At 58.2% G+C, this 56,108-nt stretch carries 56 protein-coding genes (1 of these 56 running past the window's edge); 31 read left to right on the top strand and 25 right to left on the bottom strand.

Annotated elements, in window-relative coordinates; translation table 11 throughout:
- A protein-coding gene (locus AC2FLU_RS13110) for a LysR family transcriptional regulator (RefSeq protein ID WP_496808817.1) crosses the window boundary here: on the top strand, positions 1-385 show its 3' end. Its footprint begins 539 nt before the window's first position; 385 of the gene's 924 nt are visible here — the last part of the coding sequence; its start codon lies beyond the left edge, outside the window; its stop codon occupies positions 383-385.
- Here AC2FLU_RS13110 and irrA read toward each other — a convergent pair.
- A complete protein-coding gene (irrA, locus tag AC2FLU_RS13105; RefSeq protein WP_267366106.1) occupies positions 363-779 on the bottom strand; it encodes an iron response transcriptional regulator IrrA in 417 nt (138 codons plus the stop codon). The genes AC2FLU_RS13110 and irrA overlap by 23 nt on opposite strands.
- Positions 780-967: 188 nt before the next feature.
- On the opposite strand from irrA, the gene fabA reads away from it, so the two are divergent.
- The 4 genes from fabA to AC2FLU_RS13085 are packed head-to-tail and all read left to right on the top strand — an operon-like array spanning position 968 to position 3,773.
- Positions 968-1,477, top strand: a complete 510-nt coding sequence (gene fabA / locus AC2FLU_RS13100) for a bifunctional 3-hydroxydecanoyl-ACP dehydratase/trans-2-decenoyl-ACP isomerase (protein ID WP_209598228.1) — start codon at positions 968-970, stop codon at positions 1,475-1,477.
- A gap of 31 nt (positions 1,478-1,508) precedes the next feature.
- Complete coding sequence (fabB, locus tag AC2FLU_RS13095) at positions 1,509-2,738, top strand: beta-ketoacyl-ACP synthase I (RefSeq protein ID WP_480518720.1); 1,230 nt, start codon at positions 1,509-1,511, stop codon at positions 2,736-2,738.
- Between the two features lie 5 nt (positions 2,739-2,743).
- Positions 2,744-3,535: an enoyl-ACP reductase FabI gene (locus AC2FLU_RS13090; RefSeq protein ID WP_267366101.1), complete on the top strand. Its 792-nt coding sequence runs from the start codon at positions 2,744-2,746 to the stop codon at positions 3,533-3,535.
- Positions 3,536-3,593: 58 nt separating this feature from the next.
- Complete coding sequence (locus tag AC2FLU_RS13085) at positions 3,594-3,773, top strand: hypothetical protein (RefSeq protein ID WP_267366102.1); 180 nt, start codon at positions 3,594-3,596, stop codon at positions 3,771-3,773.
- A gap of 33 nt (positions 3,774-3,806) precedes the next feature.
- Here AC2FLU_RS13085 and AC2FLU_RS13080 read toward each other — a convergent pair whose 3' ends face one another.
- Positions 3,807-4,235, bottom strand: a complete 429-nt coding sequence (locus AC2FLU_RS13080; RefSeq protein WP_480554540.1) for an FKBP-type peptidyl-prolyl cis-trans isomerase — start codon at positions 4,233-4,235, stop codon at positions 3,807-3,809.
- A 125-nt stretch (positions 4,236-4,360) separates the two neighbouring features.
- Here AC2FLU_RS13080 and AC2FLU_RS13075 point away from each other — a divergent pair, with 125 nt between their 5' ends.
- The 9 genes from AC2FLU_RS13075 to AC2FLU_RS13035 all read left to right on the top strand — a co-directional run bounded on the left by AC2FLU_RS13075 (position 4,361) and on the right by AC2FLU_RS13035 (position 12,544).
- Positions 4,361-5,047, top strand: coding sequence for a haloacid dehalogenase type II (locus AC2FLU_RS13075; RefSeq protein WP_480473801.1), 687 nt, complete (start codon positions 4,361-4,363; stop codon positions 5,045-5,047).
- Positions 5,047-5,877, top strand: coding sequence for an alpha/beta fold hydrolase (locus AC2FLU_RS13070; protein ID WP_496808816.1), 831 nt, complete (start codon positions 5,047-5,049; stop codon positions 5,875-5,877). Before AC2FLU_RS13075 ends, AC2FLU_RS13070 begins: the two co-directional genes overlap by 1 nt.
- Positions 5,874-6,848 carry a threonine ammonia-lyase gene (locus AC2FLU_RS13065; protein ID WP_496808815.1) on the top strand — a complete coding sequence of 325 codons (975 nt, stop codon included), beginning with the start codon at positions 5,874-5,876 and terminating at the stop codon, positions 6,846-6,848. The genes AC2FLU_RS13070 and AC2FLU_RS13065 overlap by 4 nt, the downstream gene beginning before the upstream one ends.
- Before the next feature lie 60 nt (positions 6,849-6,908).
- Positions 6,909-7,697, top strand: a complete 789-nt coding sequence (gene pcaD, locus AC2FLU_RS13060) for a 3-oxoadipate enol-lactonase (RefSeq protein ID WP_496808814.1) — start codon at positions 6,909-6,911, stop codon at positions 7,695-7,697.
- 12 nt (positions 7,698-7,709) lie between these two features.
- Positions 7,710-8,426, top strand: a complete 717-nt coding sequence (locus tag AC2FLU_RS13055) for an alpha/beta fold hydrolase (RefSeq protein WP_480546291.1) — start codon at positions 7,710-7,712, stop codon at positions 8,424-8,426.
- A gap of 86 nt (positions 8,427-8,512) precedes the next feature.
- Positions 8,513-9,712 carry a TCR/Tet family MFS transporter gene (locus AC2FLU_RS13050; RefSeq protein WP_496808813.1) on the top strand — a complete coding sequence of 400 codons (1,200 nt, stop codon included), beginning with the start codon at positions 8,513-8,515 and terminating at the stop codon, positions 9,710-9,712.
- 82 nt (positions 9,713-9,794) lie between these two features.
- A complete protein-coding gene (locus tag AC2FLU_RS13045; RefSeq protein ID WP_496808812.1) occupies positions 9,795-10,889 on the top strand; it encodes a Zn-dependent alcohol dehydrogenase in 1,095 nt (364 codons plus the stop codon).
- A gap of 23 nt (positions 10,890-10,912) precedes the next feature.
- Positions 10,913-12,145 (top strand): mandelate racemase/muconate lactonizing enzyme family protein, encoded by a 1,233-nt coding sequence (locus tag AC2FLU_RS13040; RefSeq protein WP_480518703.1) that lies wholly within the window; start codon positions 10,913-10,915, stop codon positions 12,143-12,145.
- A 111-nt stretch (positions 12,146-12,256) separates the two neighbouring features.
- Positions 12,257-12,544 carry an ArsR/SmtB family transcription factor gene (locus AC2FLU_RS13035; protein WP_480473809.1) on the top strand — a complete coding sequence of 96 codons (288 nt, stop codon included), beginning with the start codon at positions 12,257-12,259 and terminating at the stop codon, positions 12,542-12,544.
- Positions 12,545-12,550: 6 nt separating this feature from the next.
- On the opposite strand, the gene AC2FLU_RS13030 is transcribed toward AC2FLU_RS13035, so the two are convergent.
- Positions 12,551-15,547, bottom strand: a complete 2,997-nt coding sequence (locus AC2FLU_RS13030) for a cyclic nucleotide-binding domain-containing protein (protein WP_496715087.1) — start codon at positions 15,545-15,547, stop codon at positions 12,551-12,553.
- Positions 15,548-15,791: 244 nt separating this feature from the next.
- Between AC2FLU_RS13030 and AC2FLU_RS13025 the strand changes: the two genes are divergently transcribed.
- On the top strand, positions 15,792-16,154 hold the full coding sequence (locus tag AC2FLU_RS13025) for a DUF3307 domain-containing protein (RefSeq protein ID WP_480473810.1): 363 nt from the start codon (positions 15,792-15,794) through the stop codon (positions 16,152-16,154).
- A gap of 121 nt (positions 16,155-16,275) precedes the next feature.
- Here the strand turns inward: AC2FLU_RS13025 and AC2FLU_RS13020 are convergent, their stop codons facing one another.
- From AC2FLU_RS13020 to AC2FLU_RS12995, 6 genes are all read right to left on the bottom strand, one after another.
- Positions 16,276-17,580 (bottom strand): NAD(P)/FAD-dependent oxidoreductase, encoded by a 1,305-nt coding sequence (locus AC2FLU_RS13020; protein ID WP_480605098.1) that lies wholly within the window; start codon positions 17,578-17,580, stop codon positions 16,276-16,278.
- On the bottom strand, positions 17,577-18,251 hold the full coding sequence (locus AC2FLU_RS13015) for a TetR/AcrR family transcriptional regulator (RefSeq protein WP_480473812.1): 675 nt from the start codon (positions 18,249-18,251) through the stop codon (positions 17,577-17,579). The genes AC2FLU_RS13020 and AC2FLU_RS13015 overlap by 4 nt, the downstream gene beginning before the upstream one ends.
- A complete protein-coding gene (locus AC2FLU_RS13010; protein ID WP_496808811.1) occupies positions 18,252-19,790 on the bottom strand; it encodes a trimethylamine methyltransferase family protein in 1,539 nt (512 codons plus the stop codon).
- Between the two features lie 2 nt (positions 19,791-19,792).
- Positions 19,793-22,195: a GcvT family protein gene (locus AC2FLU_RS13005; RefSeq protein WP_496808810.1), complete on the bottom strand. Its 2,403-nt coding sequence runs from the start codon at positions 22,193-22,195 to the stop codon at positions 19,793-19,795.
- Between the two features lie 110 nt (positions 22,196-22,305).
- Positions 22,306-22,935 carry a glutathione S-transferase family protein gene (locus AC2FLU_RS13000; protein ID WP_480473815.1) on the bottom strand — a complete coding sequence of 210 codons (630 nt, stop codon included), beginning with the start codon at positions 22,933-22,935 and terminating at the stop codon, positions 22,306-22,308.
- Between the two features lie 19 nt (positions 22,936-22,954).
- Positions 22,955-23,452 carry a class I SAM-dependent methyltransferase gene (locus AC2FLU_RS12995; RefSeq protein WP_480518693.1) on the bottom strand — a complete coding sequence of 166 codons (498 nt, stop codon included), beginning with the start codon at positions 23,450-23,452 and terminating at the stop codon, positions 22,955-22,957.
- Between the two features lie 233 nt (positions 23,453-23,685).
- Between AC2FLU_RS12995 and AC2FLU_RS12990 the strand changes: the two genes are divergently transcribed.
- The 5 genes from AC2FLU_RS12990 to AC2FLU_RS12970 are packed head-to-tail and all read left to right on the top strand — an operon-like array spanning position 23,686 to position 30,910.
- Positions 23,686-25,458: an ABC transporter ATP-binding protein gene (locus tag AC2FLU_RS12990; protein WP_496715040.1), complete on the top strand. Its 1,773-nt coding sequence runs from the start codon at positions 23,686-23,688 to the stop codon at positions 25,456-25,458.
- Positions 25,451-27,364 carry an ABC transporter substrate-binding protein gene (locus AC2FLU_RS12985; protein ID WP_480554553.1) on the top strand — a complete coding sequence of 638 codons (1,914 nt, stop codon included), beginning with the start codon at positions 25,451-25,453 and terminating at the stop codon, positions 27,362-27,364. The genes AC2FLU_RS12990 and AC2FLU_RS12985 overlap by 8 nt, the downstream gene beginning before the upstream one ends.
- Positions 27,365-27,378: 14 nt before the next feature.
- On the top strand, positions 27,379-28,407 hold the full coding sequence (locus AC2FLU_RS12980) for an ABC transporter permease (protein WP_480473819.1): 1,029 nt from the start codon (positions 27,379-27,381) through the stop codon (positions 28,405-28,407).
- The gene (locus AC2FLU_RS12975) at positions 28,404-29,558 is read left to right on the top strand and encodes an ABC transporter permease (protein WP_480518687.1); all 1,155 of its coding nucleotides are present in this window, start codon (positions 28,404-28,406) and stop codon (positions 29,556-29,558) included. The genes AC2FLU_RS12980 and AC2FLU_RS12975 overlap by 4 nt, the downstream gene beginning before the upstream one ends.
- On the top strand, positions 29,555-30,910 hold the full coding sequence (locus AC2FLU_RS12970) for a CoA transferase (protein WP_496812002.1): 1,356 nt from the start codon (positions 29,555-29,557) through the stop codon (positions 30,908-30,910). Before AC2FLU_RS12975 ends, AC2FLU_RS12970 begins: the two co-directional genes overlap by 4 nt.
- Before the next feature lie 57 nt (positions 30,911-30,967).
- On the opposite strand, the gene AC2FLU_RS12965 is transcribed toward AC2FLU_RS12970, so the two are convergent.
- Entirely contained in the window at positions 30,968-33,349 is a 2,382-nt protein-coding gene (locus AC2FLU_RS12965; RefSeq protein WP_496808809.1) for a mechanosensitive ion channel domain-containing protein, read from the bottom strand.
- Positions 33,350-33,740: 391 nt separating this feature from the next.
- Here AC2FLU_RS12965 and AC2FLU_RS12960 point away from each other — a divergent pair, with 391 nt between their 5' ends.
- Genes AC2FLU_RS12960 through AC2FLU_RS12930 form a run of 7 tightly spaced genes read left to right on the top strand, consistent with a single transcriptional unit; the run spans position 33,741 to position 40,234 of the window.
- A complete protein-coding gene (locus AC2FLU_RS12960) occupies positions 33,741-34,955 on the top strand; it encodes a glycosyltransferase family protein (protein WP_480473823.1) in 1,215 nt (404 codons plus the stop codon).
- Positions 34,952-36,199, top strand: a complete 1,248-nt coding sequence (locus tag AC2FLU_RS12955; protein WP_480605114.1) for a glycosyltransferase family 4 protein — start codon at positions 34,952-34,954, stop codon at positions 36,197-36,199. The genes AC2FLU_RS12960 and AC2FLU_RS12955 overlap by 4 nt, the downstream gene beginning before the upstream one ends.
- Positions 36,199-37,275, top strand: a complete 1,077-nt coding sequence (locus tag AC2FLU_RS12950) for a glycosyltransferase family 4 protein (RefSeq protein ID WP_496715037.1) — start codon at positions 36,199-36,201, stop codon at positions 37,273-37,275. Before AC2FLU_RS12955 ends, AC2FLU_RS12950 begins: the two co-directional genes overlap by 1 nt.
- Entirely contained in the window at positions 37,272-37,856 is a 585-nt protein-coding gene (locus tag AC2FLU_RS12945) for a histidine phosphatase family protein (RefSeq protein ID WP_496715036.1), read from the top strand. Before AC2FLU_RS12950 ends, AC2FLU_RS12945 begins: the two co-directional genes overlap by 4 nt.
- Positions 37,853-38,995: a glycosyltransferase family protein gene (locus AC2FLU_RS12940; protein WP_496808808.1), complete on the top strand. Its 1,143-nt coding sequence runs from the start codon at positions 37,853-37,855 to the stop codon at positions 38,993-38,995. Before AC2FLU_RS12945 ends, AC2FLU_RS12940 begins: the two co-directional genes overlap by 4 nt.
- A complete protein-coding gene (locus tag AC2FLU_RS12935) occupies positions 38,992-39,747 on the top strand; it encodes a polysaccharide deacetylase family protein (RefSeq protein ID WP_480554560.1) in 756 nt (251 codons plus the stop codon). The genes AC2FLU_RS12940 and AC2FLU_RS12935 overlap by 4 nt, the downstream gene beginning before the upstream one ends.
- A gap of 10 nt (positions 39,748-39,757) precedes the next feature.
- Positions 39,758-40,234, top strand: coding sequence for a class I SAM-dependent methyltransferase (locus AC2FLU_RS12930; protein WP_480554561.1), 477 nt, complete (start codon positions 39,758-39,760; stop codon positions 40,232-40,234).
- On the opposite strand, the gene AC2FLU_RS12925 is transcribed toward AC2FLU_RS12930, so the two are convergent.
- On the bottom strand, positions 40,235-41,377 hold the full coding sequence (locus AC2FLU_RS12925; RefSeq protein ID WP_480624121.1) for an alpha-D-ribose 1-methylphosphonate 5-triphosphate diphosphatase: 1,143 nt from the start codon (positions 41,375-41,377) through the stop codon (positions 40,235-40,237). It lies immediately after the preceding gene.
- Positions 41,378-41,429: 52 nt separating this feature from the next.
- On the opposite strand from AC2FLU_RS12925, the gene AC2FLU_RS12920 reads away from it, so the two are divergent.
- Positions 41,430-42,113 carry a DUF1045 domain-containing protein gene (locus tag AC2FLU_RS12920; RefSeq protein WP_496808807.1) on the top strand — a complete coding sequence of 228 codons (684 nt, stop codon included), beginning with the start codon at positions 41,430-41,432 and terminating at the stop codon, positions 42,111-42,113.
- Here the strand turns inward: AC2FLU_RS12920 and phnN are convergent.
- The 8 genes from phnN to phnG are packed head-to-tail and all read right to left on the bottom strand — an operon-like array spanning position 42,095 to position 47,947.
- Positions 42,095-42,643 (bottom strand): phosphonate metabolism protein/1,5-bisphosphokinase (PRPP-forming) PhnN, encoded by a 549-nt coding sequence (gene phnN, locus AC2FLU_RS12915; protein WP_480605125.1) that lies wholly within the window; start codon positions 42,641-42,643, stop codon positions 42,095-42,097. The genes AC2FLU_RS12920 and phnN overlap by 19 nt on opposite strands.
- Positions 42,640-43,323 (bottom strand): phosphonate C-P lyase system protein PhnL, encoded by a 684-nt coding sequence (gene phnL / locus AC2FLU_RS12910; protein WP_480605126.1) that lies wholly within the window; start codon positions 43,321-43,323, stop codon positions 42,640-42,642. The genes phnN and phnL overlap by 4 nt, the downstream gene beginning before the upstream one ends.
- Positions 43,324-43,345: 22 nt before the next feature.
- Positions 43,346-44,116: a phosphonate C-P lyase system protein PhnK gene (gene phnK / locus AC2FLU_RS12905; RefSeq protein ID WP_480518663.1), complete on the bottom strand. Its 771-nt coding sequence runs from the start codon at positions 44,114-44,116 to the stop codon at positions 43,346-43,348.
- Positions 44,113-44,973, bottom strand: coding sequence for an alpha-D-ribose 1-methylphosphonate 5-phosphate C-P-lyase PhnJ (locus AC2FLU_RS12900; RefSeq protein ID WP_480605128.1), 861 nt, complete (start codon positions 44,971-44,973; stop codon positions 44,113-44,115). Before AC2FLU_RS12900 ends, phnK begins: the two co-directional genes overlap by 4 nt.
- 3 nt (positions 44,974-44,976) lie before the next feature.
- A complete protein-coding gene (locus AC2FLU_RS12895) occupies positions 44,977-45,822 on the bottom strand; it encodes an EamA family transporter (protein ID WP_496715032.1) in 846 nt (281 codons plus the stop codon).
- Positions 45,819-46,910, bottom strand: a complete 1,092-nt coding sequence (locus AC2FLU_RS12890) for a carbon-phosphorus lyase complex subunit (RefSeq protein WP_480870837.1) — start codon at positions 46,908-46,910, stop codon at positions 45,819-45,821. Before AC2FLU_RS12890 ends, AC2FLU_RS12895 begins: the two co-directional genes overlap by 4 nt.
- Before the next feature lie 3 nt (positions 46,911-46,913).
- Positions 46,914-47,489 (bottom strand): phosphonate C-P lyase system protein PhnH, encoded by a 576-nt coding sequence (gene phnH, locus AC2FLU_RS12885; protein WP_480622836.1) that lies wholly within the window; start codon positions 47,487-47,489, stop codon positions 46,914-46,916.
- Entirely contained in the window at positions 47,489-47,947 is a 459-nt protein-coding gene (gene phnG / locus AC2FLU_RS12880; protein ID WP_496808806.1) for a phosphonate C-P lyase system protein PhnG, read from the bottom strand. Before phnG ends, phnH begins: the two co-directional genes overlap by 1 nt.
- A 103-nt stretch (positions 47,948-48,050) precedes the next feature.
- On the opposite strand from phnG, the gene phnF reads away from it, so the two are divergent.
- Positions 48,051-48,761, top strand: a complete 711-nt coding sequence (gene phnF / locus AC2FLU_RS12875; RefSeq protein WP_480518651.1) for a phosphonate metabolism transcriptional regulator PhnF — start codon at positions 48,051-48,053, stop codon at positions 48,759-48,761.
- Between the two features lie 202 nt (positions 48,762-48,963).
- Here phnF and phnE (AC2FLU_RS12870) read toward each other — a convergent pair whose 3' ends face one another.
- The 4 genes from phnE (AC2FLU_RS12870) to phnC all read right to left on the bottom strand — a co-directional run bounded on the left by phnE (AC2FLU_RS12870) (position 48,964) and on the right by phnC (position 53,067).
- Entirely contained in the window at positions 48,964-50,331 is a 1,368-nt protein-coding gene (phnE, locus tag AC2FLU_RS12870) for a phosphonate ABC transporter, permease protein PhnE (RefSeq protein ID WP_496808805.1), read from the bottom strand.
- The gene (gene phnE / locus AC2FLU_RS12865; RefSeq protein WP_480518647.1) at positions 50,328-51,209 is read right to left on the bottom strand and encodes a phosphonate ABC transporter, permease protein PhnE; all 882 of its coding nucleotides are present in this window, start codon (positions 51,207-51,209) and stop codon (positions 50,328-50,330) included. The genes phnE (AC2FLU_RS12870) and phnE (AC2FLU_RS12865) overlap by 4 nt, the downstream gene beginning before the upstream one ends.
- 66 nt (positions 51,210-51,275) lie before the next feature.
- Positions 51,276-52,178, bottom strand: a complete 903-nt coding sequence (phnD, locus tag AC2FLU_RS12860) for a phosphonate ABC transporter substrate-binding protein (RefSeq protein ID WP_496808804.1) — start codon at positions 52,176-52,178, stop codon at positions 51,276-51,278.
- Between the two features lie 67 nt (positions 52,179-52,245).
- Positions 52,246-53,067 (bottom strand): phosphonate ABC transporter ATP-binding protein, encoded by an 822-nt coding sequence (gene phnC, locus AC2FLU_RS12855; protein ID WP_480554577.1) that lies wholly within the window; start codon positions 53,065-53,067, stop codon positions 52,246-52,248.
- A gap of 161 nt (positions 53,068-53,228) precedes the next feature.
- Between phnC and rpe the strand changes: the two genes are divergently transcribed.
- Entirely contained in the window at positions 53,229-53,918 is a 690-nt protein-coding gene (gene rpe / locus AC2FLU_RS12850; protein WP_480554578.1) for a ribulose-phosphate 3-epimerase, read from the top strand.
- A gap of 61 nt (positions 53,919-53,979) precedes the next feature.
- On the opposite strand, the gene AC2FLU_RS12845 is transcribed toward rpe, so the two are convergent.
- Positions 53,980-54,180: a hypothetical protein gene (locus tag AC2FLU_RS12845; protein WP_480518643.1), complete on the bottom strand. Its 201-nt coding sequence runs from the start codon at positions 54,178-54,180 to the stop codon at positions 53,980-53,982.
- A 120-nt stretch (positions 54,181-54,300) separates the two neighbouring features.
- On the opposite strand from AC2FLU_RS12845, the gene AC2FLU_RS12840 reads away from it, so the two are divergent.
- Positions 54,301-55,485, top strand: coding sequence for an alpha/beta hydrolase (locus tag AC2FLU_RS12840; protein WP_480554579.1), 1,185 nt, complete (start codon positions 54,301-54,303; stop codon positions 55,483-55,485).
- A gap of 114 nt (positions 55,486-55,599) precedes the next feature.
- On the opposite strand, the gene AC2FLU_RS12835 is transcribed toward AC2FLU_RS12840, so the two are convergent.
- Positions 55,600-56,108, bottom strand: a 509-nt coding sequence (locus AC2FLU_RS12835) for an EF-Tu C-terminal domain-related protein (protein WP_496812001.1), incomplete at its 5' end; no start/stop codon positions are given.

The following is a 56,108-nucleotide window of genomic DNA, read 5'->3' as shown; positions in this document are numbered from 1 at the left end:
GGGCACGGTCTCACTGGCTGACTTGGCTGCTCACCCGTTGATCCTGTCAACAGAAGGCTGGTCGGCACAACACATCCTCAGTCTCTTTCGGCGCAACGGTCTGCACCCGACTGTCGCACATAGGGCAGCATCGATCGAGATTCAGCGCAGTCTTGCCGCCCATGGCGAAGGGATCGGGATCAGCTATACCAGCCCGCTCAACGCGGTCAGTTATGACAACAGACGTCTTGTCAGTGTTCCGATCAGCAATCAGGACGCAACTGAATCCGTTGTTCTTGCGCGCCACGGAACAGGGCCCGCTGACGCGACCATTGATCAGGTTGAACGTTTGTTGTTGGCGAGTTTGAACGGCGGTGTTGGCGCTACTTTTTGCGCAGGCGAATGACAACGTCAACCGAGGCAATCTCGACCCCTTCGGGCGCTTCGGGCAGGCGCTGGATCACCAATTGGTCCGATGGCGCATCACTCAGGCGTGCCTCGTCTTCCCAATAAAAATGAGGGTGATCATGCGTGTTCGTGTCGAAATAGCTTTTTGACCCGTCCACAGTGATTTCCTGCAGAACGCCAGCGTCGCAAAACGCGCGCAGGGTATTGTAAACCGTCGCCAGTGATACAGCGTCACCATTCGCCTTGGCCGATTCAAACAGGCTCTCGGCGGTAACGTGACGATGGCGGCCATCGCCCACTAAAAGCTCGGCCAACGCCACACGCTGACGCGTCGGACGCAGGCCAGCGTTCACCAGCCAACCTGTAGCTATATCGCCGCTCTGCGGTGTCATTGATCCAATACCCATAGTGACTTCCATTATATATAGGAGCGCATGGTTGGCAATTTCAAATGAAATTCATTCGCAAAGAACGCGGTATACACAACATGATGTGGCCGCTGCTCTTGCAGGACCTTGCAAACGGGTGCTAGACGAGGCCAGATATTACGAACGGACCCACGGCAGGAGAGGCGGCAAGAATGGCCCAGTTCCCGAGCAGTTTTGACAAAGACGATCTGCTGAAATGCGCCCGCGGCGAATTATTTGGCCCCGGCAATGCACAATTGCCCGCCCCGCCAATGCTGATGATGGACCGGATCACCGACATCTCGGATGATGGTGGCCTGCACGGCAAAGGCCATGTGCTGGCCGAGTTCGATATCACCCCTGACCTTTGGTTCTTTGACTGCCATTTTCCAGGCAACCCGATTATGCCGGGTTGCCTTGGCCTTGACGGTCTATGGCAGCTGACCGGTTTCAACCTGGGTTGGCGTGGATGGCAAGGGCGCGGCATGGCCGTTGGCGTGGGCGAAGTGAAACTGACCGGTATGGTTCGTCCGGACCGCAAGATGCTAACGTATAAAATCGATTTCAAAAAAGCGATTCAGACACGTCGCCTGACCATGGGTGTGGCAGATGGAATCGTCGAAGCCGATGGCGAGATGATCTATGATGTCAAAGATATGAAGGTCGTTCTGTCCGAGGCCTGAGCCTGTACGACCCGAAATAAGGAGTGCGCACATGCGTCGAGTAGTCGTCACCGGTCTGGGGGTAGTGTCTTCGATCGGGAATAATGCCCAAGAGGTTCTGGCCTCGCTCAAAGCAGGTAAATCCGGGATCGAAGCCAGCGAACAGATGGCAGAACACGGGTTTCGCAGTCAGATCGCGGGAACGCTCAAGATTGACGTGGCTGAACACGTAGACAAACGCACCCTGCGCTTCATGGGTCCGGGCGCGGCTTACGCTCATATCGCCATGTCTCAGGCCATTGCAGATTCCGGTCTGACCGAGGACCAGGTAGTCAACCCGCGTACAGGTTTGGTGGCCGGATCCGGCGGCCCGTCGACAAGCGCGATGCTGACCGCGCATCAGACGGTTCTGAGCACCGGTGCAACCAAACGGATAGGGCCGTTCGCCGTGCCAAAATGTATGTGCTCGACAATTTCGGCAAACCTGGCGACCGCGTTCAAGATCAAGGGTATCAACTATTCGATCACCTCGGCCTGCTCGACCTCGCTGCATTGCATCGGCAACGCGGCCGAACAGATCATGCTGGGCAAACAGGACGTCATGTTTGCTGGCGGCGGCGAAGAACTGGACTGGACGCTTTCGTGTCTGTTCGATGCGATGGGCGCGATGTCGTCGAAATACAATGACACGCCCGAGAAAGCCTCGCGCGCGTTTGACGAAAACCGTGACGGGTTTGTGATTTCCGGTGGCGGCGGCATCCTCGTTCTGGAAGAGTTGGAGCACGCTCTGGCCCGCGGCGCAAAGATTTATGCCGAAGTCACCGGCTATGCTGCCACTTCGGATGGCCATGATATGGTGGCCCCTTCAGGTGAAGGCGGCGAGCGCGCGATGCGGCTGGCGCTGGACACACTGCCCGAAGGTCGTAAGGTCGGCTATATCAATGCACATGGGACCTCGACCCCTGTCGGTGACGTGGGCGAAGTAGAGGCTGTGCGCCGCATCTTCGGTGAAGGCAATGTACCGCCGATTTCCTCGACCAAATCAATGACTGGCCACGCGCAAGGCGCGGCAGGAGCGCTTGAGGCGATCTTCTGCTTACTCATGCTGGACAATGATTTCATTACGCCGTCGATCAATGTCGACACACTCGCCCAAGGCATCTTGCCCGGTGAAATTGCAACTGAAGTGGTTGAAAACGCAGGACTGGACAGTGTCATGACCAACAGCTTCGGCTTTGGCGGCACTAACGGGTCCATGATTCTGTCTAAGTATAACGGGTGAAAGTGATGTCGGATCTTCTCAAAGGTAAACGCGGCCTGATCATGGGCGTGGCCAATGACCGCTCAATCGCGTGGGGCATTGCCAAGGCCATGCACGAGGCAGGCGCAGAACTGGCCTTCACCTATCAGGGCGAAGCGTTCGGCAAGCGGTTGGAACCTCTCGCTCAAAGCTTGGGCAGTGATTTCATGGTGGATGCCGATGTGACCGACGACGAGTCACTGGATCGCGCCTTTGGTGAGCTGGCTCAGCGTTGGCCCACCATCGACTTTGTTGTTCATGCCATTGCGTATTCGGATAAGTCCGAGCTGACAGGCCGGTTTCTGAATACCACGCGGGCGAACTTCAAACACTCGATGGACGTGTCGGCCTATTCTTTCATCGAGGTGGCGCGCCGCGCCTATCCGATGATGAAGGACAATGGGGGCTCGCTGCTGACGCTGACTTATCAGGGATCAAACCGGGTCGTACCGAACTACAACGTCATGGGTGTTGCCAAGGCTGCGCTGGAATCGGCGACCCGTTATCTGGCCAATGACCTTGGCCCGGATGGTATCCGCGTGAACGCAATCTCACCTGGGCCGATGAAAACCCTTGCCGGTGCGGCCATTGGCGGAGCGCGCAGGACATACAAGTTCTGTGATCAGAATGCGCCGATGCGTTCGAATGCCACACTGGAAGCTGTTGGCGGGACCGCAGTTTACCTGACATCTGATGCGGGTGCCTGCACGTCTGGTGAAATCATCCGAGTTGACGGTGGTTTCCACGTTCTGGGCATGCCACAACCCGATTTCATGTGACCATATCTTTCCCTGCCGCCGCCAAGATTTCACCATCTTTGGGCGGCAGGACTTCGATATGAGCAAGCTAGATCAAATCATTGCAAACAACGCACGGTCGGTGCAAAGCCGGAAGAAGTCCGGTTTCCTCAGCCAGCGGGCCAGAGTGCTGCTGCTCGCGCTGACTTCATTGCTGCTGGTGTTTGTCTTTTTCACCCAGCCACAGGTACGTGCAGCTGTTGAAGCTTTGATCGGCTGAAGTCCGTGCAGGATTTCCAACCCGAACTAAGTCTCAATTGATCGAGATGACTTCAATCTCAAACACCAGATCCTGTCCGGCCAACGGATGATTCCCATCCAGAGTTACAGTCGCTTCGTTGGCGTCCACAACTGTCACTGGTACGGCCTGACCGTCAGGTGTCTGCATCTGCAGTTGAGTGCCCGGATCTAGCGGAATATCCTCGGGAATACCCTCACGGGGGATTTCCTGACGCATCGCAGGATTGATCGGGCCGTAGGCGTCGGTACAGGCAATCTCGACCCGTTTCTTGTCACCTGCGGACAAACCGGGCATGGCACTGTCCAGACCGGGAATAATCTGACCCGATCCAACCACGAACTCCAACGGATCGCGCCCATCCGAGCTGTCAAAGACTTTGCCATCCAGCAATGTCCCTGTGTAATGGATGCGAACCGTGTCGCCTTGCTTGATTTCGGTCATAGTGGCCTCCGGCCGTTTTAGGGGTTAAGCGGCCAACCCTAGAGATTGACACAAAGTTGTAAACCCTTGGCCCTTTCCCCCCATTCCGTGTTGTGCCAACCTGCGCGCAATCAAAGGAGGGTCATATGGCAGTCACGACCTGCGTGTTCGACGCCTACGGAACACTGTTTGATGTTGCGGCCGCCGCCCGGCAGGCGGCAAGCGAACCTGGATTCGAAGCACTGAAAGACAAATGGCCCGAGGTCGCGGGACATTGGCGCCTGAAGCAATTGCAATACACGTGGCTGCGTGCAGTGGCTGATGCGCATGCGGACTTCTGGGATGTCACGCAGGACGGGCTGGACTGGGCGCTGGAAGCTGCAGGCCTGCAGGGCAACCCTGAACTGCGCCAACGCTTGCTGGATCTTTATTGGGAGTTGCAGGCCTATCCCGAAGTTCCTGCCATGTTGAAAACCCTCAAGGATGGCGGGATGCAGACTGCCATCCTGTCCAACGGATCACCGCCCATGCTGGACGGTGCTGTTCAGTCCGCCGGGATCGGCGATGTGCTGGATGACGTGCTGTCGGTCGAAAGCGTTGGGGTCTTCAAGCCCCATTCCCGTGTCTATGATCTGGTTCAGAACAGGTTTGACTGCGCCCGCGACGAAGTCTTGTTCGTCAGTTCAAACGGCTGGGATGCCGCGGGGGCCAGCGGTTATGGTTTTGTCACCGTCTGGGTTAATCGGATCGGGGAACCAATGGACCGGCTGCCGTGGACGCCAGCGCATGTTCTGTCTGATTTGACCACCATTCCCAAGCTGGCTGGTCTTTGATGTCAGACTTTACGACTTCGGACGGCAAGCGCATCTATTTCGAAGACCATGGATCGGGCACGCCGCTTTTGTGTCTGGCCGGATTGACTAGGAACAGCCGGGATTTTTCGTATTTCGCACCACATGCCACTGAACTGCGCATGATTGCGATGGATTACAGGGGGCGCGGCCGCTCGGACTACGATCCCGATTTCATGAACTACAACATCTTTCGTGAATCCCATGACGCGATTGAACTGCTGGATATTCTGGGCATCGAAAAAGCGGTCATTCTGGGCACCTCGCGGGGCGGGCTGATTGCCATGGCACTGGCAGCAAGCCACCCCGAACGTTTGGTCGGTGTGATCCTAAACGATGTGGGGCCCGTCATCGAGACGTCAGGCATCGCCAAGATCATGGCCTATGTGGGCGCGCAACCCACCGCGAAAACCCATGACGAAGCTGCTGCCGCCCTGAAACATATGATGGAGCCGCAATTTCCCAGGGTTCCGCTGGAGATCTGGCGCAAACAGGCCGAAATTCAATACGAACAACAAAGGGACGGGCTGGCGCTGCGCTATGATCCGGCCCTGCGCAAGGCGCTTCTGGAACAGGCCGCGAGCGGTGCTATACCCGACTATTGGTTGTTTTTTGAAGCGCTGCGCAATATTCCATGCGGCGCGATCAGGGGCGCAAACTCGGACGTTCTGAGCGCAGAAACACTGGCTAAGATGCACCGGCGGCATCCCGGTCTGATCTCGGCCGAAGTACCGGATCGCGGGCATGTTCCATTCCTGAATGAGCCGCAATCTCTGGATGTCATCAAAAAGGTATTGAAGAACGCTGCATGAGCACATTTGAAATGATCGAAGCCGCGGCCATACGGCTTAAAGGACATGTCCGCGAGACACCAATTCTGTCGTCGCCATTTCTTGACGCGATCGCCGGGCGCCGGATTTGGGTCAAGCCGGAATGCCTGCAACATACGGGCAGTTTCAAGTTTCGGGGAGCTTGGTCTGCCATATCCGCGCTGGATGAAGACACACGCCAGCGCGGCGTGATTGCATATTCTTCGGGCAATCACGCACAAGGCGTTGCGATGGCGGCGGCGAAACACGGTATTGCTTCGGTCATTGTCATGCCGTCGGACGCGCCACACCTGAAAATCGAAAACACCCGCGCGCTTGGAGGTGAGGTCGTTCTTTTCGACCGTGCAAACGAAAGCCGTGAAGAGATCGGGGAGACCATCGCCGCCGAACGCGGGCTGACTCTGATCCGGCCATATGACGAACCTCAGGTGATTGCCGGGCAAGGTACCACCGGCTTGGAAATCGCCAGACAGGCCGCGGAACTTGGGTTATCTCAGGCGGATGTTCTGGTCTGTTGCGGCGGTGGCGGCCTCACCTCTGGCATTGCACTGGCATTGGAAAAACACGCCCCCGACCTAAGGGCTCGCCCGTGCGAACCGGAAGGGTTCGATGACGTCAAACGATCACTGGCGACGGGACGGATTCAGAACAACAACGCGGCATCAGGCAATATTTGCGATGCCATCCTGACACCGCAACCCGGCGACATCACCTTTCCCATCCTAAACCGTCTTTGCGGGCCCGGTATTTCGGTGACCGAAGAAGAGGCCTTGCGGGCCATGGCACTTGCTTTCCTGCGCCTCAAGATCGTGCTGGAGCCCGGCGGCGCAGTCGCATTGGCCTCGGCCCTGTTCCGGGGCGACGAGATCGAGGGCGACGACGTGATCGTGGTCACATCGGGTGGTAACGTCGATCCGGATGTTTTTTCCAGGGCGTTGGAATTCCTGACCTGACAGGCATCCCAAACCTGTGCAAGTTGCACCTGGAACGCCGGGGCTGCAAGGACCTGAGTCATGATGATCGCTGATCTGGGCGACGTGAAACTGAACTACCGTGTCGATGGTGCGGCGGACGGCGCGCCACTGGTTTTTGCCAACTCATTGGGAACAAACCTGCACATATGGGACGCAGTGTTACCGCACCTGCCCAAAGGGTTGCGTATCATCCGGTATGACAAACGCGGGCATGGGCAATCATCGGTTCCACCGGCACCTTATTCTATGGGCGCCCTGATCCGCGATGCCGAGTCGCTGCTGGATCACCTGAAGGTTCGCGACTGCGTTTTTGTCGGCCTGTCCATTGGCGGGATGATCGCACAGGGGCTGGCCGTCAAACGTATGGATCAGATACGTGCGCAAGTTCTGTCGAACACCGCTGCCAAAATCGCCACACCCGCAGTCTGGCAGGATCGGATCGACGCTGTGCGTCGCGGCAGGATTGAAGCGGTGGCAGACGCCACGATGGAACGCTGGTTTTCCCGTGATTTCCGCGCAGCGCAAAACCACCTGCCATGGCGCGACATGATGATCAGCCAACCGCTTGACGGATATCTGGGCTGTTGCGCTGCTGTCGCCGGGACCGACTTCTATACACCCACAAGCGGCCTGCGCCTTCCCACGCTTGGCATCGCCGGAAGCGAGGACGGCTCGACCCCGCCCGATCTGGTGCGCGAAACTGTCGACCTGATCCCCGGATCGCGGTTCGAACTGATCCGCAGAGCTGGCCATTTGCCCTGCGTCGAGAAACCCGCAGAATACGCAGCAATCCTGACCCGGTTTCTGACCGATATCGGGCATATCTGAAGGAGAACAGCGATGGCGTCTTTCCTGTTGGTCCACGGCTCCTGCCACGGAGCCTGGTGCTGGCGCGACCTGATCCCCGCGCTGGAAGCTTTGGGACATTCGGCCCGGGCCATCGACTTGCCCAGCCATGGTGCAGATCCAACGCCGGTGTCCGAGGTGACGCTGGAAAATTGCCGCGATGCCGTTCTGAACGCCTGTACGCCCGATACGATTGTCGTGGGTCACTCGTGGGGCGGGTATCCGATCAGCGCCGCCGCCGAAGCTCGACCGGACGCCATGCGCGCCCTGATCTTTCTGTGCGCCTACGTGCCTCACGATGGCCTTTCGCTGGCAGAAATGCGCAGACGCGGCCCGCAGCAGACAATTGCCCACGCGATTGACAAATCGTCTGACGGGCTGTCTTACACCGTGTCGGTAGATGCCATCCCAAAGCTGTTCTACCACGATTGCCCTGACGATATCCTGCCTTATGCCTATGCGCGCCTGTGCCCACAGGCCATTCGCCCCCAGGAAACACCACTGCCGGTCGGCACGAATTTCAACGAAGTGCCCAAGGCCTATATCCGCACCACAGATGACCGAACGATCCCCGCGGAATATCAGGCGGACATGTGCGCGTTTATCCCGAAGGACCTGCGGCGAACCATCGACAGTTCGCATTCTCCGTTTTTCTCGCATCCACAGGAACTGGCCGGATTGCTGAGCGAATTGGCAAGCAAATTTGAGTGATGCGGCGGACTGCACGCAAAACTCTGTCTTCCCACATTCGGTGACTGTGCCTAGGGTGCCACGAACAGATCACCAGCCCGAGTTCCATGCGCCTGCCATCACTCTTCATCCTCAGCATCGTCATGATCGACGCAATGGGCATTGGTCTGGTTATGCCGATCATGCCGCAACTGATTGTTGATGTGCAGGGCAGTTCGCTTGCCAATGCGGCGATCTGGGGTGGAGTGCTGAGTACCGCTTTTGCGGCGATGCAATTCATCTTTGGTCCAATCCTTGGAAACCTGTCCGACGCCTATGGCCGCAGAACTGTGCTGCTGCTGTCGCTGTTCGTCATGGCGCTTGATTATATGGTTATGGCAGTGGCGGGCAGTATCTGGCTGTTGCTGGCCGGTCGTATTGTCGGCGGTATTACTGCAGCCACGCATTCCACCGCCGCCGCGTTCATGGCGGATATTTCCGATCCCAAGGACAAGGCCGCAAACTTTGGCCTGTTAGGGGCGGCCTTTGGCGTCGGATTTGTGCTCGGACCAGTGATCGGCGGGTTGCTCAGCGAATATGGAACCCGTGCCCCGTTTTGGGCTGCGGCAGGTCTGGTGGCACTGATCTTTGCCATCGGCTGCTTCGTGATGCCTGAAACCGTGACCGACAAGACCCGGCGCGCCTTCAACCTGCGCCGCGCCAACCCGGTGAATTCGCTGCGCGCCATTGCTGCACTGCCCGGTATCCGACCTATGCTGTGGGCCTACTTTCTGTATTCGGTCTCAATCTACGTCTACCCCGCTATCTGGTCCTTTTTCACCACCGAGCGGTTCGGATGGTCCCCTCAGATGATCGGCCTGTCACTGGGCGTCTATGGGGTCGGCATGGCCGTTGTGCAGGGCGGTCTGATCCGCCCCGCAATCCGATTGTGCGGCGAAAGGGGTGCCATCATCTACGGGATGGGTTTTGAAATTCTTAGTTTCGCAATTCTGGCCTTTCTGACCAACGGGTTCATTGCGCTTTTGTTCATCCCAATCACCGCAATCGGGGCAATCACCACACCAGCACTTCAGGCAATGATGTCCAAAGCGACACCAGATTCGCAGCAAGGAGAGTTGCAGGGCGTCCTCGCCGCGCTCCACGCGCTTTCGATGGTAATCTCGCCCCTGGTCATGACCAGCGTATTTGCGCAGTTCATTCGCCCCGACACACCGCTGTACCTGCCGGGTGCTCCTTTCCTGCTGGCACTGGCGCTGATGCTGGCCGGGTTCGTTTTGTTTCGCCGGTCCCCGCCTGTCGTGGCTTAACAACGACACTCACATGGCGGTTTCCGCCTTGCGATCAACGCTTTCCCACGCCACCGTGGGGCCAACGGGAATGAGGGAAAACATGCAAACAATCAAAGCCGCAGTCTGCCGGGCATTCGGCGAACCCCTGGTTATCGAAGAGGTTCAGCTGGCGCCCCCCGGCACGGGCGAAGTCGAAGTGACGCTGGATGCAGTGGCCATCTGCCATTCAGATATATCCTATGCCGAAGGTGCCTGGGGAGGGTTCCTGCCCGCCGTTTACGGACACGAAGCCGCAGGTGTGATCTCCGCAGTTGGAGAGGCCGCCGGGGACTTCAGGATTGGCGAGCCTGTGGTTGTGACGCTGATCCGCGCGTGCGGGTCCTGCCCCACCTGTGCCGGAGGGCACCCGACAAATTGCGAAACACCTTACGACACCGTCAAAGGCCCGCTAAAAACGGCTGACGGCGGTCCGCTGGAACAGGCCATGGCCTGCGGCGCGTTTGCCGAAAAAGTTGTGGTGAGCCATCGGCAGATCGTCAGGATACCCGAAAGCCTGCCCAAAGACCTGGCCAGCCTTCTGTCTTGCGGGGTGATCACCGGGGTCGGCGCTGCTGTAAACGCCGCCAATTTGCGTCCGGGTCAGGATGTCGTTGTTATCGGTGCGGGTGGTGTTGGCCTGAACGCCATTCAAGGCGCACGGATCGCGGGTGCACGGCGGATCGTGGCCGTGGACATGACTGAAGAAAAGCTGGAAATCGCGAAGGAGTTCGGCGCGACCCATGGCGTGCTGGCCAGCCTGAAAGAACCCTGGAAGGCAGCGTTCAAAGCCCTTGGCGGACGCGGTGCCGATGCGGTTCTGATTACGGTCGGCGCAATCGCCGCCTATGATCAGGCCCCGCGTTATCTTGGCCGCGGCGGTAAGGCCATCATGATCGGAATGCCGCATTCGGGCGGCATGGCCAGCTATGAACCGGTTGTTCTGGCAGCCCTCGGCCAGGGTGTTGTCGGCTCGAAAATGGGTGATGTGGTTATTCAGCGGGACATCCCCTGGATGATCGACCTTTACGAGCAGGGTCGGTTGAAACTGGACGAGCTGATCTCGGGCCGCTGGTCGCTGGATCAGATCAACGAGGCCATTGCCGATACCAAAACCGGATCTGCCAAGCGCAACGTGATCCTGTTCGACAGAACCTGATCTCCCGGCTCGGAGGAACTGAGATGAAACTGCAGGATCTCGACATCATCGTCACCGCCCCACCCGCTCCGGGTTGGGGGGGGCGATACTGGATATTGGTCAAACTGACGACAGACACCGGCATAACCGGTTGGGGCGAATGCTATGCCTCGTCCGTCGGACCCGAGGCGATGCGCCACGTCATCCGGGATGTGTTCGAACGGCACATGCTGGGCGAGAACCCCGAAAACATCGAGCTTATGTTCCGCCGTGCCTATTCCAGCGGCTTCACGCAGCGCCCCGACCTGACGGTGATGGGCGCATTCTCGGGGTTGGAGATCGCCTGTTGGGATATTCTGGGCAAGGATCGCGACCGCCCGGTTTACGCCCTGTTGGGCGGCAAGGTGAACGAGCGAATTCGCTCCTACACTTACCTCTACCCTTTGCCGCATCACAATCTGACCGACTTCTGGACCTCTCCCGAACAAGCGGGTGAAACAGCCGCTGAAATGGTGCGACGCGGCTATACCGCTGTAAAATTCGACCCGGCGGGCCCTTATACAATCCATGGCGGCCACATGCCCGCGATGAGTGACATTTCCATGTCCGTCGCCTTTTGTAAGGCAATTCGCGAAGCCGTAGGGGACAAGGCCGACCTGCTGTTTGGCACACACGGGCAGTTCAACACGGCCGGTGCCATTAGGCTGGGGCAGGCGCTGGAACCATATCAGCCCCTATGGTTCGAAGAACCCACGCCACCTGATATGATCGAAGACATGGCCCGTGTCGCCCGCAACGTCCGTATCCCCATCGCCACCGGAGAGCGCATGACAACCAAGGCCGAGTTTGGAGCCGTTCTGCGCGCCGGGGCTGCGGAAATCCTACAACCGGCGCTGGGGCGAGCCGGAGGAATCTGGGAGATGAAGAAAGTCGCCGCTATAGCAGAGATATTCAATGCTCAGATGGCGCCACATCTTTATGCTGGACCGGTCGAATGGGCCGCCAATATCCACCTGGCCGCGTCGATCCCGAACCTGCTGTTGCTGGAAACCATTGAAACACCGTTCCACAACCAGCTGATCAAAGGTTCCATTCAGATAGAGGACGGCTTCGTGATCGCTCCGACAGCGCCAGGACTTGGGATCGATGTCGACGAAGACCTGGCCCGCGCGCACCCGTATGAAGGTCGCGGCTTGCACTTGCAGATGCAGGAAGAGCCGTGCGATTACGTTAATGGCAATGCTTTTCAGGGCGGTGCCCCTGCAACCGAGGGGTGACAACACAGACGGGTTTGAGGCATATTGACCCAAGATTAACGGCACAACGGTCAAAACGTGACACTCCTAGAAACCGAACCTCAGGCACACACCTCGGACACACCATCAGAAATGAAAGAAAATGCTGCCCGCGCGGCTGCATTTCTCAAGACACTGGCGCATGAAGGGCGCCTGATGATCCTGTGCCACCTTGGGAATGGCGAGAAATCGGTAGGCCAGCTTGAGGATTTGCTGCAATTGCGACAAGCCGCCGTCAGCCAAATGTTGGCCCGTCTGCGGGAGGAAGGATTTGTCACCACCCGAAGAGATGGCAAAACGATCTATTATTCGCTAAGCGATGGAAATGCAGCGCAGATGATCGGTCTGCTGTACGAGCTGTTCTGCGAGCCTGCCAGCTGATCACGCCTAATTGGACACGTAACCGGCGATCACCTGCATCAGCTTGAACGCGGTTGCCGCATCGTTTTCCACAACGGCCAGGAATTCTTCCTCACCGATCCTAAGGCAGGATAGTTGTGTTTCGGCTATCATGCTCAGCGCGCGTGGTTCTTTGCGGATCAGACCAAGTTCACCCACCAATGCGCCCGGCCCCACGGTGGTGATCAACTGATCGGGTCCATCTTCCTGTGGCAGGTACAGGCCTGCCTCTCCCTCCAGCACTACATATGCGCCATCGGTGGGCTGATCATCTTTCAGGAACACCACCTGCCCAGGCTTGGCATCGAACCATTGCGCCCCAAAAGCCAGAAGGCGCAATTGCCTCCGGTCCAGACCCGAAAACAAGGGGGTCTGCTCCAGCGCGCGCAGTTTCCGCGCCAGATCTGCTGAAGATGCGCTGTCTTTTCCCACGTCTACCGGTCCTCCATCCGAGACGACACGACCTTGCCGGATTTCCACGAACATGTCGAATACGTCCGGGTTTTCGAACTGGTCATTGAGGTAGAACACCGTGGCATCCGGCAGCAACTCGCGCAGCTTCTTGTAAACCGATACCTGCGTTTTCATGTCGTAACTGGCCAATGCCTGCTCCAGGATCAGGATATCTGGCTTCTTGATTGTCGCGCGGGTAAACGCCAGCGGTTCGGCAAAAACCGCCGGAAGGCTCTGCCCACCCAAAGCAACCGGAATGTCATAAATCAGCTCGACCACCAAAGGACGCGCACCGTTCTCCTCCAACACGTCGACAATGACCTTGCGGGCCTCATCCGATCGCGCGCCGCCTATCTGGCTGACCTTGCCGAACAGCGCGTTTTCCATGACCGTCAATCCAGGCGCGAAATCTTCCGGATCCAGCGGAACAAATGCGTCCTTGAGGCTTTCCAACAGCTTATCCGAATGACTCTGCCTCAGTTCCAGAATGCGGTCTTTCAGCTCATCCGTGAAAGCCGGGCCAATCTGCTCAGCCGAGACGACGAAAGGCACGGCCAACATACTGGCCAGCTGTTCGTCATCCAGCCCTGATGTTCCCTCTTTGCGGGTCTGTTCAACCAGCTCCACAGCTGCCTCATAAGTCTTTGCATCAAGACCCAGCTTGCGGAACAACGGATGGTCGGTTCCGTCGAACCCGAAGATCTGTCGCAGCATCTCGATCACGTCACGGGTCAGGGCGATCAGCGTCTCATCCAGCCCCAGCTCTCGCAACTGCATGAGAAAAACCTTCTGCCGGGCAAGCAACGCCTGCGTCACCGGCACGCGGGGCGTCGCAAAAAGCAGGTTCTCGGCAACAGGCAGCGCCGGGTTGTAAGCATTACGGTCGAATATCAGCGCCTGCTGCTCAAGACCCGCGTCATGGACCGCCCGCCGAACAAGCGGGCGCAGCTCGACCAGTTTCCTTGCCAGTTCGCAGTGTTCGGTCGCAACAAAGCTTTGTTCGGCACCGCGCCGAAACAAGGCTGCACCGGACCCCATTCCATCAATCAGCTGCAACCACCAGTCGCGCAACGCCGTCGCGTCTTCGAACCCGGCCAGCGCCGGGTCAAGCCATTCCACCCTGAACGGATCCATGCTGTTTCCAGCCCGCAAAGTCTCGGCAAAATCAGGGTCGTCTGAGGATTCAGCCAAGGGTTTGAATCGCATCGGCATCATCACGTTGTCACCCAACGTTCCCTGAAACATGACCGGGCGGGACGTTGCGTACCCGATACGCGCGGCCACAACGCCCTGATGCAGATCTGCCAGGTTCAGATCCCCAACCTGAACCGTGCCGGCAGCGGGCAAAATCTCGCGGGTCAGCAGCTCACCCATGGCGCGCCGATCCTCTTCGCTGGGTGCGGCGATACCAATCGTCTTGCCACCGGGAAAAGTAAGATTCAGATCATCCAGCACCTGATTTCCGTCCATGTCGCGAACTGAAACGTGATTCAACACGATATCGCCGCTCAGGTGGGGGCGCTCTGCTGGTTCGCCCTCGAACAGCACTTCATCCTTCAATCCGGCCGGATCGAAACGGTCAACGACGATTTCCCAGCGCAACGACATGTCCTGGGTTTGGTTGTAATAGGTCAACAGCTCTTTCCAGGGTGAGCTCAGATCCTTGTACGCCGCCAGCGCGGCAACCAATGCCCCCAGCGAAACCGAACCCTGCAACACCAGAAGGCCACCAATCAGGTAGAACATGAATGGTGTCAGCTGCGAGATGAAGTTGTTTATGAACTTCATAAAGAACTTCTTCTGGTAAATCTCAAAGCGGATCGTGAAAAGCCGCCCCAATTGATCGGAAACCATAGCCCTGCGATAGCGCCAACCGCCATTGCTGCGTAGGGTTGACGCCCCTGCCGCGTTTTCGCCGATCTGGGCAGCCAACGCCCGTACTTCCTGAATGCGTTTCTTGTTCAACAGGTTGATCTGGCGTTGTAATTTGGGGATTAACCAGGCCTGTACCGGGATCAGGGCGACAGCGGCCAGCCCGAACCAAAAGCTTTGCAAGAACAGGAAAGAAAGGATGGTGATCATCTGACCGGCTTGCAGAACCGGCTGGCTGATCGCATCGCCCATCAGCCCCCCCATTGGTTCGCTTTCAGCCGTGATCATCGAGACCATTTCACCTTGGCTGACCCGTTCGAAATAAGGTTGCGGAAAAAGAAGCGCGCGGCTGACCAGCTGATACCGAAACCGTCGCAGCATGCGTTCGCTCAGCACACCCTTCATGGTGTTGATGCGCATTTTCATCAGCCCGTGCGCCAGCACTGCAGCCAAGAAAACAAAACACAAAATAATCAGGAAATTCGTCTGTGAAAGCGTATAACCCCAGACATCCACTTCGGCCGTTGTCGAACCGATTGCGTCGTTGATGATACGCTTGGGCAACTCCAGTGTAAGATAGAGCAACGGAAACAACGTCGCCGTCACAGCCAGCAGGATCAGCTGATCGCGTTTGGAGTATTTCCAGATAAAGCGGAAAATCGTGCGTTCTATGGAACCTGCCCCTACTGCTGGCCGATAACACGGCCCGGACGCCGTGCGCCCAAATTCAACAGTTTGAATTTACTGCCATACTGACACGTTATGCAATTTTTTTCCCACCTGAGAATTTTCTTTATCTTATGTGAACTAGTTCATTTACGCATGGCCGTGTTATTGCCTAAAGTCAGTTTTGAACGATATCGGGAGGGTTCTTTTGACTGCCAGTATTGGCGCAGTGCTACTTATGCTTTGCCTTTTACAGATCAAGCATATGTTCGCTGACTACTACCTCCAGACACCGAAGATGCTCTCTGGCAGAGGCGAGTATTTTCACTTGGGACGCGCGCAGCACGCAGCAGTTCATGTTGCGGGCTCTGTCATCGTGTTTGCCGCTTTCGGCGCGCCTCTGTTGTTTATCCTGATTGTCGAATTGCTTGAATGGGTCATTCACTTCAATATCGATTTCGTGAAAGCCAGCTATTCAGACAAGAAACAACTTGAGCCCACGCAGGCCGCATTCTGGCGTGCGGCTGGGCTGGATCAGTGCCTGCACAACCTGACCTATGTGGCGATGGTCTGGGCCTGGGTCACCTTCGCGGCAACGTAACTAACATCAGGGTATACTGTCCGTTTCGCAGCCTGGAAGCTATGCGCCGATCCTTCGGTCGGTCATAGCGAGGTAAGCTGTAAACCTGCCCCGCTCGACTTTGATTGTTGCAAAAACCCGACTAGCCCAGAACCGAAAAGCTGCTTTCCTCATTGATCGGGCGCTTGCGTGAGTAAAAGCCCACGTCGATGATCCGTTTGATATAAGGCAGTTCGAATTGCAACGGTTCCGCGTCGTGATCCGCTCCGCCTTCGCAATACGCGATCAGTGCCGCCATCATCTTACCCGCAATCGGTGCATTCTTATACTGGTTCCCGCTGGACCCGCAGGCCATGTAAAACCCCGGCAAGCTGGATTTGTCATAGATCGGAATCCAGTCGGTTGAGGCATCGTAAAGGTCAACCACACCCCGCGTTTTTGATGGAATACCAAGGCTGGGTACACGCTGCGCGTATCGCATGGCCTGTGTGGTCCATTGGTCCGTGAACTCTCGGTTATAGGTGACATCATCCTCGCACCATTGATGCGGATCGCATTCCGGGTCCTCAGATCCCACAAGGATGTGATTGCCGTGTTCCGGGCGGCAATAGCAGGCGATGTCGCTGTCCGAGACGATGGTTCCGTCGTTTTCAAAGTCGAACCCCTCCGGGGCAGGGACATGCACGACCTCTTGCCGCAGGGGGCGGGTTTTGATGGTCATGTCGTCCAGAACGCCTGCCATCCCATTGATGATAGCCGAGCCCGGCCCGGCCACGTTCACGACAACCCTTGCGCGGATTTCTTCGCCCGAGGCCAGCTTGACTCCGGAAACGCGACCATCTTCGGTCAGGATCTCGGTAACTTCGGCACTGGTGCGGACCTCGGCCCCGTGCTGTTTGGCAGCATCCATCAGGTTTTGCGCCGACAAGGCCGGGTCGGTGACATATCCCGCCTGCGGCCAGTACACTCCACCCGTCATCTTTCGCCCGTTGGGCTGGCCGAATTCCGGGTCATCCATGCGGCGCGCCGGGGCAAAGCTGTCCAACGAATAAACCGGCAGGCGTTCAACCACTTTTTCCCCCGACCATTCTTCGAACGGGCAATCCAGTTCTGATGAATTGCGCATGTGCTTTTCCAGCATCCCGTTCGCCTCGGTCTTCATGACCAGGCAGCCGGTTTCCCTGAACTGAGCCAGATTGGCCCCCTCTGGCAGTCCAAGATAGTCAGCCCAGTCGCGCCAGTAATGATAGCCTTCCCAGGCAAACGCCGTTCCGTCGAAGGTGGAATAATGCATCCGGATGATCGCGCAGGACCCGGCGGTTGAACCGTGCCCAACCTGTGCGTTGCGATCCAGAGACAGGGTTTTCCAGCCCGCCTTGGACATTTCGAACGCGATGGCCGCGCCGATCACACCTGTGCCAATGATGATTGCGTCTGGTTGACTCATGTCGGGTCTCCTTTCCAGTAGCGCCGGGAATATGCGCTGAATTCTTCAACTTCTTCGGGTTTCGGTTCAACGCCCGTAAAGGCGTATAGGTAATGCGGCACCATCGAGATCCGCGTCTCGAAGGGTTCGTTCAATTGTGCCAGATCATATCCGATCTGCATGTAATACAGCACGCGCGCACGTGTTTCGGACTCGATCTCGGAATAGCCGTATCTGGCGAACATCGCGTGCAAAGCTTCAAGCCGCCGTGTGTCTGACTGGTCCAGCGCACGGCGTACTTTGCCCGATTTACGCGCCCAGTCGCGCACGGCAAAATCCAATGCGGTGTCAAACAAGTCCGTGTTGACGACACAACGATGCACATTGCAGACCGCGCCCGTTATCGTTTCGGCCGGCGCTTCTGCCTGTTTTACAAGCGCAACCGTATTGGTCGCCTGCCACCGCGCCAGCAGTGCATCCAAAAGTTCCTGTCTGGACTTGAAGTACCAGTAGAAGGATGAACGTGACACGGCCATCCGCTCGGCCAAGTTAAGAACCTTGATCTGGTCCACCCCGTCCGAAATCAGCACGTCCATCGCCACGTTCAGCCAGTCGTCGCGGGTGACCTTGACATTGCCGATCAGGGGCTCGGCCTCGGGATCATCGCGGTGAAGGATAGGTTTGTTGTTCATTCAACTCTCCGGTGGCGCCCCGCCCTCTGCGGTGCGACGTGCGATAAAGTCCTGCAAGGCACCAAAACGATCATTGTCTAAGGCAGGGGCCTTGAAATCGTTCAGGATACCCTGCCAAACCCCCGTTGCACGTTGGTTGGCATCTGTTGAACCGCGTTCGGTCCATGTGCCGAAATTGGCGTAGTCATGGACATGCGGTTGATAGAACTCGGTGATGTAGCGCTCCATCGTCTGGGGGCAGGCAAAGAAATGACCGCCAGGCGCGACCTCACTTAAAGCGGTATCAAAGCCAATCTCGGCGGACCCCGCCTGCGCGCCCGCGCAAAGCTCGGCCACCATGTTCAGCACCTCGGCATCGCAGACCAGCTTTTCGAAGGATACGGTCAACCCTCCTTCCAGCCAGCCCGCGGAATGAATGATCACAGTCGCCCCGGCCATCAGGCAACCCCAAAGGCCAAACTGGTTCTCATTCGCCGCTTGCACGTCGTTGCTGTTTGACGCTGACCCTGCCGCCGACCGCCAGGGCAGGCCAAGGTGACGCGCCAGTTGGCCTGCGGCCAGTGATGCCTGAAAATGCGAGGGCGTCCCGAATGCAGGTGCACCGGATTTCATGTCCACATTGCTGGTGAACGTGCCGTAACACACCGGAGCGCCCGGTCTGGCCAGCTGCGCCAAGGTCAGCGCGGCCAGCGTCTCGGCATGGGACAGGGTGATTGCCCCGGCCACGGTGATCGGCGCCATCGCCCCCATCAGGGTGAACGGTGTGATGATCGACATCTGACCGTGGCGCGCGAAGTCGATCAGGCCTTGCGCCATGGGAATGTCCAACGTGCGCGGGCTGTTTGTGTTGATGATCGTGTAACAATGCGCGTTGCCCCGGAACTCATCATCCGACAGACCTCGCGCCGTGGACAGCATCTCAAAGCAATCCATGACCTGCGGCGTACCGCGCGAGAAGAAGAACGGGAACTTGTCGGTCAGTTCCATCTGTGCCTGTGTCGTGAAGTAGTGGCGCAGATGCGTCGGTACATCCTGAGGTTCAACCTGAGGCGAGATCATCTGGAACACATCGAAATGATGGGTGAGCTTCAGAAACTCCAGATAATCCTGACCTGTCGCCGGGCGGCGACCACGTTCCAGATCGGTTGCGTTCGGCGCGCCTGCCCCCGGTTGAAACACCAGCGAACCCAGTTCCAGAGTGAAATCACGATGCCGCGAACCGGCGCTACAAGCGACAGATTTGGGGGCCGAGGCAACGGCAGCCTCAACCATCTCGCGCCCGATAAAGACCATCTCACTGTCTTCATCCACGCGCGCGCCACCCTGCTTGAACAGCTTGCGCGCCTCGGGAAGCAGGGTCTTTACACCCAACTCCTCGAGCGTACGCAACGCTGCCTCGTGCATGTCCGCAATCTGGTCAGCCGGGAACACCTCCATCAATGGGAAAGGGTTCCTAAGCTGGCGATAGTTCACGTCGCGGCTGGGCTGCGGGGCAGCCTCGCCCCCTCGCCTTCGGCGTCGTCGGTCCGGAGCGGCCATGATCAGCCCCGCATCGCTTTGCCCTGAGGGTCGTAGGGCGACGGCGCAATTACTCGCGCCGGACATTCCACACCCACCACATGGACAGACAGTTCCGTACCCGGGTCCACCTTGTCACGGTCAATCAAGGCCATCGCCAACGACTTGCCGATGTGGTGCCCATAACCGCCTGAAGTCACAAAACCCACGCGTTCGCCATTGGCCCAGACCGGCTCATACCCGCTGGCATCGGCGTCCAACGCATCGATTTCCAGTGTTACCTGTACCTGCGCCGGGCCATTGCCATCCCGTTCGGCCAAAGCGGCCTTCTTGCCGATGAACTCCTTGTCCCAGTCGATCCAGCGATCCATGCCTGTCATGCCGGGTGTGTAAGCCTGCGTGAACTCTGCCGACCAGATGCCAAAGCTTTTCTCAAGCCGCGTTGACAGCATCGCATTGAAACCGCACTCGCGGATTCCCTCTTCTGAACCCTCTTCCAGTAAAATGCGGCGCAGCTTGATGTGATCGCCATAGCGACAGTTGATTTCATACCCTTTTTCGCCGGTCACCGACATGCGGGCCACGCGGGCACGGACCAGGCCGATGTCGAAATCACCGCAGCCCATGAATTTCAGGTTTGAGATATCCTGTTCGGCCAGTTTCTCGACCACCGCCTGCGATTTCGGTCCGACCACGGCAAACCCGCAATACTCCTCTCCCAGGTCGCGGACGGTGACCCCATCCATCATATGATCGTTGAACCATCGCATATGCCAGGCGCGCAGGTAATAGCTGCCCATGATCCACCAGGTGCCATCGCCCCAGTTCAACACGGTCAGATCGCCTTTGAGCCGCCCGTCTTCGCCCAGCATCGGCGCCAGTTTGGCACGACCCGGCGCGGGTAGTTTCGAAGCCATAACGTTATCCAGCCACGCTTTGGCATTGGGACCGGAAACCTCAAAGCGGGAAAAGCCCGTGATATCCATCAGGCCCACGCCCTCACGGATGGTTCTGCATTCAGCCGCCACGATGTCGTGCGCGTTCGAACGTTTGAGCGTCGGCGTTTCCTCGAACCCTTTGGGTGCGAAATACAGCGGCACCTCCAGATCCCAGCTGACGCCCCATTTGCATCCGGCCTCAGTCATCGCGTCATGCGCCGGAGCCATCTTTAGCGGGCGACCCGCAGGCAATTGTTCGTTCGGGTAGGTCATCACGAAGCGGCGCGAATAGAACTGGCCAGTGGTTTCACGGATATACCGCTTGTTCTGTGCGAATTCCCCATAGCGCGCCACATCCATCGGCCAGGCATCGGCTTCGGGCTCGCCATGGATCATCCATTCGGCCAGTGTTTTCCCAACGCCACCACCTTGCAGGAACCCTGCCATGACCGCACAGGCCGTCCAATACCCTCGTTTACCCGGAACCGGACCAACCAGCGGGTTACCATCCGGTGAAAACGTGAAAGCACCATTGACCCATGTCTTGATGCCCACGTTCTGGATCGACGGATACCGCTCAAAGCCCAATGTCAGCTCGTTCTCGATCCGGTCAAGCTGTTCCTGAAACAGTTCCTCGCCATAGTTCCACGGCGCGCCATCCATCGCCCAGTGTTCGTGATCGACCTCGTAGATCCCCACCAGAACGCCCTTCTGGTCCTGCCGCATATAGGTGAACCCTTCGAGGTCCACGGTCATCGGCATCTCGAAGTCCGCCTGCGCCACTTCGGACACCGTGTCCGTGATCAGATAGTGGTGCTTCAACGGTGAGACTGGCAGCTCTACCCCTGCCATGCGCCCAACCTGCTTGGCCCAGAGCCCGGCCGCGTTGACCACATGTTCACAGGTGATCGTGCCCTTATCGGTCACCACCTGCCAGCCATCCGCCGTCTGGATCAATTCCTCGACCTTGGTTTCCTCATAATATTCGGCACCACGTTTCCTGGCCGCAGTAGCATAAGCCTGAACAGTACCTGTTGTATCGATATACCCCTCGCGATCCGCCCACATCGCGCCCAAAACACCGTCGGTTGACATGATCGGGCAGCGTCTCTGTGCCTCTTGCGGGGTCAGCAACTCGCAGTCGTCAATACCGATGGACTGGAAGATGCGGTAATTGGCCTGCAACCACTCCCAGCGTTCAGGCGTACCGGCCAAAGTCAGGCCACCGGTCATATGCAAACCGATATTATGGCCCGATTCTTTTTCGATCTCACTCAGCAGGTCGATTGTGTAGGCCTGCAACGAGGCCATGTTTGGATCCGCGTTCAGGGCATGGATGCCGCCCGCCGCGTGCCATGACGATCCCGAAGCCAGCCGCCGCCTTTCCAGCATGACCACATCCGACCAGCCGAATTTGGCCAGATGATACAGAACCGAGGCACCAACGACGCCCCCTCCAATGACCACTACGCGATATTGGGATTTCATCCCGACCTCCCTGAACAGAATCTTGGAAGACGCTAGTAGCACTGTTCAGTTCTGTCTAGACATTTCTGTACAGTGCGGAATGAGAGAACTCTACCTATTGCTTTGCAAACCTAAAGCTGCGCGCTTGGGCGGGCTTTCACGCTTTCAAACCAGACCTGCGTGTTCGTATTGCCGTCCGGTATCCGCATCTTTATGACGCGCGCGAAATCGACAAAAACAAAAGTGGATATATCCGCCAGAGTGAATACATCGCTAGCGACATACGCGCTTTGCATCAGCCGCGCCTCCAGCAGCTCGAAAAACGACGCAACCCGCTCGCGCCCACGTAGCGCCAGCTCAGGGATCTGCGCATGGTTAACAGGGCCGGGAATAGCACGGTCTTTGAACGCCGGGTGGCTGTTGCGCAAAGCCTCAGCGATGGGCGCACCGCCCTGCTGCTCGGCAATTGCGTTCCACATCAAGACCAACCCTTTTTCATCAGCGGTACGGCCCATTAAGGACGGCTCGGGGAAACGCGCTTCAAGATACGCGGCGATGCCAAGATTTTCGGTCAGGACTGCGCCTTCATCCGTTACCAGAACCGGGATTGTGGCCCGGGGGTTCACTGCACGAAACTCAGCGCTCAACTGCGCGCCCTTAGCAATCGAGATTTCGTGCGTTTCGATGTCCAACCCTTTTTCCGCGATGAACATGCGAGCACGGCGCGGGTTTGGGGCCGTAGAGCAATCGTAGAATATCATGCAGGCCCCTTCTCTCTGGTCAGCGCCGATAGATGAAACAGCGCCCTTCGACGGCACCCTCGGGCAACGGCATTTCCTCCAGCCGCTCGAAATACATCCGGTCGCTTGATACCATTAATCCACCCGATGCCAGCAAGGGCTCGATCAACGGGGAAACAAGCCGCGCAAAGATGTCGTTCTTTTCGCGATTATGCCCCCCAAGATCTGCATGGATCAGGCTTGCTGTCGGTCCAAACCTGTCGACCGCCGCTGGCAGCGTCTCGCGCACATCTCCCAAGATCACCCTATCCTCGGGCGGGGTTGAATCGGGGTGCGAAGCCACCGCGCGTTCGAACACAAAGACAGGGCGTCCATCGATATGCTGCACAAGATGATGATAGGTGCGCCCATTGCCCAGACCCAGTTCAAACACCGGACCTGCCATGCCTGCCGTTTGCGCAATCGCGTGATCCAGACAGGCGCGCTGTGACACCATTCGATCGATAAACAAGTCCAGACGGCTTTGATTCTTGGACACCGGTAAATATCTCCTTGATACCAATCGAAAGCATAGATGCCCCCGACGCCGCCTTAGATGACAAATTCTCAAGACTTTGTGTAGCGACGAAGCCCAAAGTTTCACATTTTCGCGACATTTCAGCCCAAGAACGGGTTTGACTAGACAGGCGGAACCGCGCGACACTGGCGAAAAAATCACGGGGAGTTGAAACGACCGATGTCACCAAGCGGCCAAACGGTTGGAAAGCCTGCATGAGCGCGTTGTTGTGCGTCAGAGACCTCAGCATCGGCTTTGGTGCGGGAAGTTCCGTGGTCGCGGATGTGAACTTTGATGTCAAACCAGGGGAAACCTTGGCGCTGGTCGGTGAATCGGGATCGGGTAAAACCATCACGTGCCGGGCCGTCTTGCGGATTCTGCCGCGAACGGCCCAGATACGCAGCGGCACGATAACTTTGAATGATTCCAAGGGCACATGTAACCTGACAGCGGTCACCGAACGGGAAATGCGCGGCATTCGTGGCAATCGCGTTTCGATGATCTTTCAGGAACCAATGCGATCACTGTCACCTCTGCACAAGATTGGGAATCAGGTCAGTGAAGTCCTGTGGCTGCATCGTGGGCTTTCCGAGTCTGAAGCGCGAAAAAAGGTCCTGACGCAGTTCGAGCGCGTGGGTTTTCCAGATCCGCAGCGCGCCTATGACTCCTACCCGTTCGAGCTGTCGGGCGGAATGCGCCAACGCGCCATGATTGCGATGGCCATGGTATCCAAACCCGAGTTGCTGATCGCGGACGAGCCAACCACCGCGCTGGATGTGACCACTCAGGCTCAGGTTCTGGGGCTGATCAAGGAATTGCAGCGCGAGACTGGCATGGCGCTTATTCTGGTGACCCATGATCTGGGCGTGGTTGCCAACATGGCCGAACAGGTTGTGGTCATGCACAAGGGCCGCATCATGGAGGCTGGCCCGGCCGCACCAATCCTGACCTCCCCGGCGCATCCATATACCAAACAACTGTTTGATGCTGCGCCGGAAATTCCAGATCAGGCTGCTGTGGGCATACCGATGCCGGACGACGATCTGATCCTTCAGATGAAGGGCGTCTCAAAGACCTACACGATGCGGTCCAGCAAAGGGTGGCAGGCCGACAAGGAAATCTATGCGTGCAAAGGGGTCGATCTGAATCTTGCACGTGGCAAGACGCTGGCCATTGTCGGTGAAAGCGGATCAGGTAAAACGACAGCCGCGCGGATCGCGTTGGGTGCGGAACTGCCCGATCCCGGCGGAGAAGTCCTGTTTCGCACCGCGCCGAATGCCGATCCCGTCACGGTGCACAACATGACCCGCGCCCAGCGCACGGCGTTTCAGCGCAATGCGCAGATGGTGTTTCAGGATCCCTACAGCTCGCTCAGCCCGCGGATGCGCATTCAGGACGCGATGACTGAGCCGCTGGAAATTCACCGCATCGGAACAACCGCCGAGCAGCGCGACAAGGCCGCCGAGATGTTGCAGCGCGTCGGCCTGACAGCCGACATGCTGAAACGCTATCCACACGCCTTTTCGGGGGGCCAGCGGCAACGTCTGTCGATAGCCCGCGCCATGATGCTCGACCCGCAGCTCATCGTGTGTGACGAACCCACCTCGGCGCTGGATGTATCGGTACAGGGGCAGATTCTGACCCTGTTGGAAAATCTGCAGGATAGCCTGAATCTGTCCTATCTGTTCATCTCGCACGATCTGGCTGTGGTCGCACGGATCGCCGACGAAGTTGCCGTGATGCGTCGAGGCCTGATCGTCGAGCAAGCACCACCCGAAACTCTTTTCTACAATCCGCGCCACCCCTACACCAAAGCGCTGATTGCCGCTCAACCCGAACCCGACATCAATCGCCCGATCGACCTGCAAGTGGTTTCCTTGGGCGCCGGCGCGCCGGACAGTTGGGATGAAGCCTTTCGTTTCTCGGACACCGTGATACCCTCATTGGTGGAATTGGAACCGGGCCATAAGGTACGTTGCCATGTTTAAGACCACTCGCCCCCTGATCCTGGCCGCTTCGCTGGCGTTCATCGGGATGCTGCCCGCCACGGCCGAGACGATCCCGACGCCGCAGGAAAGCGCGTTCTGGAACGCGGAAGTAGAAGCGGGCAATCTGCCTCCCGTTCAGGAGCGCCTGCCCAAGGACCCACTGATTGTCGATCTGGCAGCAAAGGGTCGCGAATTCGGCAAACAGGGCGGCACCCTGCGCACCATGATCACGCGCTCCAAAGATATTCGCCAGATGGTTGTCTATGGCTATGCCCGGCTGGTCGGTTTCGACCAGAACTACGAGATTATCCCCGATTTGCTGGCGTCGTTTGAAAACGAAGACGGCCGCAAGTTCACCCTGAAACTGCGCGAAGGGCACAAATGGTCCGACGGCTCTCCGTTTACGTCGGAAGATTTCCGCTATTGGTGGGAAGACGTTGCCAACAACAAATTGCTCAGCCCGTCAGGCCCGCCGGATTTTCTGATAGTCGAAGGCAAATCACCCACCGTTACCTTCCCGGATGAAACCACTGTGATTTTCGAATGGGAGAACCCTAACCCGGGTTTTCTACAATCGCTGGCTCAGGCAAGACCGCCCTTTATCTATCGTCCCGCAGCGTTCCTGAAACGATATCACGAGAAATATGCCGACCCCGAGGAACTTGCCTTTCTGGTCGACGATGCCCGCGTCAAAAGCTGGGCCGCGCTGCACAACAAGCTCGACAACCTGTACAAGTTCGACAATCACGAATTGCCCACGTTGCAACCGTGGCTGAACGCAAGTTCCGGCAAGAAAATCCGCCACAATTTCGTACGTAACCCCTATTACCACCGTATCGACAGCAAAGGGGTTCAGCTGCCCTATATCGATGTGGTCGAGATGGAGATCGTTGCCCCCGGTCTGGTTGCCGCCAAAACCAATGCAGGGGAAAGCGACCTGCAAGGTCGGGGCCTGGATTTCCGCGACGCTTCCATCCTGAAAAAAGGCGAGGCGCAAGGCGGCTACAAGACACTACTGTGGAAAACCGGCGTTGCATCGCAAATCGCGATCTATCCGAACCTCAATTTCGAGGATGACGCCTGGCGCGAAGTGTTGCGTGACGTCCGTGTGCGGCGCGCCCTTTCCCTTGCCATCGACCGCGAGACAATCAACCAGGCTTTGTATTTCAAGCTTGCACACCCCGGTGCAATGTCGGTTCTGCCTGCCTCGCCCTTTTACGATGAAAGGAATGCCACCGCCTGGGCCAGTTACGATGTCGGCCAGGCCAATGCGTTGCTGGATGAGGTCGGCCTGACCGAGCGCGACAAGAACGGTGTCCGTCTGTTACCGGATGGCCGTCCTATGGAACTGGTGATCGAAACTGCTGGTGAGCGGCAAGAGGTTGAAAACGCCTTGCAAATCGTCACCGACACCTGGCGTGAGATCGGGGTCAAGCTGGTCATGCGCCCATTGGATCGCGATATCCTGCGCAACCGGGTGTTTGCCGGCAACTCGATGGCATCGGTCTGGTATGGATGGGATGACGGCATCCCGCAGGCACACACGTCTCCAACCTATCTGGCGCCCACCGATCAGGTATTCCTAGCCTGGCCAAAATGGGGCCAGTTCTACCAGACAGGTGGTGAAGCCGGGGAAGCCCCCGACATGCCCGAGGCAGAACGTCTGATGCAACTGGCCCATAACTGGGAGGTCGCCACAACGGACTACGAACGCAAGGAAATCTGGACGGAAATGCTTAAAATCCACGCCGATCAGCTTTATGCCATTGGTATCCTGAACGGAGCACCCCAACCCATTGTCGTGTCGAACCGTCTGCGCAATGTGCCGGAACAGGCCATGTGGGCATGGGAGCCCGGTGCGCATTTCGGCGTTCACCGCCCGGACGAGTTCTTTTTCGCCGACTAAGCAGGAGCAGCTAAATGGTCATGCTGCGCTATGCGGTGTATCGCTTTTTCACGATGCTGCTGACATTGTTGGTGGTCTCGGTCCTGATCTTCATAATCATCAACCTGCCGCCCGGTGATTACCTGAGCAACCAGATTGCCGAGCTTCAGGCCTCGGGCCAGTCAGCGGGTGTCGCCAAGGCCGAGTTTCTGCGCGCCGAGTACGCTCTGGATCGCCCTATGTGGGAACAGTACCTGATCTGGATAGGCTTCTGGCCGGGACCACACGGATTTTCAGGTCTGATCCAAGGCAATTACGGCTGGTCCTTTGAGTTCGACCGGCCTGTATCGGAGATTGTAGGCGACACGCTTTGGTTGACGGTCGTCGTCAACCTTGCCGCGATCCTGTTTGTATATGCCGTTGCCCTTCCCCTGGGTGTTATTGCTGCGGCGCGATCACGGACGTGGATTGATTATACCTCGGCCTTTGTGGGTTATCTGGGGCTGGCGACCCCAAACTTCCTGCTGGCCCTGATCTTGTTCTACTACGGGCATCGGTATTTCAACCTGCCTATCGGCGGTCTGATGGACCCCCAATTCGAAGGTCAGCCGCTGAGTTGGGACAAGATGAAATCCATTCTCATCCACCTGATCGTTCCGACTTTTGTCATCGGAACCTCGGGCGCATCGGCGATGATGCAGCGCCTGCGGGCAAATATGCTCGACGAACTGGGGAAGCCCTATGTGGAAACGGCCATTGCCAAGGGCATGGCCCCGTCGCGGATGCTAACAAAATATCCGTTGCGCGTGGCATTCAACCCGTTCGTTGCGGACATCGGTAACCTTCTGCCATCAATGGTGTCAGGATCGGTTCTGGTTTCAGTCGTTCTGGGCTTGCAAACCATCGGGCCGACTTTGCTGACAGCACTGAAAACGCAGGATCAATTCCTGTCCGCGTTTATCCTGATGTTTGTCGCGCTGCTGACGCTTATCGGCACGATGATCTCGGATATTCTGCTGGTGATGCTGGATCCCCGCATACGGTATGAGGGCCGCGAAGCATGACCGAACGTCCTGACAATCGCTACGTCGATGACGCGCCTTTTGATCCGCAGGCGTCGATACAGCAACTGGAACGCGCCGATCTGGATGCCCCCAACTGGGTGTTGGTCTGGCGCAAGTTCCGCACACATAAGCTGGGCTTGATCTCGGGCATCTTCCTGCTGCTGTGCTACCTGATGCTGCCGTTTGCCGGTTTCATCGCGCCGTATGGCCCGAATGACCGGAACGGAGAGCATCTGTACGCGCCACCACAATCCGTGAACTGGTTTTACGACGGCGCTTTTATCGGCCCCCATGTTTTTCCAATCGTCGCCGAGGCGGATCTGGAAACCTTCCAGTGGAAGTTCGTCCCTGACACTGATGACCCGCGCCCGATCCGGTTCTTCTGTGAAGGGTCCGAATATCGACTTGCAGGTCTTATCAAGACAGATACGCATCTTTTCTGCGCGCCGGATGGTGCCACTTTGTTCCTGTGGGGTTCCGACAGGTTGGGGCGCGATATCTTCAGCCGCATCCTCTATGGCGCGCAGTTGTCGCTGACCGTGGGTCTGATCGGTATTTCGGTGTCGTTCTTTCTGGGTATCCTGTTCGGTTCGATGGCGGGTTATTTCGGTGGGCGCATCGACTGGGTCATCAACCGGGTCATCGAAATCCTGCGCTCGCTGCCGGAATTGCCGCTGTGGCTGGCACTGTCTGCCGCCGTGCCTTCGAATTGGAGCCCGGTTGCCGTATTCTTCATCATTTCGATCATCCTCGGTATCCTCGACTGGCCCGGGCTGGCGCGTTCGGTCCGTGCCAAGTTCCTGTCCCTGCGCGAGGAAGAATACGTGCGGGCCGCAGAAATGATGGGCGCAAGCTCGGGCCGGGTGATCCGCAAGCACTTGTTGCCGAATTTCATGTCTCATTTGATTGCATCTGCCACTCTGTCGATCCCGGCAATGATCCTTGGGGAAACCGCGCTCAGCTTTCTTGGACTGGGCCTTCGTGCACCAGCGGTAAGCTGGGGAGTGATGCTGAATGACGCGCAAAACCTCGCATCGATCGAGATCTATCCCTGGACAGCAATCCCGATGCTGCCGATCATCGTGATCGTACTGGCCTTCAACTTCCTGGGTGACGGGTTGCGCGACAGCCTGGATCCTTATCAGCAATGAGCCTTCTTGCCACCCTTCCGGCTGCCGACCGATATCGCAGGGTCGGCACAGGCGCTCTGCCAAGTGCTTTTGCCGTTTCCGAACTGGCGACGGCCAGCTTTGCAGCCGTTGGGCAAGAGATGTCCCGCTTTATGCAGGCGCTGAACCTGACCCAGAAAGCACCCGAGATCGTCGTCGACCATCGGCTGGCATCCTTGTGGTTCGGCTATTCCTTCAAGCCTGATGGATGGGAAATGCCGAACCTTTGGGATTCGGTCGCGGGGGATTACAGGGCTTCTGATGGGTGGATCAGGTTGCACACCAACCTGCCACGCCATCGCGCGGCAGCGATGAAGGTTCTTGGAACGCTGCCAGAGCGTGACGCTGTGGCAAAAGCCGTCAGAACCCGGGCCATATCCGATTTGGAAACCGATATTGTGGCCGAAGGCGGCGTGGCCGCTGCCATGCGCAGCCGGACCGAATGGCTTGAACATCCGCAGGGCCGCGCTGTATCGCGCGACCCGCTGATTGGTTGGCAAGGCCCCCGGTACGTCAAGCTGCGCGAGAGGCCGCAGGCAACCTCTGCAAGACCTCTTGCCGGGTTGCGCGTTCTTGACCTGACACGCGTTCTGGCGGGTCCGGTATCGACCCGCACATTGGCCGGTTTCGGGGCCGAGGTTTTGCGGATCGATCCGCCCGGTTGGGACGAACCCGGTGTGATCCCTGACATTTCACTAGGCAAACACTGCTCTTATCTCGATCTGAAATCGACCAATGGAATGGAACGGCTGCAAGAGCTTTTGTCCCAGGCCGATGTATTCGTGCACGGGTACCGGCCCGGCGCTTTGGACGCGCTGGGCCTGACCCGTGCTAAGCGCGATGAACTGGCTCCGAACAGGTTCGAGGTGACGCTGAATGCCTATGGCTTGCAAGGCCCCTGGTCGAACCGGCGCGGCTTTGACAGCCTTGTGCAGATGAGCGCGGGAATTGCGCATACGGGCATGGGTTGGGCTGACGCAGACAAACCAACGCCATTGCCGGTTCAGGCTTTGGACCACGCAACCGGCTACCTGATGGCCGCCGCCGTCCTTTCCGCATTGGCCGAGGCCGCGTCGGGCAATTCCATCATGCATGCGCATCTGTCCCTTGCCCGCACCGCCGAGCTTTTGGCGATTCTCGGCAAAGACGACGTCGAGGCTGAGCCCATTCGCCCGATGCCCACGGATTACTCCCCTTCAACAGAAGCCTCGGGCTGGGGACCGGGGCACCGCCTCAAACCAGCGCTAAGCCTCGGTGAAACTGTGCTGCAATGGGATTTACCGGCGTCGAAACTGGGCACATCTGACCCGGTCTGGCCCTTCGTTTCCAACTGACCTCACGCTTTCGGGGCACCTCATCCGAGACTCAACACAAAGCGGCGGCGGGACTCTCTACCGGTCGTCGCCATCCGGCCCGATATCGTCCAGATAGTCCTCGTCAATTGCGGCCTGAACAGCCCCTGTCACAGCCTCACGCTGTTTTGGTGTCAGGTCTTCCGCCTCTTTGCCATCTGCCAATCTTACAGTGACCTCGCGATGCGCAAACTTGATCCCCTCTCGCGCGAACAGCTCGCGAATGTCCTGATAGACCTTTTTGCGAACCAGCCACTGGTCGCCGGGTTTCGTCATGAACTTGACCCGGATGATCATCGCTGAATCCTGCATCTCGATCACGCCCTGTGACTTCAGCGGTTGGATGAAATTGTCTCCGATTACGGGATCGGCCAACAGTTCCTGACCCAATTTCTTGATCAACTTGCGAACCTTCTCGACATCGGTGTCATAGGTCACGCGCAGCGGCAGCTTCATGATCACCCAATCGCGCGAATAGTTGGTCAGCACTTTGATCTCGCCAAAGGGAATGGTGTTCAGCGCACCCAGATGGTGACGCAGTTGCATGGACCTGACCGAGATTTTCTCGACCGTCCCTTTCACATCCCCAATGTCGATATATTCCCCTTTCCGGAACGCATCATCCAGCAGGAAGAATGCGCCGGAAAAAATGTCGCGCACCAGCGTTTGCGACCCGAAACCCACGGCCAGACCAACCACACCGGCACCCGCAAACAACGGGCTGACATTGATACCCAGTTCCATCAGGACAATTAGTACGATCGTGACCACGACAACAGCCAGAATTGCGCCCCGGAAAAGTGGCAACAACGTTGCCAGACGGCTTTGCCCGCCTTCGCCGCCTTCGTCGCCCAGTTCAACCTCGGTGCCATCGTCGGATTCTTCAGCGATCTTGCTGTCGATCCAGATCCGAAAGAAATGAAACAGGATGTACCCGATAAACAGGACGACCATCACATCCAGCGCACGTTCTACCGGCAGATCCTCGCTCCAGTCCGCGTTCGGGTACCATATCACGACAAGCGCATAAGCCCCGAGCACGAAAGCCAGAATTCCGGCTACCCGGCGGGCCAGGTCTTCATAAGTAAGAAGATGCTGCTTCGGCTGTTCAGCCTCGGGTATATCCGCCGCCATGACGCCTTCATCCGCTGCCTCGGCTTCCCCGTTTATTTCGCTAATCACGCGCGAGCGGTCAAAATACCGCTCCAGCAGGTAGTTCATTGCACCATAGGCCACGACCACGGACATGAAGATCAGATAGCTGCTTGCAATCAACGGCAGCGGTGTCGGATGCTCCAGCGCCAGATCAACAGCCAGACGGAACCAGCTGAACACGACATAGATGATCAATGCCGGCGCCCAGCCAAATGACACAAACCGCAGCAGCCAAGACACCTGTTCGGATGCCCGCCCACCCCGGATCGCGTTCGAGATGGCACGGGCGTTGAATAGGATCATCAGAATATTACCCAGCGCGCCCAGCATCGTCAGACCGCCATACACCATGGCGTAGACGTTGTAGTTCAGTCCAAAATCAGCGACCCAGGTGGAAAACAGGACGACCGAAATATCATAGGTCGCCAGCACGGACGCCCAGATGTACAGCCTGCGCGCATTCTTGTCCGAAAAGGGCGGTAATCGATATTGGCTCAGATAAGGCGACAGGACCATGCGCCACAGGTCCGACACCGTGCGCGACAGGAAAAAAGCCGTAAAGATGGCGGTGATCGTGAACTGGACCGAGATATCCTCGGCCTCGCCAAAGATCAGATACCCGACGATCAAAGCCATGATCATTGCAAAGACCGTAGCACCGATCCCCATCAGGAACCGGAACAGCAGGAACGGCATCTTTTCCCGATAACCCTGTGGTTCGTCCTTGATCCGCGCCACCACCCAGCGGCGCGCGAACCGTTTCCCGTAAATCTCGATCGACAGCCACCGCCCAAGTAACAGGAACAGGATATTCCAGCCCAACACCTCGACATAGGTCTGGATACGGCCATCTGGGCTGGTCTGGCGCAGGATGTACTGTACTTCAAAAATAGAATAGGGCAGCGCCTCGAGACGGGAATTCATCGACTCGCGGAATTTCGAGAACCGCTCTTGCGCCTTCATCAGCTGCGAACCGTCACCCATCGGGTTGCTCGAATCGCTGTCCGCGCCCCCCGAACCTGCATCCTTTCCACCTGCCGTTGTCACAACCTGACCGGCACTGTCGATGACAATGACACTCGCGCCTGCATCGCTGGCAGCACGGATTGCAGCGGCCAAATCACTTTCCTTGTCGGTCCCGGACGAACTACCCGACCCGGAAGAATATCCGGGAATCAAGGACGTCTGCGCCAATGCACCAGTGGGAACGCTCAGAAAAATGGCCCACAACGCCAAAAAAAATACGGCCGGAAAGTTATTTCGCATTGGGTCTTGCATCCAGTTTTTGCCGATATTGGCCAGATTACAGAAGCGTTTCAGGCAGTTCAAACACTCGCATCACTCCGTCTCAATATCGTGTTTGGACGTGTTCTTGGCGCACTCTGATGCTCGCAGGTGTTTTCAATCTTGCCATAATTGAATATGACCGGGCAAAAGTTTCAGGTCCGACCCGATTGCCTTCATCGGGATCCTTATGCGATCTTCTCTAGCTGTGGTGCGATATGCCGCGAAGTTGTCAAAACGCTGTTGCCAAATCGCAATGCTTGAAACATTTGCAAATGCGCAAATCCGCCTTTGGCAAGCGTGGCATTGAAATATACGGTAACGCTAGCGAACGCGCGGATTTCGCTCTGGGATCAAGAAGACGGGCAACACTATGAGCCTTGGCACAACCAATTCTAAACCGGACCGCGCGCCGCGTATCCTGTTTTACAGCCATGACACTTTCGGTCTGGGGCATTTGCGCCGGTCCCGCGCCTTGGCTGCGGCAATCACGCAGGCGGACCCAAGCGCCTCGGCGCTGATCCTGACGGGTTCACCCGTGGCAGGCCGTTTCACTTTTCCGCGCCGGGTTGACCATGTGCGCCTGCCCGGTGTGACCAAGCGTGCGGACGGCTCGTATGCTGCGCGCACAATCGGAATGGGGATCGACGAAGTAACCGAATTGCGTGCGGGATTGATCCAGACCGCGGTTCAGCAGTTCGACCCAGACGTGTTGGTGGTCGACAAGGAACCGACAGGGTTCCGGGGTGAGCTGTTGCCAACACTGAAATATCTCGAACGCCATTGCGGTACGAAACTGGTTCTGGGCCTGCGTGATGTGCTGGACGAACCCGAAGTGCTGGCCGCCGAATGGGCACGCAAAGAAGCCATCGAAGCGACCGAGCGGTTCTATCATGAGATCTGGGTTTACGGATCACAGTCGATCTACGATCCGACGCAAGGATTGCGGCTGAGCGCGTCAGCGCGATCGCGTATTCACTGGACGGGATATCTGCGCCGCGATCTCGGCCCGGTCGGGGAACCGCCTCAGCAACCTTATATCCTGATCACACCCGGCGGCGGTGGCGATGGTAAGGCGCTGGTCAACCTTGTGCTGTCCGCCTACGAGAAAGACCCAGACCTGTCGCCGCGTGCCGTGTTGGTCTATGGCCCATTCCTGTCGGGTGAATTGCGCAACGATTTCGAAGCACGGGTTGCCGCATTGAATGGTCGCGTAACTGCGGTTGGATTTGAATCGCAGATCGAAACGCTGTTTGCAGGGGCCGAAGGCGTGGTCTGCATGGGTGGATACAACACGTTTTGCGAGGTTTTGTCCTTCGACAAACGGGCCGTCATTGTTCCACGCACCACACCTCGTCTGGAACAGTGGATAAGGGCCTCACGCGCGGAAGAGCTGGGGCTGGTCAAGATGCTGGACGAACGACGCGACAGCCTGACACCCGACGCAATGATCCGTGCCATCCGCAATCTGCCGCACCAATCTGTGCCGTCGCATGCCATCCAAAGTGGATTGCTGGACGGTTTGGACTATGTCACCGACCGCATTGACAGCCTGCTGACACGGGAACAGAAACGAGCCACTGGATGAACTCGGCCTCTCCCAATCTGGCGGTTGTGGTCAAAGGCTGGCCGCGACTGTCCGAAACATTTATCGCTCAGGAACTTGTTGCCTTGCAGGAAGCCGGGCACCGATTTGACATCTGGTCTCTGCGCCGTCCGACCGACACCAAACGTCACCCTTTGCACGATCGATTCTTGGGGCAGGTTCGCTATCTGCCGGAATACCTGCATGAGGAGCCACAGCGGGTGTGGGCGGCCCGCACTGCCGCCCAAGACCTGCCCGGCTATGCCGAGGCCTACAAGATCTGGCGGCACGACCTGCGCCGCGATCCCACGCCGAACCGCATCCGCCGGTTTGGGCAAGCATGTGTTCTGGCCGCCGAGTTACCCGCCCAGACGCAGGGGCTCTATGCCCATTTCATGCACACCCCCTCGTCCGTCGCCCGATATGCGGCCATCATGCGCGGTCTGCCATGGAGCTTTTCCGCCCATGCCAAGGATATCTGGACCTCACCGGACTGGGAAAAGCGTGAAAAGCTGCAGGCTGCAACATATGGGGCCGCTTTCGGAGCCACCTGCACGGCAATCGGCGCGGAACACCTGCGCAGCCTCGCTGATGACCCCAACCGCGTGGACCTTATCTATCATGGCCTGGACCTGTCGCGCTTCCCCGAACCGCCAAAGCGCAGGATACGCGCCGCTGGCGATCCGTTTCACATGATTTCCGTTGGGCGGCTGGTTGAAAAGAAGGGCTTTGACCGCCTTATTGCGGCCTTCACGCTGCTGCCGGAAAACCTGGACTGGCATTGGACCCACATTGGCGGCGGGGGTCTTGGGGACTCACTACACAAACAGGTGCGCGCTGCTGGTATCGTGGACCGCATCACCTGGAGGGGGGCCTGCGATCAGCCCGAGGTGATCGAAGCCATGCGCAAGGCCGACCTGTTTGTTTTGCCCAGCCGTGTTGCTGCGGACGGGGACCGGGATGGATTGCCGAACGTGTTGATGGAGGCCGCATCGCAGCAGTTGCCAATTCTGTCGACACCGGTTTCGGCCATCCCGGAATTCATCCAATCCGGAACGCATGGCGTGCTGTCTGATGACGACCCGGCTGCATTGGCTTCGGCCATTTCAGCTTTGGCCGCTGATCCGGAAACGGCAGCATCTATGGCGCGTGCAGCCTATGACCGCCTGATTGCAGATTTTCGAATGGAACCCGGTATTTTACGGCTGTCGGCACGGCTGAAAACCCTGAGCATGGAAGACGCGTAATGGCGCGGGTCGCGTTTTATGCGCCAATGAAATCCCCCGGCAGCCAGATACCCTCGGGCGACCGCGAAATGGCGCGAAACCTTATGCTCGGCTTGGCGGCGCAAGGGGATAAGATCGAACTGGCCTCGGACCTGCGCATCTACGACAAGATCGGAGACCGGGACCTACAGCGAACCCTTGTTCGCGCGGCTGAGATTGAAGCGCAGCGGCTGAGCGCCGAATTGCCCTTTGATACAGATCTGTGGGTGACTTATCACAATTACTACAAAGCACCCGACTTGCTGGGCCCCAAGGTCTGCCAGGCGCGCGGCATCCCATATGTGCAACTGGAAAGCACGCGCGCATCAAGCAGGCTGAACGGGCCGTGGGCCGATTTTGCCCAAGCGGCGCATCAGGCGTGTGATGCAGCGGATATCATATTCTACCACACAGCCAATGACCTGATTACGTTGGAACGGGACCGTTTTGGCAAGCAGGCACTGGTTGAATTGCCGCCATTTCTGCCTGAAACCGGGTTGCCTGTGGCTACGACCGGGGACGGCCCCATGCTGGCTGTCGGAATGATGCGGCATGGGGACAAGCTGGCGTCCTACTGGATTTTGGCCGAGGCCCTTTCGCACCTGACATGTGACTGGCGCCTGAACATCGCGGGGGACGGTCCGGCGCGGCCTGAAGTCGAAACCCTGATGGCGCCATTCGGAAGCCGGGTGCACTTTCTGGGCCAGCTCGACCGGGCGGCCTTGCAGAATACCTACCAACGCGCGTCCCTGCTTGTCTGGCCCGGTGTGAACGAAGCCTATGGGATGGTCTATCTTGAGGCGCAGGCGACAGGCCTGCCCGTGGTCGCACAGGATCGTCCCGGCGTTCGGGACGTGCTGGCACCTGCGGTTTACCCACCGGTTGAAGCTGGGGCCAGAGGGCTTGCCGATCACATGCAAAACCTGCTTGAGGATACCGCGCAGCGCCACGCGCTTGGGGAGAATGCGCGCAGCTATGTGGCCCGGCGTCATCTTATACCTCAGGCGACCGCGCGGTTGTGGGCGCATCTACGGCCCTTGTTGAAGGATGTATCATGACCCGTCTTGCACTACTTCGCCACGGGCATACCCACTGGAACCGCGCGGGGCGCATTCAGGGGCGCAGCGATATTCCGCTGGATGACGACGCGCGGTCTGAGCTGGCCGGGTATCGCTTGCCTGATCCATGGGCCGCCGCCGATATCTGGTCCAGCCCCTTGCTGCGCGCCAGCGAGACGGCACGCATCGTGTCTGGGCGCGCCCCGAAAACCTCGGACGCGCTGATAGAAATGAATTGGGGCGACTGGGAAGGACTTCGAGGCGTCGACCTGATCGCCGATGAAACCAGCGGGTATCGCCATATCGAAGACTGGAGTTGGGATTTTCGCCCGCCTGACGGTGAAAGCCCTGCCGAGGTCTGGACCAGGCTGCACCCCTGGGTGTCCGGGCTGCGGCAGGATACAGTCGCGGTCTGCCATATTGGCATCATGCGGGTCATTCTCGCCCAGGCGTGGCGCTGGGATTTTGATGGTCCCGCCCCCTTCAAGATCAAGCGCAATCGGCTGTATATCGTCGATATGAATACGATGACCGCAGATCCGGACCCTGTTCGCTTGATCAAACATGGGCCGCTGCCATGAAGGTGATGATCGTTGTCACGCACCTGTTGGGAACAGGGCATCTGAGCCGGGCTCTGACATTGGGCCGGGCCTTCCGGGATGACGGTCACGAGGTCATGGTCGTCTCGGGCGGGATGCCTGCGCCTCAACTAGACAGCAGCGGGCTAACCCTGTTCGGTTTGCCACCGCTCAGATCGGATGGAGCCAATTTCACGCGGCTTCTGACTGAAAGCGGTGCCGAGGCCGATGCTGATTATCATCGCGCGCGCGTGACAGCCATGGTGCAGGCGGTAAACAGCTTTCAGCCGCAAATCCTGATAACCGAGCTTTTCCCCTTTGGCCGCCGGTCGCTGGCAGTGGAATTCGACGCGGCCCTGAATGCGGCACGGGCCCTGCCTCAGCCTCCGGTCATCCTGGGATCGATCCGCGATATTCTGGCCCCGCCATCCAAACCTGCCAAGGCCCAGCGTACCGAAGATATCGTCACCCGCTTTTATGACGGCATTCTTGTTCACTCGACCGAAAGTGTCACACCGCTTTCGGTCAGTTGGCCGGTGTCGGACCGATTGGCGGAACGGCTGCATTATACCGGTTTTGTTGCGCCGGAACTGCCTCAACCGCATCCGCAGTCCGTTGGGCAGGGCGAAATCCTTGTCAGCGCCGGCGGCGGTTCCGTGGGGCAACCGATCTTTCGCGCGGCCATCGAGGCCGCCCGCCAGATGCCCAACAGGCGCTGGCGCCTGTTGATCGGCGGGACGGATGCCAAGGTAAGGATCGCAGAGCTGTCCCAACTGGCTGAAGGAACCTCGGCAATTCTGGAACCTGTGCGCCCCGATTTTCGCCAGATGCTGCCCCATTCGGCGGCATCGGTCAGCATGTGCGGCTACAACACCGCCATGGATATTCTGCAAAGCGGAACACCCGCTGTTTTTGTCCCATTCGATGATGGCAAAGAGGTTGAACAGGGGCTGCGTGGGCAAAGCCTGTCGAGTTTTCCAGCCATCGAGGTGCTTCTCAGCCGAACCCTGAGCGGGCAGGCGTTGGCGCAGGCCGTAGAGCGCGTCATTTCAGATGGACCCCGCGCGCAGCAGGACTTCGGATTTGATGGCGCGGCCCAAACCGTGGAGATCGCCAAGCACCTGCTGGAACGGCGTAAATGAACCCGGACTGGCACCCACTTGAGGTCGAGCTGACCCATTGGCATGCAGCGGGCCTTTCGTTGCCGTTGTGGTGGCGAGACGATGACGCGATCGACCCGACACCACAGTTGGACCGGCTGTCCGATCTGGCCACGCAGTTAGGCCTGCCGGTGCATCTGGCTGTCATTCCGCACGGGGCAACCGCTGCGCTGGCCGACTATGTTGCGCACGGCGAAACTCTCATCCCTGTGGTCCACGGTTGGTCCCACACGAACCATGCGCCCGCCGGTGAGAAGAAAGCCGAGTTTCGTCTCAACCGTCCGTTGGACCAGGTTGTCGCGGATGCCGCGGCAGGATTGTCTCGCCTTGGCGCCTTGTTCGGCAACACCCTGCGGCCGATGTTTATCCCTCCGTGGAACCGCATTGCACCAGAAGTCATCGAACATCTTCCATCGCTGGGGTATCGCGTTCTTTCAACGGCAACGCCCCGCAGAACAAAAATGGCGGCAGCGGGGCTTGAGCAGGTCAACACACATCTTGACCCGATTGACTGGCGGGGTTCATGCGGTCTGATCTCTCCGGACCGCCTGATCGCACAGACAGTTAACCTCCTGCGGGACAGGCGCGAAGGCCGCGCAGACAACGCCGAGCCTTTTGGAGTATTGACCCATCACCTGGTCCATGATCAGGACATCTGGGCCTTTACCGAGGCGTTGCTGAAACATCTGCTGGACGGTCCTGCCACACCCTGGGTCGCACCAAAGAACGAGTGAGGACATCGTCATGAGCCGACTGGATTCCATGCTGCGCCGACTGACGGCCCAACGTGACGGGCTGAACTGGGCAGCCGAACAGATCAGTGGCCAGCCCGGCGATGTGCTGGATATGGGTTTGGGCAATGGTCGCACCTATGACCACCTGCGAGAAATTCTGCCGCACCGCCGGATCTGGGTGATGGATCGTGTGCTGCAATGCCATCCCGAAAGCACCCCACCGGCCGAAGATTTCCTGCAAGGCGAAGCTGAACCCATGCTGCGGAAACTGATGGCCGAGGGGCACAAGATCGCGTTGGCGCATTATGATTTCGGACGCGGCATCAAACACGAAGATGTGGCCGAGGCCGCGCGCCTCAGCCCGTTGATCGCGCAAGTGATGCAGCCCGGTGGGTTGTTGATTTCCGGCCAGCCCCTTGTCGGCATCAACCAGATCAAAGGGCCCGAGACGATCGCGCCGGACCGTTACCTGTTCTATACGGCCTGATCACGCCACACGGCGACCGCGCGCCCAAACCGAGTTGAGGGCTGGCACACCCGCGCGCATCCGGAAACGGATAACATCGGCGCGGGCATTGGCGCGCAACTCGCCACGATCCTCCAGCCTGGCGGCCTGCGCCGGGGCCAATGTGACGGTCTTCATTCCACGCGCCATATCGCCCCACATTTGACCCAGCATGACCGCAGACAATAACAAGGCCGACGGCACGTAATCCGAGGACATTACGTCCAGATGCCCAAGCTCGGCCAATTCGCGGGCCGCAACATTGCCGGAATGAGAGCCACCGCGTACAACGTTTGGCGCACCCATCATAACCTTGATACCATGTTCATGACACGCCCGTGCGGCCTCCACCGTTGTGGGAAACTCAGCCAGCCGAATGCCGTGACCTGCCGAGACCTTCACCTGATCTTCGGTCGTATCGTCATGACTGGCAAGAACGGCCCCAAATCGGCGCGCGGCCTTGACGGTTTCGACCTCGTGCACATCGCCGTTGCGATCACGTAGGCTTTTCAGCTGAGCCACATGCTGAAAGAACGTATCATCGTCCATTGCATATTTGCCCTTCAGAAAGGATTCCAGCTTGCCCATGTCGCGAAACTGACGCTGGCCGGGGGTGTGATCCATGATGGACACAAGGCCGACCCTATCCTCGGGTCCAAACTCGTCCAGTTCTTCGATCAGTGTCTCGGAACACACCTCTGCCCGCAAATGCAGGAAATGGCTGATCTTAAGCGCATCCTGCTCGCGCAGTTCCCACAACTCCCGCGACAGGCCGCGGGCATATTTTCCGTACCGTCCGGCGCCGGACGGGATTGAACCAACCCGCATCGCATCGAACACACTTGTTATCCCCACGCTGGCCAGTTCCGCGTCATGGGCCAGAATGGCGGCGGCATGGGGCCAATGTACATTGGGGCGCGGCTGAATATGGCGTTCAAGATTATCCGTGTGCAACTCGACAAGACCGGGGCTGACATAGTCGCCTTCACAGTCTATCGCACCTGCGGGAACTGCACTCCCGGTGTCAATTTCGATGATAGTGTCATCCACAATTCGAACACAGCCGGTGACAGTTTCATTCGGCAACACAAGCGTGGCATTGGCAAGGATCAAGTCTTCTGTCATCTGAACTTCACACAATCTGAGGTATTGGAAGGCCACTTAATAGGAGGCCAATGTGACATTCACGCGATACGCGATCTATTTTGCGCCGCCCGCCGGGGCGGCCTGGACGGATTTTGCGACCAGCTGGCTGGGCTGGGACATGGAAAAGGGAATGCAGGTCGCGCATCCGATCATAGGTGGCATCGACATTGCCTCCGTCACAGATGTGCCACGCAAATACGGGCTGCACGCGACATTGAAACCGCCGTTCCGGTTGCGCGATGGCCTGACCTTTGAAGCATTGCACCAGGCGTGCATAGCACTGGCTGCAAACCGGCAGCCCATCACACTCGATGGTCTGGAAATTGCCCGCCTTGGCCGGTTTCTGGCCCTGTGCCCGCTGGGTGAAACGCAGGCGCTGAATGCGCTGGCCGCGGCCTGTGTTCGCAACCTCGACCGGTTTCGCGCACCTGCCACTCAGGCTGAACTGACGCGCCGCCGCGCCGCCGGGTTGACCCCCGAGCAGGACGACAATCTGACCAAATGGGGTTATCCCTACGTGCTGGACGCGTTTCGATTTCACATCACGCTGAGCGGCAAACTGGACAAGCCGACCCTCAGGGCAACGCAAGAAGCACTGCAAACCCATCTGAGCCCTTTGCTGCCACAGCCCTTCCAGATCACTGATCTTGCCCTGATGGGCGAGACGGAAGATGGGTGGTTTCACCTGATCCATCGCTACGCGCTTTCCAGTTGAAGGCGGCGCAGGATTTCGGCGACCGTGTCTTCCAGTGCGCCGGAATTGTCGACTTCGATGACCCGGTTCAGACCATCCGGCAACTCCGCGTTGGCGCGACACAACCGCCGCGCCTGCTCGTCTGCGCTTTCCCGTCCCCGCGCGGACAGGCGCCGCGCCAAAACTCCGGCATTTGCCGTCAGAGAGATCACGATCAGGTCTCCAAACACCTTCTGCGCCTGTAAAAGAACCCGGCGAGAAAGATTGACCAGAACCGCATTCGCCCCCTGACGCTGTCGCAAAATCTCAGCAGGGATTCCGTAGAACAGACCATGCGCGGGCCAGCTCAGCGCGAAAGCGCCTGCCTGTTCCATCTGCTGGAATTCTGCGACCGAAACCCGGTCGAAATCCTCGCCTTCTTCGCCTGCGGGGCGGGTGATCACCCTTCGCACCCGCCGGGCGCCGCGCACCTGTGCCTCCAACGCTTTCATAACACTGTCTTTGCCGACGCCCGAGGGGCCAACAATCGCTATGACAGGGGCAACTGTCATGCCACCAGTCCCGGCGTGAAGTCGGCGACATTGACTTCGCGGTCACAGACACGCTCACGTGCATCGAGGTCGTGGAATATCCCGACAATCGCCGCGCCACGCCCTTTTGCCTCTTCAATCAGCGACAACACGGTTTCGCGGTTCTGCGCATCCAGGCTTGCCGTCGGTTCGTCCAGCAACATCACCGGGTAGTCATGGGCAAAGCCACGTGCAATGTTCACCCGCTGCTGTTCCCCGCCTGAAAAGGTTGTGGGGCTCAGGGTCCACAAGCGCTCAGGAATGTTCAGCCGCTTCAACAACCCGGCGGATTTCTCCAGCGCTTCTGTCCTGTCGCAACCGACGGCCAGCAAAGGCTCTGCCACAACGTCCAGCGTCGGCACCCGCGGCACGACCCGCAGGAATTGACTGACATAGCCCAGCGTTTCCCGGCGGAGGGTCAAGATCTGGCGCGGCTCGGCTTTTGCCACGTCCAGACCTCCTACCAACACCTGACCAGAGGCCGCCAGGTAATTGCCATAAATCACGCGCATCAGCGTGGACTTGCCCGCGCCTGACGTCCCCGTCAAAGCAACGCACTCACTCGGTTCAACCTTAAGCGACGCGTCTTCCATCACCGGGATAACGGCACCGCCCTGATTGTGCAGGGTAAAGCTTTTGCTCACATTGATCAGTTCAATCATTGCTTCACCTTTTCCCAAATACTCAAACCTGCAGAACGCTGGACACAAGCAGCTGCGTATAGGCGTGTTGAGGATCATCCAGCACCTGATCGGTCAGCCCGGCCTCAACCACATGACCATCCTTCATCACCATCAGCCGATCGGCCAGCAGGCGCACTACGGCAAGGTCATGGGTCACGATGATCGCGCTCAGCCCCATTTCACGCACCAAGCCGCGCAAGAGGTCCAGCAACCGCGCCTGAACCGAGACATCCAGCCCCCCGGTCGGTTCGTCCATGAATACCAGCCTCGGACCGGTCACCAGATTGCGGGCAATCTGCAAACGTTGCTGCATTCCGCCCGAAAACGCGGTGGGCCGGTCATCAACGCGGGCCGCCTCGATCTCGACCCGACCCAGCCAGTCAATGGCCTTGTCTCGGATGTCACCATAGTGGCGCTCGCCCACGGCCATCAGCCGTTCACCAATATTGCCTCCGGCACTAACTGACATCCGCAGCCCGTCACGTGCATGCTGATGCACAAAGGCCCAATCGGTACGGCTCAGCATCCGGCGTTCGGGCTCCGACATGGTCACCGTATCCACTGGCCCATTCGCGCGCGTGTCAAAGATCACTTGCCCTGCATCAGGAACCAGATGACCGGCCAGACAATTCAGCAGGGTCGACTTGCCCGAGCCACTTTCACCCACGATCCCCATCACCTCTCCGGGATAGAGATCAAAAGTCACATCCGTGCATCCGATCCGCGCACCATAGAGCTTTTCGATGCCCTTGGCCTGCAACAGGGCGGTCATGCCGCGTTCTCCTCGGCCAGTCGGCCCATATGGCCCGCTTCGCGGCGCGACCGGCAATAATCAGTGTCCGAACAGACAAACATTCGGTTGCCCGCATCATCCATGATGACTTCATCCAGATAGCTATCCTCGGCCCCGCACAGGTCACAGGGATGATCGGCCTTGGTGGCCTCGAACGGGTAATCCTCGAAGTCCAGGCTCACGACCCTGGTATGTGGCGGCACTGCGTAGATGCGCTGCTCGCGCCCGGCACCGAACAGCTGGATTGCATCCATTTCAAGCTTCGGGTTGTCGAATTTCGGGATCGGGGACGGGTCCATCACATAGCGGCTAGACACTTTCACCGGATAGGCGTAAGCGGTCGAGATCGCCCCGTGCTGGCTGATATCCTCATATAGCTTCACATGCATCAGCCCATATTCTTCTAGGCTGTGCATCTTGCGTGTCTCGGTCTCGCGCGGTTCGAGGAAGCGCAGAGGTTCCGGGATCGGCACTTGATAAACGATGATCTGATCTTCGCGCAACTTTGCCTCGGGGATGCGGTGGCGGGTCTGGATCACCGTCGCCTTCTCGGTTTCCTCGGTCGTCTCCACACCTGCGGTCTTTTCAAAGAACTTGCGGATCGACACCGCGTTGGTCGTGTCATCCGCACCCTGATCGATGACCTTGAGCGTATCCTCAGGCGTCAGCGCCGCGGCCGAGACCTGCACCCCTCCGGTGCCCCAGCCATAAGGCATCGGCATTTCACGGCTGGCAAAGGGCACCTGATACCCCGGAATAGCGAGGCCCTTCAGGATGGCCCTGCGGATCATCCGTTTGGTTTGTTCGTCTAGATAGGCGAAGTTGTAGTCAGACATGGGTCAACTCCGGCTCATGCGCAGAAGGATCGCACCCGCAAGGGTCAGCGCGGTTGAGGCGACCTTTTTCAGGTCGAGCCTTTCGTTTAGGAAGGTCACGCCGATGATCAGTGCAAAGATGATCGAACACTCGCGCAAGGCAGTGACCAACGCGATGGGCGCTTGGGTGAAAGCCCAGACAACCAGAACATAGGCGGTGAATGAGGCCGCGCCGCCAAGGACCGCCAGCCGCCAAAGGCTGGCTGCCCGCCGCAACAACCCCGGTCGCGCAACCCGCGCCACCAGGGCAAAGCCCAGCGCATTCGCCGCCGTCAGCGTGCCGAAGAAGCCCAGCGCTGTTCCCGCAATGCGCGCGCCTTGTCCGTCGACGATGGAATAGGCGGCGATGAACAACCCAGTGATCAGCGCCAGCCCTGCAGCAGCCATATTGAAATTGCCATCCGCGCGCCGCACCAGCGCGATCGAGGCTATCCCGACCGAGACCATTGCCATCGCCAATAGCTCGGCCTGGCTGAACGTAACCCCAAAGAACAGCGCCGTACCAAGCGCAACCAAGAGCGGCGAGGCACCGCGTGCGATCGGGTAGACCTGGGTCAGGTCGCCGATCTTGTAGGCCTGAATCAGAAACAGCTGATAGCCCAGATGCAGCCCGATGCCTGCCAGCAGGTAGGGCCAGCACGTCCAATCGAGCGGCTGGGCAAACGGCAGAAGAAGGAGGCCGGACAACCCCTGCCCCATCACCACAGCCGTCATCGCGGCGCTTTTGTCCGACCCACCCTTGACCAACGCGTTCCACGTGGCGTGCAGCAGCGCTGCCAGCATTACCACCAGAAAGACAAACCCGCTCATTCCGCAGCCTCCTTTGACGTGATCCGCGCGTCAGCCTCGCGGCGCAGTTTGCGGACCAGTTCAAGCTCGGACTGGAAATCCACGTAATGCGGCAGCTTGATGTGTTCGAGAAAACCGGTCGCCTGAATGTTGTCCGCGTGGCTCAGAACAAATTCTTCATCCTGCGCAGGCGCGCCCAGATAGTCTTCGCCCAGTTCCTTCCACCGCAGCGCGCGATCAACCAAAGCCATCGCGATGGCCTTTCGTTCGGATTGACCAAAGACCAGACCATAACCGCGCGTGAACTGAGGCGGCTCGGTTTTTGAACCCTTGAACTGGTTCACCGTCTCACACTCGGTCAGTTCGACCTCGCCGATATCGATGGTAAACCCCAACTCAGGGATGTCCATTTCAACCGCAACCTTGCCGATCCGCAATTCACCCACAAACGCGTGGTTGCGCGCGTAACCGCGTTGGGTGGAATAGGCCATGCCCAGCACGAAACCCTCATCTCCGCGTGTCAGCGATTGCAGGCGCAACGGGCGACTGGCAGGGAATTCCATCGGTTCGCGCGTCAGGTCGCCGGGGGGTTCATCACTTGCCGGTTCGTCCTGAATGAGGTCCTCGTCCTTCAGGAATTCGGTGATATGCGGCGTCGGTTCCTGCCGTGCAGGACCTTCCGGAGCATTCGGGACATCACCATTCGCGGCCAGTTTGAAATCCAGCAAACGGTGCGTATAGTCGAAAGTCGGCCCCAGAACCTGCCCTCCGGGCGCATCCTTGAACGTGGCCGAAATCCGGCGGTCGCAGGCCATCTCACCCGTTTCGACCGGATTGGAGTAGCCAAAACGCGGCAGCGTCGTGCGGTAGGCGCGGATCAGAAAGATCGCCTCGATCAGATCGCCCCGCGCCTGCTTGATCGCCAGCGCAACCAGGTCGGGGTCATATAGCGAACCTTCCGCCATGACCCGGTTCACTGCAAGGCTCAGCTGTTCCCGGATCTGCGCAAGGCTCAGTTCAGCCACATCGGTCGCACCCCGGCGCTCTTCGGCCAGCCAGGCATGGGCGTTCTCGATGGCTTTTTCGCCCCCTTTGACAGCAACATACATCGCTTAGGTCTCCGACGTGATCTGCGTGCTGCGGGGCAGGGCCGCAACCCTGTTGCCACAGGTAAAAAAGAAATCGCACCCCAGAGGATAGAGCATCGCATTCCCCTGAAGCGCCGGAACATCCGGCAGCGACAAGCACGCGGTCTTTTTGATGCCGGGGCCGCTCAGAACGGCACCGCACTGCTCTAGCCGGTCGCATTCCACAATCAGGGTTGCAGAACGATCCGGGTATTCCGGCGTTCCGATGCGATAGGCGTTAAGCGGTCCCAATGCGTTCCATGTGCCAACGGCAAAATCAGCCTTTGCTGCGGATACGAGCGGTGCGCCCGAGTGGAAAGTCAGCCAATTGCGGATTGCTTCGGTATCGGTGCCTCCGGCCAGATGAACCCTGGTCTCGGGGTCGCACAACGTCAGCAGCAGTGTACCAGCCGCCACGGACAGGGGCGCTGGGGGTTCGCCGCCCGACAGGACACGTATGTAGCCCGGGCGCGCCATAACGGTCATCGCAGCGCGGAACGCATGTGCGGCATCGACAGGTGCGTTTTCAAAGCCCCCGGAAAACTGTGTTTGCGCGGCCATCAATCTTCCCCCCGAACCAGCGTGAAAAACTCAACCTTGGTGGCCGCTGCCTTGGCCGCGCGTGTGCTTTTGACCGCCTGCATTTGTTGCTGAAGCGGGTCGAGCAGCCGCGCCTGTACCTCATCTGCCGCCGCGGTCTGCATCATCGCATCAATCAACGCTGCGGCTTCGGCCTTGGGTTTCGACCTGCCCTGAACATAACCGTGACCAACCGTTCCATCCTGCAACACCACAGAACAGCGCGTGACCGTCATTTCGCCCATATTGAACGGCGCTCCGGTACCACCGGTGCGACCGCGCACCATCACGCTCCCGACCTCCGGACGGCGCAGCCAGTCAAAGCTCGGGCGGGTCTCAATCCCATCCCACAAGGTCATCAGGGTGTCGTCAGGTGCACGGGCCAGCAAACTCATCCAATCCCTGCGCGCCCCGGTCGTGATTTCTGTCTGATCTGTCATCAAAGCCTCTTGGCCGGGTTGTCTATTTGAACTATACAACTAGACAAATATTAGCCTGCGTGCGCGCAACACGCAATCTCCAACTGTGTGAAGATTTGATGACATGAGCAAAACGCCGATCTGGAAAAGCATCGCCTTGCGCCTGACCTCGGACATTGCCGAAGGGCGGTATCAAACCAGTGACCGCCTGCCGACCGAAGCGCAGCTGGCCGCCAAATACGGTGTCAATCGCCACACAGTGCGGCGCGCATTGGCCGACATGTCGGAACAAGGTCTGGTTCATGCCCGGCGCGGTGCGGGCGTTTTTGTGGCCGCGCGGCCAACCGACTATCCGATTGGCAAAAGGGTTCGATATCACAAGAACGTCTCGGCCAGCGGCAAGATACCGGGAAAGAAAATTCTGGCCCTGACGACACGCGCGGCAGATGAAGCCGAGGCCGAAGCACTGGGTCTGAGCAAAGGCGACCCGGTGCATGTCTATGACGGGTTATCGCTGGCGGATGGGCAGCCCATAGCCGTTTTTCAAAGCGTCTTCCCGGCAGAACGCTTTCCAAACCTGTTACAGGCGCTGACCGAGACCCAGTCAGTAACAAAAGCCCTGCAACGCAGCGGTATCGCGGACTACACCCGCATCTCGACCCGATTGACCGCGCGCGGCGCGACAGCAACGCAAGCCCTTCACCTGCAACTGTCCGAAGGTGCCCCGGTGCTGTTTTCGGTCGGCATCAACGCGGACCCGGACGGCAGACCCGTCGAATATGGCCGAACCGTATTTGCTGGTGAGCGTGTCACGCTGACGCTGAACGAAGAGTAAACCACAACCCCTGCCGCTCGACCTCGACCTCCTGCCGGGGGTCGCATCCCGTTGGGCATGGTGCGAAAATCGGTTCAGCTGCCTTTCGGGTCAGCATTATTCTGAATATGGGATGAACGGTAATGGAATAAGCTCTGTGACGCTTCTTCAAACGGTTGCGCCGCACTGAACCGAGCTGTTTTCTTGTCACTCCAAACCCGGTTCAGGGCAACAGGAACGGTTTGGGGTCGGGCGTGCGCGGCCAGCGCTTTTTACCCGCCTTACCCTCGATCAGACGACGGCGCAGCCAGCCCGAAAACCAATCCATCAGCATCACCATCAGAATGATCAGGATGATGTAATAGGCGACCTCTTCCCAGTCTTTCTGCGTGATGATTGCCTGCGTCAGCAGTAACCCAATGCCGCCGCCCGTGATTGCACCGATCACCGTCGCACTGCGGGTGTTGGATTCGAGGAAATACAAAAGCTGGCTCAGCAAAACGGGCGTAACCTGAGGGATAACGCCAAACCGATACCGTTGCGGGGCGTTCGCACCCGTGGACTGCACACCTTCGATCTGCTTCTGATCCACGTTTTCCAACGCTTCCGAGAATATCTTGCCGAATGTCCCGGTGTCCGTCACCAGAATGGCAAGCGCACCGGTCAACGGGCCGGGGCCAAAGGCGCGGGCCAGAACCACAGTCCAGATCAACGCGTCTACGCCGCGCACAAAATCGAATACACGCCGTGTCGCAAAGCGGATGGATGTCATCCGGTTGAAATTGCGCGTCGCAAGGAAGGCCAATGGCAGGGCCACAATCGCCGCGCCAAACGTGCCCAGAAATGCCATCAGCATCGTCTCGAAGATGGCCCAGGCCACATCCTGATGGCGCCACATCTTGTTGGTCCAGAAATCATTAAAGATCGCACCCGCCTCGCCCGACACCGCGCGTCCGGCCAGTTCCGGGAAGGACTTGCCTAAATAAGGACTGTCCAGCGTGAACCAGAACAGTTCCCACCCCGTGAAATAGCGAAATACCTCGGACCGGTTGCGGGTGACAGTCAAACGACCTGCGTCCGTTGTCACAGACAGCCGGTTTTTAGAGACGTTGATCCATTCCGGAACCTCGCCCTCCGGCAACTCCGCCTGTACACCGGCCGAACGCGTGGGTGTTGCGCGAATAGTGCCATAGCCGGGAATGTCATACTCCACCGTCTGCGAACCGAAACGCACGACATGACCCTTTTCAAGGTCGATCACAGTCGTCTCGCCCAGTGCCACCCACTCCGGGGCCTGCCCTTCAGGATATGCCCCCTTGCGCTCACCCTCGATGGCGGCAGAGACTTCACCGGTGCGATTATCCCGCGCGATATGCGTTTTGTAGCTATAGCTGTCAGCCACCAGCGTCTTGCCGTTTGCCCAGTTTGCGCGCCCCACAAGGCCCGACACGTCAAAAGCAAAAAAGACATAGATCAGATAGACGAAAACCAGAGCAGGCAACCCGAAATTCATCAGCCTCTTGCGGTTGAACAAGCGATCTGCTTCGGCTTTGAGGTCATCGACAGTCAGATTGGTTGCGAAGGTGCTCATGCCAAAGCTCCTTTTTCCGAGCCGTGGGTCAGACGGTCGCGCAGGTAGCCAGACAGCTGGTCGACGACCACGATTGTCACGAACAGAAGGATGAAGATGGCCGCGGCTTCGTCATAACGCCCCTGCCCCCAGGACATGGCATTGCGAAGCTCGTAACCCAGACCGCCTGCCCCAACAAATCCAAGAATGGCCGAGGCACGGATGTTGATCTCGAACCGCAGCAGCGCGTAGCTGACATAGTTCGGCCCGACCTGCGGAATCACCCCCAGATACATCCGCTGTGACCAGTTGGCACCCACGGAATGCAGCCCATCCACCGGTTTCAGCGAGGCGTTCTCGTTCACCTCGGAAAACAGCTTGCCCAATGCGCCAGCAGTGTGAATCGCGATGGCGATCATCGCGGGAACCGGGCCACCGCCCAGAATGAAGATCAGAACCAACGCAATTACGATCTCGGGAATGGCGCGGCAGATGTCTGATATTCGGCGAAATAGCGGGATCAATGACGGCCAAAGCGCCATGCCGCGTGTCGACATCAGGGCGAAAAACGTTCCGACAATTGTGCCGACAAGCGTCGCCGCCGCCGCGATGTTGATTGTCTCGACCAGGGCTGGGAAGAACGAGACCAGATTGGCTGGCATTTCGGCAATCTTTTCCCCCGCTTCGGACAGAACCTCTTTGGGGTAATCAAGGATACGGTGCCAGCCATCGACAAAGCTGCCGGCATTCCGATTGTCGGCTGTGCGAAACCCTGCCGCCATCAACGACAGGAACAGGATCAGGAGGATACCACCATAGACCCGCTTGCGCCGTGTCATCGCTGTATAGTCGTTGCGGATCTGATCGACGGATAAGGACCCTGCGGTAAGGTCTGTCATGGAATGCTCCTGAAGGGAAAACGGGGTCCGGTACATCGCCAGACCCCGATCATTGGATATGCAGTCTTAGTTGGACTTCAGCTTTCGCGCTTCTATGATGACCTCGTAGGCCTCATGCGTGATAGGATCAAAGCTCTTGGCCTCACCCGCGGCCACGCCGTAGAAACATTCGCGGTCTTTTTCATCCAGCGTGTTCCACAATTCGGTAACCTGAGCTTTGACATCCTCGGGCAGAGCCTTGCGCAGTACAACCGGACCTTCCGGGATCGGTGCCGATTTCCAGATCTCGACCAGATCGTTCATGTCGACCAGACCAGCATCCACAGCGCGGCGCAGTGCGCCCGACTGATAGCCGTCTTCCCACTCGCCGAGACCATCGGCCCAGGTCACACCGCCATCTACGTCACCGTTTTTCACCGCAACGATGGTCTGCTCGTGACCGCCGGTGAATTTCACCTCAGCAAAATAGTCACCCGACTCCATGGTTGCTCCGGTGGCCTGGGGAATCTCAATCGACGGGATCAGATAACCCGAGGTCGAATTCGGGTCGCCAAAGCCGAAAACCTTGCCCTTCATGTCCTCAAGTGAGGTGATGCCGCTGTCCTTGTGTGCAAACCCAACCGAGTAATAGCCGTAGCCGCCATCGGTGTTCACCTTGACCAGTACCGGCTCAACCGCGTCGGGGTCGCTCAGATAGGTTTTGGCATAGCCCGACGCACCCAGCCAGGCGACATCAATCGTGCCGCCCAGCAGCCCCTGAATCACTCCGTTATAGTCGGCAGGGGCAAACAGTTTGGTCGGAACGCCCAACAGTTCTTCGGTGTATTCGCGCAGACACTCGTTTTTGCTCATCCGGTCCTGAGCGTTCTCGCCACCCAGAATGCCGATGCGGAATTCGCTGATTTCTTCGGCCATGACCGGTGCAGCCAGTGTTGTGGATGCGACCAAGGCAGCAATCAGTTTTTTCATCTGTCTCTCTCCAGTTTGATAACCCCGGCCTCTCACCGGGCCGGGCGATGAAAGGGGTTGGGATGGCTCAGATGGTTGCTTCTGCTTCCATCAGCGCCTTTCGCGTGGCGTCGAGCGTTTCGATTTCCGTTGATGTCGCTTCTTCCGAGAAGCTGGCATCGGCGCCATAGATCTCGCGGGCGACGCCTGTGGTCAGTTGCTCGGGCAGCCCATCGAAGACGATGCGCCCGTCGCGCATCCCAACCACGCGGTCGCAATAGCGACGTGCTGTGTCCAGCGTGTGCAGGTTGGCGATGACGGTACGGCCATCTTCTTCGTGGATGCGGCGCAGCGCCTGCATCACCACCTGTGCATTCATCGGGTCCAGCGAGGCAATTGGTTCATCCGCCAGAATAATCCTCGGGTCCTGCATCAGCGCCCGCGCAATCGCCACGCGCTGTTGCTGGCCGCCCGACAAGGCCTCGGCCCGTTTCGGAGCGTGTTCCGCAATTCCCAACCGGTCCAGAATGTCGATGGCACGGTGAATTTCATCCATCGGGAACAGGTTGAACATAGCGGCCAGCGTCGAATGACGGTTGAGCGTGCCATGCAGCACGTTCGAAACCACATCCATGCGCGGCACCAGGTTGAACTGTTGGAAGATCATCGCGCAATCAGCCTGCCAGGCGCGTTTCTCACGGCCTTTCAGTTGGGTGATGTCCCGACCCTCAAACAGGATTTCGCCTTCGCTGGCATCCGTCAGGCGGTTAATCATCCGCAGCAGGCTGGACTTACCCGCGCCCGACCGTCCGATGATCCCGATCATGCACGGCCTGTCCACATCCAGCGTCGCGGCATTCACGGCAACATTGTCACCAAAGCGTTTGGTCAGTTTCTTGATACGCAGCACGTGCCACCCCCAATTCGTGTTGGCGGACTGCTAAAGATGCCGTTCAAAGGATATGTGTCAGCGTAGTGAAAGTTTTGTAACGCCCCGGCGCGCGGGGGGTATCCATCGCTCCGCCTCACGGGTATACGCATCCGCGACTCTTCAGCTGACACGAGGCCAATATGAGCTTTGACCGCACCATCAAGATCGCGCCGTCCATTCTGTCCGCCGACTTTGCCAATTTCGGGCAGGAAATTCAGGCCATCGAAGCGCAGGGCGCGGATTGGGTCCATGTTGACGTAATGGACGGCCATTTCGTCCCGAACCTGACCTTTGGCCCGCCAGCCGTCAAAGCCTTCCGCCCGCATGTAAAGACGGTCATGGACGTGCACCTGATGATCACGCCGGTCGATCCATACATTCAGGCCTACGCTGATGCAGGCGCTGACATTCTGACCGCGCATGTCGAGGCGGGGGCCCACACCCACCGCACGCTGCAAGCAATCCGCGCCGCAGGCATGAAGGCAGGCGTCGCCTTGAACCCGGGCACCCCGGCTGAGGCGGTCGAACACCTGCTGGACCTCACCGATCTGGTCTGCGTCATGACCGTGAACCCCGGCTTTGGTGGCCAGAAGTTCATCGACATGACCAGCAAGATCCGCAAATTGCGCCAGATGATCGGTGACCGCCCGGTGCATATCGAGATCGACGGCGGTGTTGATCCCCAGACAGCACCCCTTGTTGCCGCAGTGGGGGCTGATGTGCTGGTCGCAGGGTCGGCTGTCTTCAAGGGCGGTTCGGTGGATCAACCCGAGGTATACGGTCAGAACATCCGGGCCGTTCGGGCAGCGGCGGAAACCTCTCTGGGCTAAAACTGGCGTCCGTTTATTAGCACGCTGGAATTCACTTATTTTAAAGCTCAGCCGGTTTCGACTAACGCAGAAACGGGCTGAGCTTTTTCAACCGCGCTTGCGGCAATGCCAAACGCTGAGCCAAATCAACATCCCCATCCAAAAGCGCGCGGCAAATCTCTCCCTCCAACTCATCTGCGATACGTAGCAACAAAAGGGCAGCTTCAGTGGCAGTTTCGGGTTGGCCGATAGCAGTTTTCGGGTGCAAATTATTTGTCGACATCTGTGGCATTATCTTCAGTCCCGGTTAGCCTCGCGATTGAGCTTACCCGTTCACGAACAACGGCACCGTTGACTTATCGTTGTTATATCGTTGAATTTTAACACAACGATGGAGGCCTGCATGAGGCAATGGGAATTAAATCCAGACGATGGCACACTTTCATCGGACCAGGGTAATTCCTCAGTGTCACCCAAAGCATCCGAAGTTCTGGCCTTTATGATTTCTCAGACAGGCGTCGTTCTGTCCAAGGAAGAAATTCTAGCGGCGGTCTGGCAGGATTTGAACGTGAACCCGGATCTGGTACGGGAATACATCTTTGAAATCCGAAAAGCGCTCGGCGATAGCGCCAAAAATCCGCTCTATCTAGAGACCGTGGGGCGACGTGGCTTCCGCCTATTGGGCGCGATATCCATAAAACCGGATGAAGAGCCAAGCTCAGGCAACGGAGTTCCAAATGGTCAACCGTCCTCTTTGCCGCCAGTAAAGTTCTGTCGTTCCTATGACGGAACATCCATAGCTCATACCGTTTCTGGTGAAGGTTATCCTTTGCTGATCTCAGGAAGCTGGATGACACATCTAGAGCAAGACTGGCAAAGCCCAGCTTTTGGCGACTATATTCGACACCTTTCACAACATTTCTCTGTCATCCGTTATGATCAGCGCGGAAATGGGATGTCTCAATGGAAAGATGTCGACATCAGCTTTGACCGCATGGTCGATGACATGGAAGTTGTCGTCGACGCCTACGGCTTTAAAAACGTGGCAGTTTTGGGATTGTCACAGGGTGCGTCCGTTTCGGTGGCATATGCTCTTCGACATCCCGAACGCATTTCCCACCTTATCCTCAGCGGGGGGTATCCGCGGGGACGCAGACAACGTGGAAATGAAGTTGAATTTGAAGAAAGCGAAGCCCTCGTAAAACTGATCCGTACCAGTTGGGGTAACGATAACCCGGCAATCCGCCAAATTTTGACAACGATGTTCATGCCGGATGCCACCAAAGAAGAAACACAATGGTTCAACGAATTTCAGAAGCTTTGCGGGCCAGCTGAAAATATTGCCCAATTTCGCGCGATGTTTGACGATATTAACGTAATCGATATGTTGCCGGATGTCACAGTACCGACTTTGGTGCTCCACAGTGATATGGACGCTGTGGCACCACTTTCTGAGGGGAAGCTGCTGGCCTCAGAAATCCCAAACGCGTCATTTGTCCAACTAAGCAGTCCGAACCATTTACTTTTTGAGACCGAACCGGACTTTTCCAGAATGATGAAAAATATAAACGATTTTATCCGAACCTGAGAAAACCCTACGATCTATTGCATTCATCACACTCTTAGGGACAACAAGCGCATAGCGACAGAAAAAGGGCGCCCCGAAGGGCGCCCTTTCCGTCTAAACATTCGCTTGTGCGAATTATTCAGTAATCTTCGACACGACGCCGGCGCCGACGGTGCGGCCGCCTTCGCGGATGGCGAAGCGCAGGCCCTGCTCCATCGCGATCGGTGCGATCAGTTCAACGCCGAACGACACGTTGTCGCCGGGCATGACCATCTCGGTGCCTTCCGCCAGGGTCACGGTGCCGGTCACGTCAGTCGTACGGAAGTAGAACTGCGGACGGTAGTTCGCGAAGAACGGGGTGTGACGGCCGCCTTCTTCCTTGGTCAGGATATAGGCTTCGGCTTCGAACTTGGTGTGCGGTGTCACCGAACCCGGCTTACACAGAACCTGGCCACGCTCAACGCCGTCACGATCCACACCACGCAGCAGGGCGCCGATGTTGTCGCCCGCTTCACCGCGGTCCAGCAGCTTGCGGAACATTTCAACGCCGGTGCAGGTGGTTTTCGCGGTGTCGCGGATGCCGACGATTTCGATCTCGTCGCCAACGTTGATCACGCCACGCTCGATACGGCCGGTCACAACGG

The organism is Ruegeria sp. SAZD013, assembly GCF_059612525.1.
The sequence above is the reverse complement of the archived record's forward strand: the minus strand, read 5'-3'. Positions and strand labels throughout refer to the sequence as shown.

What these genes read in the sequence shown, in the direction of transcription:
- pcaD (WP_496808814.1), top strand. Translation starts at nt 6,909, where the DNA reads ATGATGATCGCTGATCTGGGCGACGTGAAACTGAACTACCGTGTCGAT.
- phnF (WP_480518651.1), top strand. Translation starts at nt 48,051, where the DNA reads ATGAGCAAAACGCCGATCTGGAAAAGCATCGCCTTGCGCCTGACCTCG.
- AC2FLU_RS12970 (WP_496812002.1), top strand. Translation starts at nt 29,555, where the DNA reads ATGAGCCTTCTTGCCACCCTTCCGGCTGCCGACCGATATCGCAGGGTC.
- phnD (WP_496808804.1), bottom strand. Translation starts at nt 52,178, where the DNA reads ATGAAAAAACTGATTGCTGCCTTGGTCGCATCCACAACACTGGCTGCA.
- AC2FLU_RS13005 (WP_496808810.1), bottom strand. Translation starts at nt 22,195, where the DNA reads ATGAAATCCCAATATCGCGTAGTGGTCATTGGAGGGGGCGTCGTTGGT.
- phnH (WP_480622836.1), bottom strand. Translation starts at nt 47,489, where the DNA reads ATGGCCGCGCAAACACAGTTTTCCGGGGGCTTTGAAAACGCACCTGTC.
- AC2FLU_RS12930 (WP_480554561.1), top strand. Translation starts at nt 39,758, where the DNA reads ATGAGCCGACTGGATTCCATGCTGCGCCGACTGACGGCCCAACGTGAC.
- AC2FLU_RS13075 (WP_480473801.1), top strand. Translation starts at nt 4,361, where the DNA reads ATGGCAGTCACGACCTGCGTGTTCGACGCCTACGGAACACTGTTTGAT.
- AC2FLU_RS12945 (WP_496715036.1), top strand. Translation starts at nt 37,272, where the DNA reads ATGACCCGTCTTGCACTACTTCGCCACGGGCATACCCACTGGAACCGC.
- AC2FLU_RS13085 (WP_267366102.1), top strand. Translation starts at nt 3,594, where the DNA reads ATGAGCAAGCTAGATCAAATCATTGCAAACAACGCACGGTCGGTGCAA.
- phnK (WP_480518663.1), bottom strand. Translation starts at nt 44,116, where the DNA reads ATGACCGCCCTGTTGCAGGCCAAGGGCATCGAAAAGCTCTATGGTGCG.
- AC2FLU_RS13035 (WP_480473809.1), top strand. Translation starts at nt 12,257, where the DNA reads ATGAAAGAAAATGCTGCCCGCGCGGCTGCATTTCTCAAGACACTGGCG.
- AC2FLU_RS13020 (WP_480605098.1), bottom strand. Translation starts at nt 17,580, where the DNA reads ATGAGTCAACCAGACGCAATCATCATTGGCACAGGTGTGATCGGCGCG.
- phnN (WP_480605125.1), bottom strand. Translation starts at nt 42,643, where the DNA reads ATGACAGTTGCCCCTGTCATAGCGATTGTTGGCCCCTCGGGCGTCGGC.
- AC2FLU_RS13025 (WP_480473810.1), top strand. Translation starts at nt 15,792, where the DNA reads ATGCTTTGCCTTTTACAGATCAAGCATATGTTCGCTGACTACTACCTC.
- AC2FLU_RS12965 (WP_496808809.1), bottom strand. Translation starts at nt 33,349, where the DNA reads ATGCGAAATAACTTTCCGGCCGTATTTTTTTTGGCGTTGTGGGCCATT.
- AC2FLU_RS13070 (WP_496808816.1), top strand. Translation starts at nt 5,047, where the DNA reads ATGTCAGACTTTACGACTTCGGACGGCAAGCGCATCTATTTCGAAGAC.
- AC2FLU_RS12900 (WP_480605128.1), bottom strand. Translation starts at nt 44,973, where the DNA reads ATGTCTGACTACAACTTCGCCTATCTAGACGAACAAACCAAACGGATG.
- AC2FLU_RS13050 (WP_496808813.1), top strand. Translation starts at nt 8,513, where the DNA reads ATGCGCCTGCCATCACTCTTCATCCTCAGCATCGTCATGATCGACGCA.
- phnG (WP_496808806.1), bottom strand. Translation starts at nt 47,947, where the DNA reads ATGACAGATCAGACAGAAATCACGACCGGGGCGCGCAGGGATTGGATG.
- AC2FLU_RS12925 (WP_480624121.1), bottom strand. Translation starts at nt 41,377, where the DNA reads ATGACAGAAGACTTGATCCTTGCCAATGCCACGCTTGTGTTGCCGAAT.
- AC2FLU_RS12960 (WP_480473823.1), top strand. Translation starts at nt 33,741, where the DNA reads ATGAGCCTTGGCACAACCAATTCTAAACCGGACCGCGCGCCGCGTATC.
- rpe (WP_480554578.1), top strand. Translation starts at nt 53,229, where the DNA reads ATGAGCTTTGACCGCACCATCAAGATCGCGCCGTCCATTCTGTCCGCC.
- AC2FLU_RS12990 (WP_496715040.1), top strand. Translation starts at nt 23,686, where the DNA reads ATGAGCGCGTTGTTGTGCGTCAGAGACCTCAGCATCGGCTTTGGTGCG.
- AC2FLU_RS13090 (WP_267366101.1), top strand. Translation starts at nt 2,744, where the DNA reads ATGTCGGATCTTCTCAAAGGTAAACGCGGCCTGATCATGGGCGTGGCC.
- irrA (WP_267366106.1), bottom strand. Translation starts at nt 779, where the DNA reads ATGACACCGCAGAGCGGCGATATAGCTACAGGTTGGCTGGTGAACGCT.
- AC2FLU_RS12975 (WP_480518687.1), top strand. Translation starts at nt 28,404, where the DNA reads ATGACCGAACGTCCTGACAATCGCTACGTCGATGACGCGCCTTTTGAT.
- AC2FLU_RS12840 (WP_480554579.1), top strand. Translation starts at nt 54,301, where the DNA reads ATGAGGCAATGGGAATTAAATCCAGACGATGGCACACTTTCATCGGAC.
- fabA (WP_209598228.1), top strand. Translation starts at nt 968, where the DNA reads ATGGCCCAGTTCCCGAGCAGTTTTGACAAAGACGATCTGCTGAAATGC.
- AC2FLU_RS12890 (WP_480870837.1), bottom strand. Translation starts at nt 46,910, where the DNA reads ATGTATGTTGCTGTCAAAGGGGGCGAAAAAGCCATCGAGAACGCCCAT.
- AC2FLU_RS12985 (WP_480554553.1), top strand. Translation starts at nt 25,451, where the DNA reads ATGTTTAAGACCACTCGCCCCCTGATCCTGGCCGCTTCGCTGGCGTTC.
- fabB (WP_480518720.1), top strand. Translation starts at nt 1,509, where the DNA reads ATGCGTCGAGTAGTCGTCACCGGTCTGGGGGTAGTGTCTTCGATCGGG.
- AC2FLU_RS12940 (WP_496808808.1), top strand. Translation starts at nt 37,853, where the DNA reads ATGAAGGTGATGATCGTTGTCACGCACCTGTTGGGAACAGGGCATCTG.
- AC2FLU_RS12980 (WP_480473819.1), top strand. Translation starts at nt 27,379, where the DNA reads ATGGTCATGCTGCGCTATGCGGTGTATCGCTTTTTCACGATGCTGCTG.
- phnE (WP_496808805.1), bottom strand. Translation starts at nt 50,331, where the DNA reads ATGAGCACCTTCGCAACCAATCTGACTGTCGATGACCTCAAAGCCGAA.
- AC2FLU_RS13040 (WP_480518703.1), top strand. Translation starts at nt 10,913, where the DNA reads ATGAAACTGCAGGATCTCGACATCATCGTCACCGCCCCACCCGCTCCG.
- AC2FLU_RS13045 (WP_496808812.1), top strand. Translation starts at nt 9,795, where the DNA reads ATGCAAACAATCAAAGCCGCAGTCTGCCGGGCATTCGGCGAACCCCTG.
- AC2FLU_RS13000 (WP_480473815.1), bottom strand. Translation starts at nt 22,935, where the DNA reads ATGATATTCTACGATTGCTCTACGGCCCCAAACCCGCGCCGTGCTCGC.
- AC2FLU_RS13065 (WP_496808815.1), top strand. Translation starts at nt 5,874, where the DNA reads ATGAGCACATTTGAAATGATCGAAGCCGCGGCCATACGGCTTAAAGGA.
- AC2FLU_RS13010 (WP_496808811.1), bottom strand. Translation starts at nt 19,790, where the DNA reads ATGGCCGCTCCGGACCGACGACGCCGAAGGCGAGGGGGCGAGGCTGCC.
- AC2FLU_RS12895 (WP_496715032.1), bottom strand. Translation starts at nt 45,822, where the DNA reads ATGAGCGGGTTTGTCTTTCTGGTGGTAATGCTGGCAGCGCTGCTGCAC.
- AC2FLU_RS12845 (WP_480518643.1), bottom strand. Translation starts at nt 54,180, where the DNA reads ATGTCGACAAATAATTTGCACCCGAAAACTGCTATCGGCCAACCCGAA.
- AC2FLU_RS13080 (WP_480554540.1), bottom strand. Translation starts at nt 4,235, where the DNA reads ATGACCGAAATCAAGCAAGGCGACACGGTTCGCATCCATTACACAGGG.
- AC2FLU_RS12955 (WP_480605114.1), top strand. Translation starts at nt 34,952, where the DNA reads ATGAACTCGGCCTCTCCCAATCTGGCGGTTGTGGTCAAAGGCTGGCCG.
- phnE (WP_480518647.1), bottom strand. Translation starts at nt 51,209, where the DNA reads ATGACAGACCTTACCGCAGGGTCCTTATCCGTCGATCAGATCCGCAAC.
- AC2FLU_RS13015 (WP_480473812.1), bottom strand. Translation starts at nt 18,251, where the DNA reads ATGAACAACAAACCTATCCTTCACCGCGATGATCCCGAGGCCGAGCCC.
- AC2FLU_RS12950 (WP_496715037.1), top strand. Translation starts at nt 36,199, where the DNA reads ATGGCGCGGGTCGCGTTTTATGCGCCAATGAAATCCCCCGGCAGCCAG.
- AC2FLU_RS13055 (WP_480546291.1), top strand. Translation starts at nt 7,710, where the DNA reads ATGGCGTCTTTCCTGTTGGTCCACGGCTCCTGCCACGGAGCCTGGTGC.
- phnL (WP_480605126.1), bottom strand. Translation starts at nt 43,323, where the DNA reads ATGATTGAACTGATCAATGTGAGCAAAAGCTTTACCCTGCACAATCAG.
- AC2FLU_RS12935 (WP_480554560.1), top strand. Translation starts at nt 38,992, where the DNA reads ATGAACCCGGACTGGCACCCACTTGAGGTCGAGCTGACCCATTGGCAT.